Below are 57,424 nucleotides of genomic sequence, written 5' to 3' on the forward strand. Positions count from 1 at the left end.
CGAGTGACGAGACGACGCCGCCGGTCACGAAAATAAACTTGGTCATTTATTCCTCACCCGTGCGTTCAGCCGTTTCGGGCGCACCGGCCGCGACGACGACGCGCGTTTCTGTGCCGTTGGCACGTATTTCCGGGACGTACATGGCATGGCCGAGCGTAGGCAGCGCGGAAAACCGCCCCGGCGTTTCGGCCCGCAGCTCATATTCCACCTGCCAGACCCCCTGTGGCAACCGATCCACGAACAGCGCCAGGTGCCGGTCACGCAGTTCCTGGTAGGCCGCGCAGGCGCGCCCGGTACGGCCGTCCGTCCCAGGGCGCACTTCGACCAGGCTCGGCCCGATGCCCGACCGCACCTGAACGGCTTCAAAACCCGCCGGCTTGAGGTCTTCAAACACAAGGTACTCGTAGTCGTTTTTGGCTTCAACCGTCATCACGCACAGCAGGCGGTCACCAGGGTTGACGGCATCGCCGTCGCGCAGCGCCACCCGCTCATAGACCACGCCCCGCAGCAGCGTCGGCCGCGGGATAAGCCGCCAGTATTGACGTTTGACATAAATCTCGTTGCCGGCCGCCGGAATCGGCGACTCGCGGCTGAAGAAGGTGGCCTCGGCGCTGACGTAGAGCGCTGCTCCCTGCCGCTTGCGAACCTGGATGTCATTGACGCCATCGCGCAACAGGTTCTCCGGCACGACAATCTGGGCCGGCGCCGTCAGCAACTCGCGTGGCGTGAGGGTCGTTTTGGCCACGACCGTGCCGTTGACCACGACCTCATACTCGACCGGCCCGGCGGTTTCACCGCTCGCCCGGAGGTAGTCATTGAGCGCCAGCACGCTGATGGCCGTATCCCGGGTGTTGCTCCACTGCGCCCCGCGCCGATTCTTGACCAGCCAGTTCATGGCTGGCGTGACCAGTTCATTGGCCGGGTCAATGGTCACCAGGGCGCGGAGGACAAACGCCGTCGTTTCGACCGGGCTATCCGTCCAGCGGTACCAGAAGCCGCCCGCGCCCCACCGCGCCGTCGGCAGGTTGCTGTTGGGCGCAGTGTCGCGGACAACACCGTTGGCCAGGTTTCGGACGAGAACCCTGGCCCGGTCGTCCGCGCCGTAGTGGTGCGCGGCCAGCGCGTAGAGGGCGCGGCCGTAGGCGCTCAGTCGGTCGCGCTGCTTCCAGAGGTTCTCCAGAGCGGCCTGCTCCGGTGGCCCGACGGGGCCGGCGCCCATGGCGTGGTGCGCTTCGGCCAGCGCGTGGAGCAGCCAGGCCTGGCGGTCGGGCGCGTTTTCTTCGGCAACGAGCTGGCCTTCAAGGAAGGCAACGCCGCGGGCCAGCGCGTCCGGTCTGACCTCCAGGCCGGCCTGCTTGGCCAGCGCCAGGCCCCAGACGACATAGGCCGTCATGAAGCGATCCGACTCGGTTTCTTTCCACCAGCCCCAACTGCCGTCAGATTTCTGGAAGTCATAGAGGCGCGTCAGTCCCTGCCGGGCGATACGGTCCAGTTCCGCCAGATTGCGCTGGCCGCCGGGGTGGGTTTTGGCGGCGGAGGCCGCTTCGATGCCGCCGAACAGGCGGCCGGCAATGGCTTCGGGTGGCAGGCCCTGTTCGCGGAGCGTCTTCGCCACGATGACGGCCGGCAGGAAGCGGCTCATGGTTTGCTCGGTGCAGCCGTAGGGATAATCGAGCAGGTAGGGCAGGGCATCCAGCATGGTCACGGCCAGGCTGGGCGCCAGGCGCGCGACGACGCGCGTGTTGTCACGTTCCCGTGGCAGGTTGAGTTGAAACGTGGCCTCTGGCGCACGGACCTGCCCAGATTGAGCCACAAACTTCTCGATACCGCGCCGGTAAGCGGGCAGGGTGCGCGTCATGGCGTCGCGGTGCGTGTCGCCAACGGCCGTGACGGTGAAGGTGGCGTTTCCGGCGTCCGCCGTGGTCACGGACCAGTCGGCGCGCGCTTCACCCTGGGGTGGCACGGTGATCCGGCGCGTGGCGTCCGGATCGAGCGCGACACCCTGCGCCGCCAGCGTAACGGTAACAGTGGCCGGTTGGTTGGTTCGGTTGTTGACCACGGCGGAGACGGTTGCCCGGTCATCCGTCACCAAAAAGCGTGGCGTTTGCAGGCGAACGATGAGCGGCTGATTGGTCTGGGTCTGCGCTGTCGCTTGCCCAACCTCTCCGGTGGCAGAAGCCGCGCGCGCCATGGCTTTCCAGGTGGTCAGTGAATCGGGAAACGTCACCGTGACGGTGGCCCGCCCGTCAGGACCGGTCACGACATTGGGTTGCCAGAAGGCGGTGGCGCGAAAGTCGCTGCGCACGATGACGTTGCTGCCGCCATCCTCTGCGGCGGCATCGGCCGCAAGCTCACTTCGCGCCGCTTCCTTGCGCCGCATCCCGGCAACCTCGCTGGTTTGAGCACGGGCACCTGGCGCCGGACGCGGAACGGACTCAGTAGCCATGTCGCGCCCACCCTCTGCTTCGACAGCCAACTCGTTGGCGGGCCGGTCGGCGGCCGGGTCAGCCGGCTGCGGCTTCAGCCGCGCGTAGGGGCGGTATTGCAGCGAAGTCGTCGTGACAATCGCGGCCTGGCGTTTCGTTCCATGGAAAAACCGCCGTGGGTCTGGGGCGTAATCCGACTGAATGGCGCTGACGGCGTCATCGGTGACGGCAAAGGCGACTTCCGCCGGGCGCGGCGCTCCGGTAGCATCGCGCGTCACAATCGTGAAGGTTGCCGACTCGCGCGGCTGCACCTCGGCGCGGTCGGCCGTCACCTGCACGTCGAGGATCTGCCCCGTGGGCGGAACGGTGAAATCCCGCCGGGCTTGGGATAGGCGCAGATCCAGCAGCGAGTCAGCTTCCAGTTGGAAGTTGGGCGTGTCGCGGTCGGTAATCTCCAGTTCGACGAGTTTGGCCGTGCCGGTCATCCGAATGACGCGCGTTTCACCGAGGCCATCACGCACGGTGGAAAGCAGCACCGTTCGACCACTCGTCGGGGCCACAAGCAGGATGGGGACGGTTCGCCCGACGGCCAACGTGTCGCGGTCGGCAATGATGTCCAGGTCGGCGGCAACGTAGCCGGTGTCGGTCGTCGCTGTCGTTGACACCCACACGGTCGTATCCGTCGTGATCGGATTGCGGTTGGGTTCTGGCGTCACCCACATCACCCGGTAGAAACCTTCCTTGGGGGCCGTGAACGCCAGTGCGCCCATGCCACGTTCCGGGTCGGTTTTCACCGTCTGCTTGAGGAGTTCCTCGCGTTCATAGCCGCGCTGCTTGATCCGGTAGGGTCCAGCTTCCGGGCGCGCGGCGGCTTCGGCCGCGGTGCGTTCCCGGCCGCGCGCGTCGAGCCAAATTTCTTTCCAGATTTCGCGGGTGACGGTGACCAGACCTTCGGCGGCGACGGGTTGATCGTTGATGTCGCGGGCGTAGAAGGTCACGGCGATGTTCTCACCGGGGCGATGCAACCGATGTTCGGGACGCGCCTCGACGGCAAAGCGTTGCCGTCCGACGCGCAGGGTCGCCTGCCCGGTGACTTCGCGGCGTGACGCATCCATGACGCGGGCCTCGATCCGGTACTCCAGGTCGGACGAAGCAAATCGCGGCGTTGGAATGACGACTTGCGCCCGCCCATTCGCATCGAGCGTGAGGGTTTCGCGGCGGATGATCCGCCCGCGGCTGCCGCGGTCATAATCGGCAAAGCGAGCAGCTTCCTCATCAAACCAGGCAACCTCCGGCCGCCGAAACACCGGCCGGTAAAGCGGCTGCTCGCTGATGATGATTTCGGCGCGTCCGCCGGCCACCGCGCCGCCAAAGTAATAGTCAGCCGCCACGGCGACTTCGACGCGGTCGCCGGCGCGAAAAGTCTTCCGGCGGCCGTTTTCTTCCGGGGTCGTCACGGTCACGCGAAATTCCGGCAGCTTGTACTCTTCCAGTCGGAACAGCGTGGCCTCTCCATAGACGGTTTGCCACGCGCCGTCTGGCTGGCGCTTACCAAAACGAATGAGGTATTCGCCGAGCGGCCAGGTGGCATCGGGTTGGAAGACGCCCCACGCGCCGCCAAATTGGCTCAGGGTGGCAGTGCCTTCGGCCACCTTCTCACCGCGTGGGTTGAGCAGTTCGTAACCGATGGCTTCGCCGACCGGTGTGCGGTAGCGCTTGCCATCCAATTGGCGGGCGACGATTTTCCACTGCGCCGGATCGCCGGGCCGATAGGCGGCGCGGTCGGTGAAAGCATAGATTTTCCAGCCGGTCGGGTCCGGCGCCAGGCTTCCTCCGGTGTTGAGACAGAGCGCCGGCCGCGCGCCGGCCATGGCAAAGATGAGGCAGGTATGGCCTTGGTCGGCCGGTTTTTCAAAGGTCACCAGGCCGTCACGGTCGGTCGTGCCGGTCTGTGCCGTCCAGATGGACCGACTGCGCTGCCGGTCATAACCGTTGAACCAGACCCGGAGGCGCGCGTTGGGAAGGGGCGTGCCGTCCAGTGCCGAGCTGGCGAAGACGACCAGCCGGCGGCCGTCGGCTTTGGCAATCAGCGCGGCATCCGTGACCAGCACCAACTCCCGTGCCGTTTGCCGTCCGGCGCGGGCTTCGAGCAGGTACGCCCCCACGGGCAGCGGGCCGTCAAGGGTGATGAGCGCCTGCCGGGGACGGTAATCGCCTTGGTCATCGCCGTCGCGGCTGAGTGTTTTGACCGGTTGGCGTCCGGTGAGGTTGACGCCCTGCGCGCCGCTGGCATCGGTATCGGTCGGTTGCAGGTCCTGGGTCACATCAACGGCGTAAAGCGCCAGCTCGATGCGCTTGACGTTGCGCCAGTTCAGCCCGAAGCGAATTTCGGAGTCCGGGAGAAACACATTGCCTACGCCCAAGGTCAGGGAAGGCTGGGTCAGTTCGGTGATGCGGTTTCGCGCGTCCTCGACGTAACGCGATTCCCCGGGCCGATAGGCCGCGATGAGTTGTCGGTAGCGGGCCAGCGCCGTAGCGTAATCGGGACGCATCTGGAAGCTTCCATCGGGCTGTTGGAAGGGGCGTCCGGCCGATTCAAGCCACTGGGCGCTGTGAAAGAGGGCATCATCGTACCAGGGCGTCCGTTTGCCGATGGCGAGGGCGGCCGTGAATTCCTCGTCAACGCGCGCGCGGGATTCATAGTCCCCGCCCTGTTGGCGCAAGCTCATCGCCGTCAGGTAATGCAGGTGCGCGCGTTCGTCATCGCTTTGGACCAGGCGCATGGCTTCATCGAGTGTGGCGATGGGAATGGGCTGGACGCGCTCGCCATACCAACCATCATCCGCCGCGTAGGCGGCTCTGAAGAGGAGCGTCAGATAGCGGTCGCGCGCCGTCGTCAGGTCTTTCGAGTGCGCCCACCAGTCGAGCGCCGCCGAGTAGTGCGGCCAGGCCTGGTACCAGTTGCGGCTGGCGCGGCGCAGCCACCAGAAGTCACCCAACGACGCCTGGGCCTCAGCCCAAGTCAGGTCGCGGTCTTCCGGTTTGGGGGTTTCGCCAATCAGCTTGTCGAGCGCCGCGCGCGCCGGCTCAAAGTCGGACTGGGTCGTTGCGGCCCGCGCCCGCCAATCGGTATCCGCCAGGCGGAAACGCACCCACCGGGCTTCGCCGGCCGGCAGGGTGGACGGATCGAGCTGCGCGTAGCGTTGGCGCGCCAGCTCGTAAGACCCCTCGGCGTAAAGCCGTTCGGCTTCGGTCTTGAGCGTTTGGTAATCCATGACTTGGGCTTGCGTGAAGTTGCAGAAGAAACACAGCAGGGCGCAGTCGAGTAGGCAACGGAGTGTCCACATGGTTGCGCCTTCGAGCTTGGTGATGAGAACGGAATGATTGACCATGACGATGTTTCCATCCAAACCGGTGCAGACAAACTATGGATGACGACCGTGACCATGGACGTGGCGCGGGAGGTTTGGTTCCCGGCTCGTAGCGCTGTTTTCACAAAGCAAAACGGCAGACGCGCGTTAGGCGTCTGCCGTCAGGTTGCTCGGTGGCGAAGGGGCTAGCGCCTGGCCGCGGCGGTGCTGCCTGGCGTGGGGGCCGCCGGCGTGGCCCGCCGGGGGGCTTCCGGCAAAAGCCGGTCAATGTCAACGACAATGGGCGCGGCAGCATCCGGTGTCCAGGCGCGCGTAGCCTGTCCCCGGCTGGGCGCCATCGGATTGGCATCTTCCGCGCCAAAGACATTGACATAAAACCGTAGGCTCCGGTTCACCGGACGCGCAATGCGGAAGGTAATGGGCTGTGTTGCGCCGGGCTGAATAAAGCCTTCGGCCGGCTGGCTACCAAGGTCAACGCTCTGCCGTGAGCCGACCAGTCCACCGGTCGTGCAGCTCGCGCCGTCCGCGGTGCGGAGGCGGTGCGGCGGGTCGGCCACGATGAAGTCAAATGGCCCGGCCGGTCCCGGCAGGCCCAGAATCGCAACTTCAACGAAAACGTTCGACAGCGTCACTGGCGAGCCGGTGAGATTGACGAGCGTGCCGTTGAGGACGAGGTCATCCACATAGCCGCTACATGGCGCGGAAGCATCGAGTGTGGCGCTGTTGATGACCACATTGACGCGGCCATTGACGAGCACTTGCCCCGGCGCAACGGCAATCGAGGAACGCACGATTTCATCCCCGACATCCGCGACGACAATCTTCAGCGTGTAGGTTTCCCCGGCCTGAACCGTCACCGGTTGGGTGAGGATCGGCGTCGTGATGAAGCTGTGCTCGGTATCTGGATCAGGCGCACCAATGAGTGCCGGCGAGCCAAACAGGTTGTTGACCGTGACAGGTGCGCCGCCCGGCAGCAAGGCAAGGTTTGGCCGTCCGGTAATGCCCGGACCCTCGATGAAGATCGCTGCCGCATCGTTGAATTCAATTCCCCCCTCCGTTACCTCTTCATTCGTAGCGAACACAAACCGCAGGTTAAAGAGGCGTGTGGTTGCCGGGGTGAACTCCACCGTCAGTATCACCGCATCAAACGACGTTCCGCCGGAGATGGTGTCAATGTCTGAGTCGCCGGGCAGGCCAAGTGAAAACGGGACGATGGACCGCCCTCGGTCGCGCCGACGGTGGTCCGTCCGCCGTTGGCTACTTGGTTCTGGTGGTTCCTCACCGCCACCACCTTCCAGTCCACTATTGGAAAGCACGATACTACTGGACAGGCGGATGGTCGTTGGACCGGTGAAGGTCGGGTTGGAAAGCAACCCACTCGGGATTGGTTCAGCGGTGGTCACGGTGGCGGAGTTAATCGTGTAGCCGGGACCTAGAATGGCACCGGCCAGCGTGCTGGCGCCAGTCTCTGGGGTAACGGTGACTTGGGCTGAACCGGTAAGGGTCGCCACGGCGGTCGCCAGGCATACACCCAGAACATAACGGGAAAGTTTTTTCACGAGCAGTTTCTCCTTTTGGCAGGGACGGCGCGGCCATCACTCGACAGGACGCTGCCAGAGCGGTTGTTTACCGACGGGGAGTCGTTACCACGCGGGGTCTGAATGGCGCTCAGGCCGAGTGACTCTAGCAAAAAGCTAACTATTTCGAGTGAATTAATTGTTGGCAGGCTAAAAAAACGCCTGCCCAGCGCCAAAGGAAGGTAAACGAAAAGAACACAGACATGTTTAGTGTTTCTTTGGCGCGGTGTTTTTTTGCTACGCTCCGCGCTGGTCACCCGGCTGGCTCCTGGCCCAAAGCGCAAGAACGTCGCCGGCTGTCCCAAACATGCTCAACAAGCTTCAAACCATTGTGATACCGAGGGTGGCAACTGGTGAGCGCGGGCGACCCGCGCGAAAAACGTCACGGTGGCGCAAGCCCGCCTTGCTCCTGTATGGTGGGCTGGTTCTGGCCGTCTGGAGCCCTGCCGTCCGCGGTCAAATACCGAACGACGAATCGCTGCGACTCATGCCGAGCAAACCTGCGCCAATCAAACTTGAACCCATGCCGCCCCGGTCGGGCTACGAAGCCCCGGCGGCAGCTCTGGCCCGTTCCCTGGCGGAAAGCACTGCTGCTGCGCCCAAGGCATTTCTTACGCGCTGTGAAAAGACAGACTACGCCGAGACGGGCACCTACGCGGAAACCGTTGCCCTGTGGAAAAAGATGGCAACGGCCTCGCCCTATGCCGAACTCGTCGCCATCGGCGAGACGGCCGAGGGACGAACGCTCTACGTCCTGGTTGCCTCAAAAGACAAAGCCTTCACGCCAACGCGCGCCCATAAAACTGGCAAGCCGGTGGTGTTCATTCAGAACGGCATTCACCCAGGGGAGATTTCGGGCAAGGATGCGACTTCGATGCTCCTGCGCGACATCCTCATCACGAAACGCCACGCGGCCATCCTCGATTCGGTCATTCTCGTGACGATGCCCGTCTTCAATGCGGATGGGCACGAACGCTTCAGCCCGTGGCACCGCATCAATCAAAACGGCCCGCGCGAGATGGGGTTTCGCGCAACGGCAACGCGCCTCAATCTCAACCGCGATTACGTCAAGGCCGACGCGCCTGAAATGCGCGCCTGGCTGCGCTTTTTTACCGCCTGGAAGCCGGATTTCTTCATGGATAACCACGTGACGGACGGCATGGACCACCAGTACGACGTGACGCTCGACATGCCAACCGAGCAAAACATCTGGCCGACGGTCGGCGCGTGGTCAAAGGAGACCTTCCTGCCCAAGCTTTACGAGCGGTTGGAGGCCGACGGTCACGTGGTCGGCCCCTACGCCGAACCACGCGACGCCCGCGATTGGTCAAAGGGCTTTGATGTGGGCGTCATCGAGCCGCGCTACTCGACAACCTATGTGGCGCTTTGGCACCGTCCGGCGCTCCTGGTAGAAACCCACAGCCTCAAGTCACACCGGACGCAGACTTGGGCGCACTACGACCTCATGGTTCACGCCCTCGCCATCATCGGCGCCGAAGGCGCACGGCTACGCAACTTGGTGACGGAGGCCGAACGCGACATGGCGCGGCTTGCCACGCGCGAGGGGCCAAGGAAAGCGTTTTTTCTGGCCGGAACGCCTGGCGACACCGGGACGCCGTTCACCTACAAGGGCGTCGCCTGGCGGGAGGAAACCAGCCTCGTCACGGGCCAGCCCGTCCGGGTGTACGAGTCCCGGCCGATTGACATCCCGACGACGTTGTTCACGAAACTCAAAACGACGGCGGCCGTCCCGCTCCCGGCGGGGTATCTCATTCCGGCTGCCTGGACGAGCGTCATTGAGGTACTGGCCGCGCACGGCGTCGAGCTGAGACGGCTGAGAAAGGCCGTGACCGTGACCGGTGAAACTTATCGGTTGAGCGAGCCAATTTGGGCCGCGCGTCCGTTTGAAGGACGGCTGAGGCTGACCAACTTTACGACCCGGCGCATTCAAGTGACGCGGACCTTGCCGGCCGGGACGGTGTACGTGCCGATGGACCAGCCAGCGGCGCGAGTCATCTTCAACTGGCTGGAACCGGAAGGGCCCGACTCGGCCGTTCGCTGGGGATTGTTCAACACGATGTTCGAGCAGAAGGAATACGCCGCCGATTATGTGTTCGAGCCGATTGCGCGGGAGCTATTGGCGCGCAATCCCAAGCTGAGGGCCGAGTTTGAACGCCGCCTGGCCGAAGATGCCGACTTTGCCGCCAGTCCACACGCGCGCTTTCAGTTTCTGTATGAGCGATCGCCCTACTACGAAACCGACAAGGACGTTTACCCGGTTGTGCGGGCGCTCGAACCGCTCCGGTAAGGCCCCAGCGCAAAAGAGTGGCGCAAAAAAATGAAGCACGCCCCAAAGGGCGCGCTTTTTCAGGCAACTGTAAAAAGCCGCAGGATGCTATCCGGCGGCTTTCGGGGTGCTTACATCGCAATTTGCGCCTGCTTGACCTTGTCGGCCACGGCATCGCGGCCGGTCACGGCATCCATCAGTGTCTTGAGCGCTTCGTTGAACTTCGTCAACGCAGATGAAATTTTCTGCAACCGGTCCGCAAAGCTTTGTAGCCGTTGGGCGAAACGGCCGATGCCATCGGCGGCGCGATCAATCGCGTTCGATGCCTGGCCAAAGGGCCCAAGCGGTGGATTCTTGGCAATGTTGGTGTTGCTGCCGTTGAGCAGGGATGAACCAATCCGCTGCACGAGGCTCGAAAGCGCGCCCTTGATGCCATTGCTCAAGAAGGACGTGGCCAAGCCTTTGACCGCATTCATCGCAACACCCTTCAGCATCGGAAGGGCAACTTTCGCAAGACCAGCAATAAGTGGGAGTGGCATGACTGGGATACCTCCTAATGTATCAATGCGGTTTGCCTACCGCAGGTTGTTGAGCGCCTGCATCACGGCGTCGTTCATGGCTTTTTGCAGGTTTGACTTGGTCGCGCCTTCCTGCGTGATCGAGTTCATCATCATCTGGAGCGCGAACTGGTATTCCTGCATCTTCTGCTGATAGCGCAGGCGGTCTTCATCGGAGGCATTTGGACCCGGCATGGACGGCTTTTCCGGCAAGCCAAACTCGCTGCTGTTGGCACGCGGCGCCACAGCGGTTGAAACCCCGGAAGAAGCGGGTGGTCCAGTTGCGGACGGTTGCCCCGTCGAAGGCGAAGTAACTTGCGCCTGCTTGACCTTGTCTTCCACTGCGGTGCGTCCGGTGACGGCATCCCGCAGGGCCTTGAGTGCTTCGTTGAACTTGGTCAGCGCGGTTGAAATGTTCTGCATCCGCTGGCTGATCTGCTGAAGTCGTTGAGCGAAACCGCTCAAGCCCTGTGCGGCCCGGTCAATGAAGCCAGTTGCCCGACCGAAGGGTCCGAGTGGTGGATTCTTGGCGATGTTGGCGCCAATCCCACGCATGAACGAGCTGCTGATGCGTTGCACCAGGCTGCCCAACGCCTGTCCGATCCCGCCACCGCGCAAGAATGATGTCGCAATGTTGAGCAGTGGATTCGCGCCGGCAACGGTTCTGAGCAACGGCGTGGCAATCCGGGCAATTCCTTTGAAAATCTTTCCGATAGGCATGACGATGTCTCCTTGAACAAATCAGGCCTGGGTAACCCAGGCCCCTATGCGCCTAGCGCAGGTTGTTGATCATCGCCATGATGGCGTCGTGGGCGGCTTTCTGAAGGTTTGACTTCGTCGCGCCTTCCTGGGTGATGGCGTTCATCGCTTGCTGGAGCGCGAACTGATAGTTTTGCATGTCCTGCTGATACTTGAGACGGTCGGTGTCGGAAGCATTCGCGCCGGGCATGGTTGGCTTTGGTGGGAGTCCGAAGTTCGACATGGCGGTTGAGTTCCTTTCTCTAGGTGATGGTCGTAGAAGGTAGAAAGTTACTGTATGCTTTCACCGCCCTGCTCGGCGGCTTCCTGCACAATCTGGTGGATACCAAGCGCAATCGCTCGCGCCCGATTCGCGCCAGGGTCTTGCTCTTCCGGGTCGAGGTCTATGGCGCGTTGCAAGTCAGCAATCGCTTCCTCGTAACGCTCGCTTCGCAAAAACACTTCCGCGCGGTTGACGTAGGGGGCAATCATTTGCGGGTCGAGCGCAATCGCCTGCTCCAGACTGGCGAGCGCCAACGCATCTTCCTGGGTACGGGTGTAGAGTGCGCCGAGCGCGGCATGGGCCGCAGCACTGGTCGGGTCAACCTCAACCAGTCCCTCAAAAATCGTCCGGGCGCGCTTGAGATCACCTTGCTCGTAATACATCGCCCCGATTTCGCCCATGCGCTGGAAGTCTTCGTCCGTAATACCGAGCTGCTGGCGTGGCGTTTCGTTTCCGTTAGCACTCATTGGGACTATCTCCTGTCATTCGTTCGTGTTATCGGATTCAGACGCGACTGTAGAGGCGTTCCCCGCTCGCATCCTCGTTATCGGAAGATGTTTTCTCGTGTTGCGTCCAAGACGGAAGAAAATGTGGAAATTTTCTCCTTCGCGTTTGTGGCGCGAGTGATGAAAATCCAAGTTACGGCGGCGTAACATTGGCCATGACCTAACGTGAAGTTTACATGTAGCGCCTAGCATGACCGAACATCGGTTGGCGAGACAAGAGCGAAGCGGCGTCCAGCCAAGGCTTCCGCACTGGTGGTCGCCGGCCGGAGGAGTCCTGGATGGAAGTCAAACTCATCGTGCGTGAAGTCGGCGCTCCGCCGGCCGCCAAGCCTCTACTCGAAGACGTTTGGCGCACCAGTGTCATTAGTCTGGGCAGTAGTCCGCACGCCACCCTGCGGTTGACTGGGTTGGGTATCGCCGCCGAACACGTCGTTCTGTTTGAGGAAAACGGCCACATCGCCTTCGCCAACCATGGGGATGGCACACGCCTGAATGGGCTGCCGGTGCGCAACGGAGACCGGCGCGCCATTACGTTTGGGGATCGGATTCACATCGGCAACTATGTGGTGACGGTGCTTGATGGCAACTCACTGGCGGTTCGCTTGGACGACCCCCGCGCCACCGGTTTGTTGCAGGCCGCGACGCGCGAGTTATTCACCAGTGGCTTGAAGTTTGACCTGGACAGCATCTTACCGGCGGCCTTTCGTTCTCCCGGCGGGCGGAAGTCGCTGGAAATTCCCGAAAACGCCAGCTTCGCTCAAATCCTTGACGCGCTGGTGACGACGGAAGACAGCTTTCGTTTCGTCATCGAGGGCGGGTATCAGCCCAATGTGTCGTTGGCGTTGCCATCTGGCGATGCGGAAGCATCGTTGGGGTGGGAAGCGTCAGGGCTACGCATCACGATGAGCCAGTCAGAGATCGCCACCTACTGCGCGCTCGTCCGCAAGACCGGGGAGCAAGTCACGCTCCATCCGGTGACGGCCGAACACCGCCTGACCGTCAATGACGAGCTGGTGACCGAACCCCGCGCGCTGGTAGATGGCGACCGCATCCGATTCGCATCACCGTTGAATCGTCCGCTGGATCGGCCCCTGCCAACGCTCATTTTCCGCACGCCGGCGACGCTCTCCCTGCTGGCCGAAGCAGTCGCGGCAACACCGCCCCCAGCCGTTGGGGTGACCTCCGCCAGTGCGGACGAAGCCGCCTCAGTGTCGGCGTCAGACCCCGAAACCAAGCTGCCTGTGGACCTGAACGGGGAGCCGCCGCTGCGGCAGGTGGTCGAGATGCCGGCGCTGACGGAAGCCGATATGCGCTCGGCAACGCCCGAAGCCGCGTCTTCGGGAACCAGGTCTTCGGACGCTGCCCCGGCCGCCGCTCCTGCCAAGACTGGAAAGATTTACTACTTGGGCTATTTTACCGGCGTCGAGCTACTGGTCATGGTCGTTGGCACGCTGCTTGGCGCACTCGTCGTGTATGTCATCCTCGAAACACTATGAACGCCTCACAGGCGGTGACTGGCTGATTTGGAGAAATCCATGAATTCGCTGACCGACCGTGTAAAAAGCTTCAGCGGGATTGACTTTGCTACCGCGCTCTCGAAAAACAGCGACATGCTCATTGCCGCTGGGATGATCGTTCTCATCGGGACGATAATTGTCCCGGTGCCGACCTTCATCATCTCGGTGCTCATCGTCGTCAACATCACCATCTCGCTCGCGGTCATGATGGTGTCGCTTTACATTTCGAGTCCGCTTCAGCTTTCGACCTATCCAACGATCCTGCTGCTGACGACGCTGTTTCGGCTGGCGCTCAGCATTTCCTGCACGCGCAGCATTCTGACGAAAGGCGACGCCGGGGATGTCATCAGGGCGCTGGGCGAGATTACCGCCCAAGGCAACCTGGTGGTCGGCTTTGTCATGTTTGTCATCCTGCTGGTCGTTCAGTTTTTGGTGGTAGCGAAAGGCGCGGAGCGCGTGGCGGAAGTCGCCGCCCGGTTTACGCTCGACGCCTTGCCCGGCAAACAAATGGCCATTGACGCCGATATGCGGTCGGGGCTGATCACCATGGAGGTCGCCAAGAAGCTGCGCTCCGACCTGGCCAAGGAGTCCCGCCTGTACGGCGCGATGGACGGCGCGATGAAGTTCGTCAAGGGCGACTCGATTGCCACCATCATTATTGCCGTGGTCAATATCGTGGCGGGGATGGCGATTGGCGTGCTGTACCGTGGCCTCGACCCGGCCGCCGCCGCCAAGAAGTACCTGATCCTGACCATCGGAGACGGGCTTGGGGCGATTTTTGCCTCAATTTTCATTGCTATCTCGGCCGGGTTGGTCGTGACGCGCGTAGCCGGTGACGATACGGACGAAAGCAGCAATGTCGGGGCTGACATGAGCGCCCAACTCCTTGCCAATCCCAAGCCGCTGCTGGTCGTATCCGGGCTGCTGGGTTCGATGGCGGTGGTGGCGGTCCTGGCCGGGAGCACCGTTGCCATCCCGGTGCTGATTGTCGCGGCCGTCGCCGCGCCGGTGGCCCTGAGCCTGCGGAAGCGTCAGCAGGCACTGGCCGCCAAAGCAGCCGAACGGCAGGCAGCCACGCCCGACCCGGCGGCCGAAAGTGATGACATTCAGCCTTCCTACACCGTGCCGATGGCCATCGTGACCAGCGCCGAGCTGGCTCCCTACATTGACCCGGAATTCCCCAGCGGCGCGAAGTTCCGCGAAGGGCTGACGGCGCTCCGCAACACGATGTACTACGACACCGGGGTGCTCATGCCGCAGATTTACGTCACCGGCAACGCACCGCTGGAGCCGTTTCACTACGTCTTTGCCGTCAAGGAAATTCCGGTCGCGCAGGGCGTCGTCAAGCCATTTCACTTCTACGTCAACGACTCCGTGGAAAACATCAAGGTGTTCGGCATCGAGGGCGAGGAAGTGCGCAATCCGGCGGATTTACGCCCTGGCGCGTGGGTGCCGGATGACTATCGGCTGCTGGCAACGGTGGCGGGTCTCAAGGTTTGGGAGCCAAGCGACTTTTTGCTGCTGCACATCTCCAACATCCTGCGTCGCCATGCGCACGAATACGTCGGCATCCAGGAAGCGCAGGCGCTCCTGGATTTCGTTGGGCGCGGCGCGCCCAAGCTGGTCGAGGAAGTCGTCCCCAAAATCGTTTCACTTCATCTCTTTACCGACGTGCTCCAGCGGCTCGTGCAGGAAGGGGTCTCGATTCGAGATGTGAAGTCCATTCTGGATGCCCTGGCCGAGTGGGGACGCATCGAGAAAGACCCGGCGCAGTTGACGGAATACGTCCGCGCCTCGCTCAAGCGGATCATTTCCTTCAAGGCGTCCGGTGGGCGCTCGACGCTTTTTGTCTATTTGCTCGACCCCGAGATTGAAGACATCGTCCGGGGTTCGATTCGGCGAACATCAACCGCCGCTTTCCTGGCGTTAGACCCAACCATCAGCAACGATATTCTGGCCTCCCTGCGGGAAGAAATCGGGCTGCTGCCGCCAACAGCTCAAAAGCCGGTCATCGTCACGGATATGGACATTCGGCGCTTTGTCCGCAAGCTGGTGGAAGTCGAGTTTCCAAACGTCTCGGTACTTTCCTACCAAGAGCTATCACCTGACTTAACGGTTCAGCCAATCGCACGGATCGCCTTGCCCCACGGCGGACGCCTGGCGGCATAGGCTCACACCCTAGCGCGCGTGTGACAGCGTCCCGGCGGCAGGGTTTCAACCGGCGGGCGGGACGTTGCTTTGTGTGGTGGGGTTCTCGACCGTGGTGGGCGCTCGGCCCGCCGTGGTCATCCACGCCAGGCGGGCGGGGCTTTTACCCAGTCACACCAACCGCCAGGCCAGCCCTTGCGCCCGGCGGATTTTGTTTCCGTCTTCACATTATTTAGCTGGAGTTTTTTAGTGAGTTTATGTACAAACCCCACCAAGCCCACGTTGCTTTAGTCCATCAAGGTGTTTTTCAGCCCTACCTTCACGTCCACGATTGACAACCCAACAAACACAAAAGGAGATTTTCCAATGCGATTCAAGCACTTGATGCACCATGTGGCCAGCGCCGTTCTATTGGCAGCGGCGTTGGTTGTTTCCTCCCCGCCTGTTTCGGGTCAGAAAACCGACCTCAGCCCCACCGTCGCGACGACACCGGGTCGCAACAACGGCAGTCGCGCAACCGACCTCCCCCCCACCACACTGTCCACCCTCCTCTGGGACAACGGGCCCTTCAACAATCTGGATGGATTGGCTTCAGAGGAAACCACAAGTATCTCAAACGCCCGCACCGCCGATGACTTCGTGATCACATCCGGCGCAACGATTGACACGATTACCTTTGATATTTACGTGGACCCCGCTGCAAGCTACACCGGCGCGGTGGATATCTACGCTGACAGTGGCGGGAGCGGTCCGGTCAACGCCCTGCCGCTGGCCACCTACACCTCGACCAGTTTCACCGTCGTGGGCAGCGGCTTTGGACTCGACATTCGGCGCTACACGGTGACGCTGTCGCCGACGCTCACGTTGTCGCCCGGCCGCTACTGGGTCAGCGGCCACGTCATCGGCACGGGCAGTGGGCGGGGATTTTTCTGCACCTCCAATGGAGCATCGCCGAGTACAGAAGAGCCCGGCTACTTCCGCAGCACATTTTTTAGCGTCCCGAACTGGGCGCTGGCTAGTTCCTTTATTGGCGCTCCGCCGCACTTTGCCTTCACCGTGAGCGGGACGACATCCAGCACCAAGGTCAATGTCAACGCCAACGTCAACTTGGTGACGACCCTGACCGGGACGCTGGGCTCCGCTTGCACCCCAAACTACCTGAATCAGTTCAACATCAACGCCAACTTGGTCAACACCGGCACGATTGTCCTGGGCAATCCCGAGTTCCAGGTCGTCGAGCTACAGCACGCCAACGGCACACCGCCACCCAATCCCTACCGGCTCAAAACGGCGGATGATTATGTAGCCTGCAACACGGGTGGCGTCGTGGGTTCAATCCAGCAGGTGTCGCCGGCTCCGTTCAACCTCAACCCGGGGAGCGCCGTCCCTGTGGCGTTTCAGATTGACCTGCCCGGCCCGACGCAGCCGCGACGGTTTCGGTTCTTCGTCAATGTCTTTGCCGTCCTCGGTCCGGTTTCCGACAGCACGCCCCGCCCGGAGAAAGGTCTCAAGAAGCACAAGCTCGGACAGCTTGCGATTGAGGTGACCGGGTATGACCAAGCCGGTGAGCCGGTGTTGGCGACGCGGTTTGTGCCGGAGCGGCATCTGCGGGGTACGCAGATTGGGATTCAGGGGGTGAAAGCCACGCTCGTACGGCGGTAGGCTAGTAGCCTTGTGGGCTCACAGAGACAACGTCCCGGCGGCAGGGTTTCACCTTGCGGGCGGGACGTTGCTTTGTGTGGTGGGGTTCTCAACTGTGGCGGGCGCTTGGCCCGCCGTGGTCATCCACGCCAGGCCAACCAGCGCCGGGGCGAGCGTGTTGATGGCAAACAGCAAGAGCGAAGCGTTGACCGCCGTCGGGACGCCAACCCCATGCGCGTGCAGAATCACGGCGGCCGTTCCTTCACGAACACCGATGCCGGCTGGTGTTATCGGGATGAGGTTTGACAGCAAAATCCACGGAAAGGCGAAGGCAATCACGGCAAAGCCGACCGGCTCAAACGCCCGCGCCAACACATACAGTGACACCACGTCTAACCCGGTGAGCAGGACGGCGGCTATCAGGTTAGCGGCAATGTCGCGGTGACGCAGACGCTTGAGCGCGGCCGCCGCCGGATAGAGCCGTTCCCGCAGCCACGCCGGAAGGTAACGCGCGGCCAACAGGGCCGGTAGTCCGACCGGCAAGGTGAACACCAGCAGTAACGCGCTGCACCCGGCTGCGGCCAACGGCCACCTCCAGTCCGGTGGGGCAACGGCCAGTGTCCCAAAACAGGCGGCGGCACCCAGGGCGGCAACGTCGGTTGCGCGGTCAATGAGAAACAGTCCGGCAGCCGCCGTCCGCATTCCGGGTGGGAGAAAAGCCGCGCGCCCAAGTTCGCCGACCCGGCCGGGCGTGACCAAACCGAGCGCCATGCCACACAGCAGCGAACGACTGGCGGTCAGCCGTGAAGTCTCCGCACGAACGCGCATCAGAAGCCACCGCCACTTGGCAGCGCGAATAACCAGCATCGCCCCACCCAGGCCCAGCGCCGCGCCAATCCAACGCCAATCAGCGTCACGAAAAGCCAGGCCCACGGCGGCAAGGTGGCCGGTTCGCGCCGCCAGCGCCAGCAGCCCCGCCAACGCCAGCCACTTGGCGACCGTCCAGGCGGTCTGGCGCGCCGACCGCGTCCCAGGTTTCACAACTGAAAGCCGTCGCCCAACTGCCGAACCTCCCGCTGCGGCGCGTCGTGCAACGTCCGCGGGGCCGGACGGCCGCCGCGCTCGATAAACGCCAGCAAGGCGCGCGCGCGTTGGATGTAGGGCGGGGGACTAGGGTCAGGCACGAGCGCGACGGCGCGCTGCAAATCAGCGCGGGCGCGCGGCACATCGCCAAGGTAAAGCAGGACTTCACCCCGATTCACCAGCGCCACGGCGTCATCCGGCGTCGCCGTCAGGACGCGGTTCAGGTGGGGCAACGCCCCGGCGTAGTCCCGGACACGCAGCTTGAGCGCGCCCAGCGCGGACTGAAAGTACACCGTCGCCGGAACCAGCGCGGCCAGGCCTTCAAAGACGGTAATGGCTTCGGCATGCCGCCCCTGCTCGGCCAGGCTGTAGCCCAAATCGGTCACCAGGCGAACCTCTTCGGGCGTCCAACCGGTGGCCGCCGCCAGCGACAAGCCACCTTGCAACCAGTCGTGATCCTGTTTGGTGAGCATGGACAATTCCAAATGCGAGCAGATGGCATCGGTTTCCCAACGCTACCGATGGAAGCGAGTGACTGCAAGCTGGAAAACCCTGTCGGAAAAAGCCATGACCCTTTACTTTTTGGACCGGCTCTGAGAAAAACGATGGCTTCCATCCTCGTTGCGCGCAAACGTCACATCACGGCAGCGGCTGGTTTCTCTATGCTGAAAAAAATTCCATTACACTGGCAAATCCTGGCCGGCATGGCGCTTGGGCTGGCCATCGGCTTTGCCGCGGATAGATTTGGCGCGCAACAGTTCGTCAAGCACTGGGTCAAGCCCTTTGGAACGATCTTCATCAACTTGCTCAAGATGATCGCCGTGCCGCTGATCATCGCGTCGCTCATCAAGGGCATAGCGGACATGAAGGACATCAGCCGACTGTCCCGGATGGGCTGGCGCACGCTTGCGCTCTACTTGTTGACGACGGCAGCGGCGGTGGCCATCGGCCTCGTCATCGTCAACCTCGTCAAGCCCGGCGCCGGCGTTGCTCAGGCAACCCGCGAAAAGCTCCTGCGAACCTATGCCGGGGAAGCCGAGCAGCGCATCAGCAGCGCCCAATCCGAGCAGGAAAAGGGCCCGCTTCAGCCCCTGGTGGACATCGTCCCGGACAACGTCTTTGCCGCCACGACAGACAATCGCCGGATGTTGCAGGTCATCTTCTTTGCCCTCCTGGTTGGCGTCGGACTGATCCTCATTGCGGAAGACCAGGCCAAGCCCGTCAAGGCGGTCGTTGACGGGCTGAACGAAGTAATCCTCAAACTGGTGGACTTGATCATGCTGGCCGCGCCGGTTGGCGTCATGGCGCTGCTGGCCGCGCTGGTGACGGAATCACCAAGCGCCGACATCCTGACCAGTCTGGTCTGGTACGCCGCCTGTGTCGTAGCCGGCATTGCCCTTCTGGTGCTGGTGTTCTACCCCCTTTTGGTGCGGCTTCTGGCGGGCAAGTCCTATCGGTTTTTCTTCCGGGGCATCATGCCGGCCCAGTTGGTGGCCTTTTCGACCAGTTCGAGCGCGGCGACCCTGCCCGTCACCATGGAGCGGGTGGAAGAACACCTCGGCGTGTCGGAAGAAGTCGCCAGCTTCGTACTGCCGATTGGGGCAACGATGAACATGGACGGAACGGCGCTTTACCAGGGCGTGGCCGCCGTCTTCATTGCGCAGGTGTTGGGCCTGAATCTCAGCCTGGGCGATCAGTTGGGCATTCTCCTGACGGCAACGCTGGCCTCGATTGGCGCGGCCGCCGTCCCCAGCGCCGGGCTGGTCGTGCTGGTCATCGTCCTCGGCGCGGCCGGCATTCCACAGGCAGGACTGGCGCTCATCTTTGCCATTGACCGCCCGCTGGACATGTGCCGAACAGTCGCCAACGTGACGAGTGACGCCTGCGTTGCCATGGTTGTCGCCAACACCATGGGGCTCCTGGGTGAGCCACACGAACGCCGACTGGACGACTTTTACCCGAAGCCACAGGAACCGGCCTAGCGCGTCACCGACCACATCACAAGTGACGGGCACGGCTTTTCCCACGGCCAGTGCCTTTGAAAAAACCGGCACTTCGCTGCAAAAGCGGCTCCAGGTCTTGAAAAGCCTTGCGCGCCGGCCGCCGCCGCATAGCATGCCGGTTGTTTCACAAATCTGAGGACCTGGTTTCGCATGGCTACGCAAACGGACTGGTTGCTCGCGCTTGCCCTCGCCTACGAACGCAATACCAGTCAAAACCCCATTCCACCGGCCGAACTGTTCGCACTCTTGCCCGAAGAAGCGCGGCAGGCATTGGAACAGCGGCAAGCGGGTATTCTGGCGGGTGACGACGCGGCCGTGACCGCCTGGCTGGCCCCGACCCTGGATGACCTGCGCCGCCGCGTTCGGCAGAAGCCGCTCACGCTGGATGCGCGCATTCACCCATCCCACATTGCGGCCGTCCTGCGCGACGAGCCGCCCTACATTCAGCGGTTGCTCCTCGCCACCTTGCCGGCGCCAACCGGGGCATCCGTGGCGCGCGCGCTCCGGCAAGGGCAAGCCCGCCTCAACCCAGACGACCTAGCCCCGGTGGCACCGGTGCTCAACGCCGTCCGCCAGCGATTTTTGGAGCACTTCGTCAGCGCCGACCAAATCGCGCCATTGACCGCGTTTGACGAATTGACCGAAGCCGAGTTGCACCAGGTCGCCCAGGCGGTCGGGATTGCCGAGTTGGCGCTGGCCGGCTATGACTTGCCGACGACGGAAGCCGTCACGGCCCTGCTGCGGCGCTTTGCCGAAACCGAGGCCCGGGCGATTGCCGAGCAGATAGCGGCCCTGCGCGTACAGCCAAAGGCTCCGGCCGTGGCGCGCCGCGAGTTTGCCCGCCAGATCGTCCGCTCCGCCATGACGCATCACAAACGCGACCCAGAACTGACCACGACCCTCGGCTGGCAGGTGGTGATGACGGCCGTGCCGGCCGCCTGCGAAGCCAACCGCCTTGCGTTCATGTTCCAAAAACTGACGCCCAAGTTGGTGCGGCGGCTCCAGGAATGGCTCGATGCGCCACCGGTAGCAGCACTGCCCGACTTGCAGCGACAACTGTTTCAGGGGATTTTGCGGATCGCGCAACACCATCGTAACGGAACCATGCCCGACTTGTCGGCAAAAGCCGTGCCGTTGGCATAGCCTGCCCCGGCCAGTCCACATCAGCCCATGCTCATCGTCAAACCTTCCAGTTCCGACTTCGTTCCCCTCACAGGCGGCATCGTCAAACGCCCGATGGTCGAGGCGCGCGCCGAAGCCCGCCGGCTCATCAACGAAGCCCAGGCTGAAGCCAGGCGGCTCGTGGATGCCGCCCACGCCGAGGTGGAACGGGTTCGCTCCGAAGCCTATGCGGCCGGCTACGAAGCCGGCCTCAAAGAACTGACCACCCACCTGCTCGACGCGCAACGCCGCCGTGACGCTTTGCTGTCCAGCGTGGAGCGCGAAGTGCTGCGCCTGGCGCTGCGTATCGCGGAAAAAATCATTGGGCGTGAGATTGAAACCCAGGACACTACACTGCTGGACATCGTCCGGGCCGCGCTACGCAACATTCGGCAGGCGAGTGCCGTGACGATCTGCGTCAATCCGGCCGACGTGCCCAAGCTCGAGCGCCACCGAGAAGCCATCGAAACACTCCGGCGCGGACAGTTTGTCAATATCGTTCCAGATACGCGGGTGTCGGTTGGAGGCTGCATCCTGGAAAGTGAGTCCGGTATCGTGGACGCTCAACTTGACACCCAACTGCGCGTGCTTGAGCAAGCGCTGCTCGACCTACACGATATGCAGCGGCGTGACGCGCGGCCTGGTTCGCTCGAATGAACTTTCGGACACAACAGAAACCTTCGGAAAGCGCACGCTTGATTGCGTTGGGGGTGGCTACGGCCGTTTGCCTCCTACTGTCCATCGCTCTAGGCGGAGGACTATGGTTGTTTTTTGGTGCCTTGCCGACGCCAGCGCCCAGCCCGCCAGTGAACACACCAGCCAAGCAGCCGGTTCTGGTCGAACCGTCAGCGGCGCCGGCTCCCCCGCCGCCAACCCCACCGACACCAGTCATTGGAACGGTTCTGATCCCGGCCGGCCTCGTCGCGCTCGGCGGTGTGGATGGGGTTCCTCCACGTAAGGTCGCCGTCGAGACGTTCTTTATCTTGGAAACTGAAGTCACCAACCAGCAGTATCAAGAATTCATCACCGCGACGCGCCATGCTGCGCCGTCCGGGTGGGCCAACGGCAACTTTCCGGTTGGAGCCGCCATGCAACCCGTGACCAATGTCTCCTGGCACGACGCCAACGATTTTTGCGCCTGGTACAGCGCGAAAATTGGGGCAAAAGTGCGCCTCCCGACTGAAGCCGAATGGCTGCGCGCGGCCCAAGGGGATGACAACCTGACATATCCCTGGGGCAAGGACTGGCAAGACAACGTTGCCGCCTCGAAGCAAACCGGCGGGAAAATTTTTCCGGTCAAGAGTTTTCCGGCCGGCCGCAGTTCCTACGGGGTTTATGATTTGGCCGGCAATGTCTGGGAGTGGACAAACGACGTTGAGTTAGACGCACAGGGCGCACCCAAAGCCGATGACAAGGGACAAACCCGGCGCATCATCAAAGGTGGTTCGGCGGATGAAGACCCCCGGACACTGATCCTGAGCGTGCGCAAAGCCGTTCCACCCACGGTCACGGACCCCCTGCTCGGCTTTCGTTACATCGTTGTGCCAAACTCGGCACCGGCGGCTGGTGCGACGGCAGCCGGTTCGCCACCAAGCGCATCCAAGCCCTGAACTTGCCTTGAAGGCTTGTTGTGGAGGTACGCTTATGACCAAGCCATCCGGCATCTGGCCCGTGGGGCTGGCCCTGCTGCTCTGTTGCACCATTGGCGAGCTGTGCCGCGCCCAGGAATCCAACATCGAGCGGCGCCTGAAGGGCGAACCCAAACCGGTGGAATCGCACTCTGAGCCGGACGCCACCCTGCCAAAGGAAAGGAAACCGCCATCGCGTCCACGGTTGGCGCATCCATCGTCCAAAAGGGTCATTCCGGCGACTGACCCGACACCTACCCCACCAACCGGCGAAACTCCGCCGAAACCGATTGACATCTTGGTAGCCGTCAATGTCACCCAGGCCGCTATCTCCATCGGGGAGGAGGAAGTCGGCATCGCCCGCTGTGACCAGCCGCTCAAACTCCGGTTGTCGCCGGGTGTCGTCCGCATCAGTGCCACGAGTGACAACTATTTGCCGTTTTCCCAGGAAGTCCAAATCGCTCCCGACACAAAGCGCCTGGAAATCGCGCTGGACTACGACATCGAAGCGCTCTTCGCCCGTTACGAGAACCCGCGCACGACTAACCTAGTCACGGCCGAAGAATGGGAGGCGCTGGTTGATACTGCCAATCGGCACATCGAGTCAGGCGACCTGCGCGTCGAGTACCGCGCGCTGGAACTCCTCGGACAGGGCATGCTGGCCCTGCGCGTGGGGGATACGGCCAGCGCGTTATCCCGATTGTTGGGAGCCACTCGACTGTTTCCGACCTCTGCCGTAGCCAATTACGCGCTCGGGCAAGCTTATCTGGCCGCCAATCAGCCGGCCGAAGCCATTCCGGCCTTCCAGCGGTCCATGGCCGCCAACCCGGTGCTGGCCATGGCGCATTATGGCTTGGGGGTTGCCTTGCTACGGCGCGGGCAGGCACGCGAAGCCGTGCCGAGCCTGGAACGGGCCGAAGCGCTGGGTTATGCGCCGCCCGACCTGCCGGTACAGCTTGCCCGCGCGCTCGTGGCGCAGCGGTCGTACGGCGCGGCCATCGAGCGGTTGCGCCCGTTGATGCTGTCGCCTTCGGTGGACGTACTCATCACCCTGGGCGACGCCTACGCCGGACAAAAAAAAGCCGACGCGGCGCGCGAAGCCTACGAAACGGCGCTCCAGCGCGACCCGGCGTCACCACTCCCGCCGGCCCGCCTTGGAGAAATGTTGTTCCGAGCAAAGAAATACCAGGAGGCGCTCCCTTACTTGCAGCAGGCCCTGGACCTTGACCCCAATGGTCAACTCGTTGACGTCGGCGCGTTGCGCGCCATGCTTCAAAAGACTGTAGACAAGAAGAAAAAGTAAGTCATTGGGCAAGCGCCTCGCTCGCGTCTGCCCCAGAGGTCGTCTGCCACCTTCCTTGACGCAAAAAAAAACACTATATGCTGCAAATGAAAAAATAGTGTTCGGATTTCCAAATCAAAATTGTGTTTTTGGAGGTCACCGTCATGCCACACGCCCACTTCGAGACAACACCGGCCAGCGCCCGTCGGCGGCAACCTTCTGGCTTTGGCAAACCCGTAGTCAGCCTGGCATTCGGGCTTTTCTTGTTGCTGTTCCCAATGTCCGGTTATGCCCAGCCTCGTCACCAAGCTGAAGAAAGCACCGGCTGGCTTACGGCCATGCCAGATGTGTCAGCGGACGGATTTGCTGCGGATATTCAAGTTTCGGCGGTGACAAGCGAGGCGCAGCCCTTCCGAGTCACCTACGTCCAGACCCGCAATCTCACCAAGCGCCGTCCTGCGGAACTACAACTCAAGTGGTTTCTGGTTGAAGCTGGTACCACCCAGCGCGTGCTTGCCAGCGGTCAAGTCAGCGCAAAGCGGCTGCCCCGGGAAGTGGCTCAGGCGCTCCAGGAAGGCAAGCGAGCTGATGTCGAAGCCGTTGTCGGCCGACGCGAGTATGGCCTACCACTGGGCGCATGTTTGGAAGCGATACGCCAGGCGCAGGCAAAACAGGCCTGCCTGCTGCTGGTGGCGGAGCAGGTCAAGTTTGAAGACGGTGAAAGGTGGCAACGCACCGTAACCTCAGCGTCCGTTCTGACGGGGTTAGGAAGCGCGCCCCCTCACTCAGCACACAACGTAGGTTGTCCCGACCAAGTTACCAAGTTGGCGCTATGCGTTACGACGTTGACGGCAATCCAGTTGGCTATAAATGTGTGAGTCCTGGGCCGTTGTCGGGTGGACAGCTTTGTCAAAACGCGGGCACAGCCTGCCCCAATAAACTTTGCCATCCCAAGCAAGATGATGGTGATGACTGGTGGGTGCTTGTGCTTTAGCCAGTGCTGAAATTCCAGACCCGAAAAATGGGTCAACCACCAGCCCGCCTTCCGGACACAGATGTTGAATTGGTTAACGCATCGGCTCAGCCAGCTTCTTGCCCCAGTCTTTGTGGAAGGCGTAAAGCCCGCGATAGGCCGCTGGATCAGCAAGAGCATTGGTTAAAGGTGGAGTGCGAATTCAGGCAGGTTAAGTTGCATTTCTGAGAGCGTGAAGCAACGCAAGACCGTGCGTACCAAATGTACTGGTCAGACGATTCGAACGGGGTTCCCACCATCTTGAGCGCCTAACGATTGCAGTCAGCGGCGCCCGCTGCACTGCCTTGTTGGGCCGCAGTGATAGTCCACGGCCTAATCTTCCGTAGCATCGGTCCAACTCACGTTCAGCCACTTCCGTATCGTGTGCCACTTGGTCACGCAACCAGTAACCGCTAGACAGACCAAAGAACCGACAAAGGCGCAAGTCGGTGTCCGCGGTTATGGTGCGCTTTCCAGCAACGATCTCGCTGGTGCGCTGCGCCGGTACGTCGATCTCCTTGTCCAGTCGGTACTGAGTAATCCCCATAGGAGTAAGGAACTCCGCCAACAGAAGTTCCCCGGCGTGATTGGCTCGATCTTGCTCATAGTCCTTGCAACCTAGTGATAGGCGACAATCTCAACGTCGTCGGCACTTGCGTCTGACCAACGGAAACACACACGCCACTGATCATTGACGCGGATGCTGTACTGCCAGATCGCCGTCCTTTCAGCGCCTCAAGGCGCTTTCTAGGCGGCACCCGCAGGTCTTCGAGACGGGATGCGATCCCATCTGACGCAGCTTACGTCTCGCAACAGCCTCGATGCTTCACGAAGCGCTGACCCAAATGCCTTTAGCCAGTCTAGTGCGCAGTTAGCCGACGATCTTGTCGTACTCCGCATGCGTGCCGATCCAGAACCAGAGTAAGCCGTCGGGGGCTTCGACAGCGACAGCCCGATAGTGCAGCCCGACACGAGCAGACCAGAACCGGCCGACCTTCTTGAAGTGAAGGGACGGGTGCCGCGAATCAGTCTTGAGAAGGGAAAAGGACTTGTCAGCGAGCCCCTGAACCTCAGCGGGAAGAGCCCGATAGCAGGACCAGAAGTCGGGGGACGCATAGTGATTCAAAGTTTCGTGGACTGACCTGCTACATGAGCGCGAAGTGCTTTCTCGGCGAGCGCATCAAGTTTTCCTGATCTCACGTCCAACTCGAATTGGCGGTCCCAGCGGTCGGCATCGAACTCGGCGTACCAGCGTCGGAACTCAGCTAGCTCATCAGGGGAAAGCTGCTGGATCTGCTTCTCTAGATTTTCAACTTTGCTCATGATGCACCTCAGCGACTTGGCGCCAGTGTACGTGCGCCCCTGCCATTTGGCGGCTAACCAAGAATTAAACTGCACGATTAAGTTGCATCGGTAGAATATCCCCCAGCCCGTAAAAATAAACAACCAAAACAGCCCATATCCAGTCCCTGCCAGTTATTCGAATGCACAGACATTACCAATCCGCTGTCGTGCGGCAAGCGCCGCGTCACGCCCCCGAACCGGCCCGGTCGTATGCAAGTGCTCGAACGCAAATGGCGTATCCCTCCGGCGCAGCGAGCAGTCGCTTACCGTCAGGGTTTCGATGGTGATCGTCCCGGCGTCGGCTGGCGCCGCGGCGTCAGTTGCGGACAGAAATGCCGTGGCGGTATGGGACGAAACCGAAGTTCCCGAAGGCGAGCTTGCCGGGCCGGCCGTGAGGCCGGTGGCGGACTCTTCCACGGTCAGGTGCGTGAACGTCGGGGGCTGGCGAAAGCAGTTGAGCCATCCAATATGGAATTCGCCTACGGAACTCGCCGCGCCGATGGGTGGCGGCAAGTAGCTCTTCCGGGCGGTTCTGACCGAGGGTGGCATCTTGAACGGCCATCGTCAGCGGGAGAAACGACGTAGCTTGCGCCTTCGCCAGTTGGACTGGCGCGCCGAGGGCGACTTTCCGCCATGACACCAGCGATTCTGGTCGCCCTGCTCCGCCAGAAGTTGACAGCGGAACAAAAGCTCACGGCGGAGTCCTCGCCCTCCTCTCGCCCCCGACGCTTATGCGGTGGCGGCGGCTCGCCCAGTTCCTGCGCCTCAACGACCGGATGCCCGCGCCGCCCCATTCTTCGTCTCCCAAGCTTCATCCGGCGGGTGTTTCCAAGACGCCGGACAGTGTGGGAAGTCGCGCCTTACCGCTTTCACCTGAGTTACAGCTCAGGTGAGGCGTCTGCGGTAAGAGCCTTGTGATACGACTCGCCTTCGTGACCACCCGGCTACATTTTTTAGCCGGGTGGACGCAACATGCCGGATGGTTGCCCGAAAACCTGGATAGGTGGCACTCCGCCGCCATGCCTTAGTTTACGGAGCCATGCGTCATGAAAGTCAATCCATCGGCAACGCCGGCGGCGTCATCCCAAGTGAAAACCAAACCGGCCGCACAACAGGCGCGGTCCCAGGATTTCGATGCCTTGCTGAACCTGCCGGATGACCTCACCGACGCCGATGCGCAAGCCTCGGATGCGTCGGCTGCGGCGGCCATGTCTCCTCTTGGCGGATACGGCGCAGCCGACGTGAGCGCCGACGGACGTGACGCCGAACAGACCAGGCAGCCAACCGATGATCCACCGCCGCCGCTGACGGCCGCGGAAGAGGCAGCCCAGGCGGCCATGCTGCCGGGCAATCGGGAACTGCGCCCCGAAGCCACTTCCGACGTGACGCCGCGCCGCATCCTGCACGTCGTGGACATGGAAAAAATCGTCGCCACGGTCCGTACGCAAACCTTTTCCGGGAATGAAGCCCAGGCCACGATTCAGCTTAGTCATTCAATCCTCGACGGACTGAGCATCAAGCTGCAAACCGACGCCCGTGGGCGCGTCTCGGCGGAAATCACGGCGACGACCGAAGCCGCCAAGCGCATCGTGGATGCCCACGCCCGCGAACTCAACGACCTGCTGCGCATGCGCGGCCTCGATGTCACGTCCTTCTCGACGAAACTGGCCGAAGGTGACGCGGGGACGGCCGCCGGTGACGAAGGCGGCGCATCGCCGCAATCGTCGGGGGGACGGAGGGCCTTTGCCGACTTCGCCACGGAAGCGGTCGAACCGGAACCGAAGGCATCGGCGGCGGATGGCGAGGGCATCTACACGGCCTAGGGCGTTGGCGCGTCTATCGCCTGCCGCATGGTTTCACAAAACTGCTGCACGGCCGCCGGGAAGTCATCACCGGCAGCCTGGATGATTTCGATGATCCGGGAGCCGGTCACGACGCCGTCCGCGCCCAGTTCGATCATGCGTCGGGCAGCGTCCGGTGTCGAAACGCCAAACCCGACGCACAGCGGCAGGTTGACGGCCGCCCGCGCCCGCGCCAGCACTGACTGAAGCTGGTTGTCGAAGTTCGTTTCGCTGCCCGTAATGCCCAAACGAGAGACGACGTAGAGAAACCCTTCGGCGACTTCGCCGATGCGGCGCAGTCGTTCGGCATCGGTGAGCGGCGAGACCATGAAAATTGGGGCAATGCCGGCCGCCTTCGCGGCCGCCGCCGTTTCAGTCGCAACTTCCGGCGGCAGGTCGGCAACCAGAACGCCATCCACGCCAACGGCTTTGGCTTCGGCAAAGAAGGTCTCGGCACCGCGCGCCGCCACGACGTTGTGATACACCAGGAGTCCAATCGGAATGTTGGCGTCCCGTCGCCGCGCGTCGGCAACGAGCGCCAGCGCATCCCGGACGCCAAAGCCGGCGGCCAGCACATCGTGGGTGGCTTGCTGGATGACCGGCCCATCGGCAATCGGATCACTGAAGGCAATGCCCAGTTCGAGCGCGGCAGCGCCGCCGGCGAGCATGCGTTCGATGCTGGTCAGGCAGCGCGCGCGGTCGGGGAAACCAAGCACGGTGAAGGGAATGAACGCTTTGCGATTGGCTTCGCGGAGACCGGCGAAGCGCACGTCATAACGATTCATCAGGCGGTTGGGTGCGAGGCATAGCGCAGGGGATCGGGGACGCCAGCCTCGGCAAATCCTTTCAGGCGAAGTACACAGCTATCACAGCGGCCGCAGGCCAGTCCGTCCGGCGTTGGATCGTAGCAGCTATGCGTCAGGCTGTAATCCACCCCAAGCGCCAGTCCGCGCCGGATGATCTGGGCCTTGGTCAGTTCGATGAGGGGCGCATGGAGTGTCCAGGACCGACCACCTTCCACCCCGGCGCGCGTGGCCAGGTTGGCCATGGCTTCGTAAGCGCGCAAGTACGCCGGCCGGCAGTCGGGATAGCCGGAGTAGTCATACACGTTCACGCCGAGAAAAATGTCGGTCGCGTCAAGGGTTTCCGCCCAGGCCAGCGCGAACGAGAGAAAAATCGTGTTGCGCGCCGGGACGTATGTTACCGGGACGCCCGCCGCCATCGCTTCGGGCAGCCGGTCCTTCGGCACGGGCAGGTCAGAGGTGAGCGCCGAGCCGCCGATGGCGCGCAGATCGAAGGTGACAACCAAGTGCCGGACGACGCCAAACGCCGCGGCCACCCGTTGCGCCGCCGTCAGCTCGCGCCGATGCCGCTGTCCGTAGTCAAAAGACAAGGCGTGACAGGCGAAGCCTTCCGCCTGGGCAATCGCCAAGGTGGTGGTCGAATCCAGTCCGCCGCTGAGCAAAACCACCGCCGGACGCGGTGAAGCCGATGTCGGCATGGCCTAAAACCTCACGGGTGCGCTGCGGGGCTATGGTGTTGATCGTAATCCGGCTTGTCCACGAACGCCGGGAGGCAAAAGGGAGCGTCCGGGATCGCCGGCCGTCGGCAGGCGACGATGCGTACCGTCCGGGATTTCGGAATTCGGCGCATGGCGCGTCACTGACGACTGTCGAAGACAACCTTTCCCAAGTCCCGATCGACCACCCGTTGTGCCCGCAGCCGCGTGGCTTCTTCGAGTTCGAGCGTGATGACGGGAAACTCATACCACACCTCACCCCGGTCGTCAGTGCGAATGTCACCCGGCAGGTCACGCACGAGCTGCGCCAGGATGTTCTCAACCGTGGCCTTTGACAGCGGTTCGGGCGACCCCGGTTCATTGACCAAGCGCAACACTTGGTCGGCGGTTTGCGGACGCCCACGGTTGGCAAAAATCGCCTTCATGACCCGCTTGCGACGGTTTTCGGCATTGCGACGGATGTTGCTGGCAATGACGCCGGGCAGGCGCAACAGCGGTACGGCAAAGAAGATAAGTGAAAATGTAAAGGGGACGATACCCAACCAAGTGGTCAAAAACTCATCTTGTCCACCAGCCAGCATGATCAGCGAGAACACCAAGTTGAAGCCGTTGAGAAAGATAATCAACCCATTCATGTTGGGCGTATTGCCGGTGAGCAAGTAGGGCGGTTCGTACTCATCCCAGTAGTACTGAATCCGGTCTTCGGTCTGCTCACCGGCCGTGCGCAAGAGCCGATCGAACTGCCCGTACATGAGCTTGCGGTCACTGATGCGGATGTCGCCCTGAAAGCGCCCGATGCAGTCGGAAAAAAAGAGCGCGGCCGGGGTGGAGTTCATCCCTGTGAGCGCCTTGATTTCCGAAACCATGAGAATGCCCTTGTTGCGGCGCAAATAAGCCGCGACTTCTTTTTGGTTCTCCAGTGGGTCGCGCTCGACACGCGGTGGACCAAACACAAAGTCATACACCGAGGCAATGAAGTTCTTGGCGTCTTTCTTGTCCTGCAACAAGGCGGGCTGGGGCTGATAGGCGGCATACCGGTAGCCCTGGCGGTCGGTCCGGTAGGTCTTTGCCTGACGCGCGGTATTCCACTCAAAGATAGCTAGAAACAGCCGAAACAAGGCCAGAGGGAAGCGACCGGCGGAGCTTCGGCGTCGGCGACTGTTCTTTCCATCCGACAGCACCGCCACGATCATCATCACCAGGATGACCAGGAAGATGAGAAAATAGACAACCAGCGTGATGGCAATCCACGCCTTGAAGCACAATACAAAGCCTTTCCACAGCAGCTTCAGGGCGTCGTCGAGGTATTCACGCAGAGACTTCTCATCGCGCCGGTGCAGGCGCGGGCCGAAGTCGTAAATGATGTCGCCGTTTTCTGTGACCTGAAGGATGCAATCGTAGCGCGTCAGCAAGGCGCGCAACGCCGCTTCGGCTTCATCAACCGACAGGCCGGTAACAGCCGCCGCTTCGGTCAGCGTCAACCGCTTGGTCGCAGTCGCCAGACGGCGCTCCATCACTTCCACAGAGACAGACATACATTCGACAACGGCCCGAGAAAGTGTTGCTTGCAGCGTGCCACAGGCGGTGGTTCGGGCCAAGCGTCGGTCAGGGAAACGTCCGGCCTGCACTTCCGGGTTGAAGTCGTGCCGCGCCGGCGCTTACCGGGCCAACACCCGAACGAGAATGCCAAGGCGGTCGGCCAGGGTGCGCGCCGCCGCGCCAAACCCAAAGCGCAGGGTGTCCACGAAACGGTCGAAGGGCGAAGCCACGCCGTCCGGCGGGCCGTCAAGCACAAAGGCCGCAAAGGCGGCTGTCAGCCCTTGTCCGCCGTCCGCGACGACGTTCCAGCCAGGACGGAAGTTAGACGCCACGCCTTCGAGCATCTGCACTAGCCGGAAGGCGTAGAGCAAGTCGGGCGGAATGATGAACTTGAGATTTGGGGAACCGCGCAGGAGGTCTTCCAGCGCCGTTACCCGGCCGCGGGTGTCGTGATTGAACGCGACGCTCAACCGCGCAAAGGCGGCCACGAACCGCTCGGCTTCGGCGCGGGGGGCGTCCGGAGGCAACATCCCTGACGCATACAGGCACTCGACCACACGTCCGATGTCGCCGCTCAGGGCCGCGCGCGCGGCATCGTAGAGCGTGCGGCGGGTCCGTTCCGACAACTCGCGCACGAGCCCGAAGTCCAGCAACACCAGCGTGCCATCGGGCTGCACCAGGAAGTTACCGGGATGGGGATCGGCGTGATAGTAGCCATCGAGCAGCATCATCCGCGCATAGAGTTCGACCAGCCGATTGAGCAAGGCGTCGGTATCAATGCCCCAGGCGCGGATTTGTTCCACGTTGGCAATGCGAACGCCGGAGCAAAACTCCAGCGTCAGCACATTGGCCGTGCAGCGCGCCGGGACGGTGTAGGGCACGTACACGCCCGGCAGTCCCGCCAGTTGTTCGCGCAGCCGCTCGGCATGGTCGCGCTCGGCGGCAAAGTTGGCTTCCTCGAAAAACCCGGCTTCGATGGCGTCCAGAATGTCATCAATCAGCTTCCACTGGCGGCGGGGATCAATCCGCCGGCCCAGCCCGGCCCACAGGCGCAGCAGACGTAGGTCGAGCGTAAGGAGTTCGCGGGTGTCTGGACGCAGGAACTTGACCACGACGTCCCGCCCAGCGTACCGGGCGCGGTGGACCTGCCCAATGCTGGCCGTGGCGAGGGGCGTTTCATCGAAAGCGTCAAACGCGAGGTTCAGCGGCAGACCGAACTCACGTTCGAGCGTTGGTTTGACTTGGTGAAAGGCAACCGGCGTGACGCTATCCTGGAGCCGTGCCAGTTGGGCAACGTAGGGAGCCGGGAGAAAATCGGCCCGCACACCCAAAAGCTGGCCCAGTTTGACGAAAATGACCCCCAGGCGTTCGCAGGCTTCCCGCAGCCGCCGCGCGGCACGGGCGTCGAGGGCGGCCAGGTGCGGCGGCGCGGACCCCAATGTCGCCCAGAGCAACCGGCGCGTCACCAACCACAGAACCGGCAGGAACGTGAGTAAAATGATCAGCGTGCGCCCCAGCAGGCGGAGCGGCCGCGCGGCTTTGGCAGGCGATGACATGGCGGCAACAGGTTCAGTCCCTTCCTTTGACGGCCAGCACCATCAGCCGCCGCCGGCCGTCGTAAAGCGTTAGTCGGCTGCCTTGAATCTCAAACTGATTGACGCGCGCGAGCGCCCGGTTGAAGCGGGTTTCCAGCTTGCGCACCGCCTCGTCGAGACACGCCCGCTTGGTGCCGACCGGCCGACCCAGCGTGAGACTGGTCCCACGAACGGTATAGCTGCCCGAAAAACGGTTGCAGCCATCCGAACCGGTAAAGCGCCGAGTCCTCACATCGAACTCGATGAACGGTTCGTCAACGTTGACCGACTCGCCTTCGATTTCAATCAACGTCCAGCGTTTGCCGGTCAGGTCGCCCGGCGCGCCCACCGGCGGTTCGGGAGCCGGATTGACCGGCTCGACGGGTGGTTCTTCTGAGGCGCGTGGGCAAGCCGCGCGATGCGTCACGGATTCAGCCTGGACGGTCGGTGAAGCATCAGGTTGCAGGCTATAGGTAACGGTGGCTGTGCGCGAGGGGCAGCAGGCCGCATCCCCAGCCGCATACCGACTGAACTCGGCAACGATGCGGGTTGCCGAAACCAGATGCACATCAATAAGCGCGCCATCGGCACGGGCGTTCATGGCGACCGGTGAAAGCGTGCCGGCGTAGCGCCCATCCCAATAGATAAATGCCTGGTAGCCCAGTGGACGACACATGCCGTCCAGGCCAGTGGTCGCCATGACGACTTGCAGCCGGTCAAAGGTCTGGGTTGCGCCATAGAGTTTCCAGCCACGACTCAGAATCGCCCGCTCGGCGGTGCTCATGGGCTTGCGCAGTTGCTCATTACAGATCGCCGGAGCGGCGATGTCCGGCACAGGGGGCGGTTCGGGCAGGGTCGCCGGGCGACCGGCGGGGCGGTTCCAGTTTGTGAGTGGACGATCCAACCAGCTTCCGGGCTGGCCAAGGACGGCGGCCGGCATTGCCGCCGTAAACAGAAGCAAACTCAAATACCGCGCAGCCCGGTCGCTCAGACGCATGGGGACCTCAATCAACCTTACAGATGGCTAGAACACGGCCGATCAGACAGGCATCAAGCGCCTTCAGCGTCACCGGCCTTGGCGGCTGGCTTGGGCGCGGGCTTGGCCGCCGGTTTTTCCGCTCCCGGTGCCTTGGGTGCGGCGGCGCGCGGCGCGGCGCCACTGCCCATGGTTCCGGCCTTGCCCGGATCGAAGTCGGCCAGGTCATTGTAGAGCCGGATGTAAAAGTTTGGGAAGAAACTCGAAAACTGGAACGTCGTCACGTAAAAAATCCCGGTTCCGGCAATGGCTGCCAGGCGCACCAGTCCTTCGAGCGGCTTCAGGTCGTCGCGGTCAAACTTGAGTAAATCCATGCGAGCCGTCCTCCAGGAAGTTGGTTAGGTTATTTGTTGTCTGGCTTTCCAGCCGGATTTGGACGCGAACCGCCGCCAAAGGGAGGCGGCGCGGTAGGCCTTGGACGCGGCGCGGCCGCCGGAGGTGGCACAGGCGACGTCATCTTTTGGGTTTCTTCGAGGGACTTGGTATCTGGAGGCGGAGAAACCAGCCTTTGCGTTTTCTCCACCGAGACACTTTCCGTTGGTTTGGCAGACGGCAACGGCGTGGTCGGACTACTCTCAGGTGGTGTGGATTCCCTCTTTTGGACAGGTGTCTCCGCCACCGCCGCGGGTGGTGGCGCGGCCGGTTTCGGCGGCGGTTCTGGCTTTGGCGCGGGTGTCTCCGCTGCTGGTGCTGGAGCAGGGACAGCCGGTTCCGGCGCGGGCGCTGGTGACGGAGCTGGTGACTTAGTCGCTGGCGCGGGTGGTGGCGCGGCCGGTTTCGGTGGCGGTTCTGGCTTTGGTGCAGGCGTCTCCGCTGCTGGTGCAGGGACGGCCGGCTTCGGCGCAGGTTCCGGCGCAGGTGCTGGTGACTTAGCCACTGGCGGCGGCGCGGGCGTCTCCGCTGCGGGCGGTGGGGCCGGCGCCGGGTCCGCGGGTTTGGGGGCCGGGGCAACCTTGGCTTCCGGCACCGACGGCGACTCGGACTTCGGTGCCGGTTCAGATTTTGGGGGCGGCGTCACCGCCTCCGCCTTGGGTTCAGGTTTTGCCGGTTCAGGTTTTGGCGCTGGCTTGGCGGCCGAAGCGGTCATTTTGGGCGCTGCCGGCTTGGGCGCTTCCGGGGCCGGCGCCGGGATCGGCAGCTCATCCACATCCGCCGACAGATCGGGGAACATGGTTTTCTGAACCTTGATGAATGCGCCGGCAAACGCCGTGTAGGTGTTACCGACATTGTCAATGTATTCGGCGAGCGCGTTTTCAAAATCACCGAAACGCTCATTGATGACGGAGCGAAACAGTCCCATGGCAGGTTTAGCGTTCCTTTCGAGACAGCGGTGCCGCGCCCCGGCACCACTCAACGGGGACTGAAGCGGGGGGAACTCGCAGCAGTGGGCGCTTTGTCTCCACTGTAAGCTGCCACGCCGGTAAGTGTCAATTTGGCTTTGACTTTGGCCTGGCTGCGTATGTTTTCAGACAAAGCTTGCCGAGCCGCTCAAAATCCACCACGATAGAAACCCACTCCCCGCGTTTTCGCTACAGCCAATCGCTTCGCTAGTTCTCAGTCGGCCGTCATCCCATGCGTATGTCTCGTCCATTGCATCGTTCATCCTTGCCCATCGGCGTTCTCGTACTGTTTGCCATGCTGGGCGGGCTGCTAGCCGCTTGTTCGCGGAACACACCAACGCCGCGCCCACCAAAGCCGATTCAGGCCGACACGTTTGAAATCGGTCCGTTGACGCCGGTGACGATTGCTCCGGGCAAGGACTTGACGAAGTTTCTGCACAGCGACCATACCGAACAGGTAGATGCCCGGCTGAACTGTAACTACTGCCACGGCGTCGAAGCCAACCTTCAGAAGATGGCGCAGTATGCCGACAACCCCAAAGAAGCCAACAAACCCCCTTATCCGGGCCACGCCAGTTGTATGGCCTGCCACATGGCCGAGTTCACCCAAACGCAAGCCACGCCGGGTGGCACAGCCTCCGTGACAACGAAAGACGGACGAACCGGGCAGTGGTCAGGCATGTGCTATGTCTGCCACCAGCAGGTCGGGCTTGACAAGGAAGGGGTCAATGCCATGGACGTGTTCCCCGGAAGACTCAGCCACAACATCATCTTCACGGCCGAGCAGCACCGGGAACACATGGCTTACAGCTATCCATCCGACGTGCCAGACCAGAAACGGGCCGGTCAGAAGATGGACGACAAAACCTGCCAGGATTGCCACACCGTGCTACCGCGTCCGCAGCCGGGCGTGAACTTCGAGGCGCACACGACCTGCTACGCCTGCCACCGGACGAGCGCGTACCAGCCGCCAGCGCTCGGCGTCAAAAGCGAGGTCCAGCCGGGCGCCCAGGCTTCCGGCGCGTGCAACACCTGCCATGTGGCGACGACCGACCCCAAGGCGCTTCGGCCGCTCGAGGCTAAAATGCAGGGCGTACGGTCCTATTCGTTCAAATTCACGCACTACGCCCACCAGCAGGGCAAGTGTACGGATTGCCACAACCTCAACGGCACGTATGCCAACCAAGTTGGCACGCCACGCGCCAAGCAGCATCTGAGCGGCACGCGCTCATCCATCGGGCAAGGGTGTTTCAGTTGCCATGATGGCAGGCGCGTCTTTGGCGACCTCGATGCGAATGGGCAGGCGACGCAGGCGCACTGCTTGAAATGCCACACGCCTGGGCAGCTTGGTCCGCTGTTTGGCTCGCCAACCGCCGCCGTCAGCGGCGCGCGCGAAACCATCCGTTGACAGTGCGCCGCCGGGCCGGCATCACCGGCCGACGGCAAGTATCCAACCCCTTCTTTTCTGGCCCTTCTTTTCTGGCCCTTCTTTTCTGGGCATGACAGGCAAGCGGCGACTCGTGTATTGTCACTCACGCTTTGACCTGACCAACGTCGTCACCCCGGCAAGCATCAGATAGGGCGTCCATTGCGTGGATGTTGAACACGATGGTGATGCGTGTGGGTGAACCCTCCCCCGTCTGTGGATTTTCCCGCCCAGAGGAGCCAAAACAACACTATGAAACGATGGTTGATTGCGGTTTATATGCTCAGCGCCGGCTGGTTAGTGCTGGCACCAACGATGGCCCGGCTCACCATTGCGGCTGCGCCATCCCTGACGAACGAAGATGCCAGCACGAAAATGCCGGGGAAAATGGTGTTTGACAACACCGAGAGCGACCCGCCGTTTTCAAAGTATGCCGGTTACAAGGACGACAAAGGCAAAGCGCCCTTTGATCACCAGCAGCACGTGGACTACCAGGGGTCAACCTGCGTCGTTTGCCACCACACCAACTCGAAAACACTGGTTGCCAAGGGTGACACGGCGAGCGAGCCGGTGATGAAGTGCACCGTGTGTCACACGGATCAGGACAAAGCCCCATCACCCGTCGAAGGCACCAACGAAGATCACAAATTCAAAGATGTACCGGCCGTAGAAGCCGAGACGGCCTATCACGGCGCTGACAACTCGAAGAGCGCCGCCAGCGAAGCCGGGTGTATTACGTGTCACAAGCGCCTGACCAAAGAATTTCCGAAAGCCGGTAAAGTGGTGTCATGTAGCAGTTGCCATACCGGGCAGGACTCCTAACCGGTTTAGCACCGCGCTGGGTTCTGCCATCGGCGTCAGGCCGTTCATCGGCATCGGGCGCTATGGCAGCCCAGCGTAACTGTTGGCACAGGAAGCCGTGGGTACAGTCTCCTTCAAAACCTTCCTCCTCGGTCTCGTGGTTGGCGCAGCGGGTGGTTATGGGGTGGGGCGGTGGTTGCCGTTGGATAGTGCAATCACCACCTCATCGCCACCGGCCGTCAGTTCGCCAGCAACGCCGCCACCGCTGGCCCCAGACCAACTCGGCGCACTACCGGCCAAACATCCACCGTTGGTTCCAGGTGGTGACGCCACCGAGTCGCCGGCCGTTGCGGCCGCCCGCCGGACGGCAGATACCGACATTGGCAACTACCTGGCGCAAATGGATGCGGCGGCCGCACTGTACCAAGCCGGACGCTTCGCTGACTCACTGGCCTACGCGCAGCGGGCGCGCAATCTTCGCCCTGACAGCGTGGATGCCCTGCTGGCCATCGGCGTGTCCCAAGCCGAGCTTGGGCAGTATGACGCCGCCGTGAAAACCCTCGAGCAAGCTGTGGCGCGGCGACCCACCGACGCCGACACCCAAACCGAACTCGCTTACGTTCATCTTCGCCGGAAAGCTTTTCGAGAAGCATTGGCAACGGCTGAACAGGCAGCCCGGCAAGCTGGCTACTCGGAGCGCGCCCTCGAAATCATCGCCCAAGCGGCTCTGGCGCTAGGCGAGCCGGCGCGCGCGCGGGCAGCGGTGGAGCGGCTCGCCGCCGTCAATCCGGGCAATCCGCGCCTTGCCGAACTGACGCGGTCGCTTGCGCCAGACAAAACGACGCCAGACAAGACGCCAGACAAAACGACGAAAGGAAAACCATCATGACCGACCACGCCGAGATCAATGCTGTAGTGCGTGCTCTGGCCAGGTCGCGGCGCGCGGTGCTCCGCCTGGGACTGACCGCCGGGGTCGGAAGTTGCCTGAGCAGTCTGGCTGCCGCCGGACAGCGCAGCCCACGTAACACCGATGCTGCCCTGCTCAACGCCGCCCTCGCGCTCGAACACGAGGCGATTGCGGCCTATGACGCCGGCGCGGGAACCGGGTTACTCAAAGGCGATATGCTCGACCTGGCCGCGCATTTTCAGAGCCAGCACCGCGCGCACCGCGACCTCCTCGTTGAAGAAGTCCGTAAACTCGGTGGTACACCGGCCGTCGCGCTGGCGAGCTACAGCTTCAAAGGCAAGGACGGCGCCCCGGTCGAACTCAAAACGGCCGAAGCCATTCTGGTGTTTGCCCTAGGCCTGGAAGCCGGCGCGGCGAGTGCCTACCTCAAGCTCCTCCCACAGTTGACCTCCAAACCCATGCTGCCCATCATCGCCGGTATTGCCTGCGACGAAGCCCAGCATGCAGCCGCCATTCGCCTCTTGCTGCGTCAGCAGCCGGCCCCGGATGCGGTGGTCAAATAGCCCTACGTTCCTTGAGCTAACTTGCGATTGAGCTGCCTTGTATGTCTGCCAAAGTCCTCATTGCCGAAGACGACCCCGCCTCGCGTACGCTTTTGCAAATTTGGCTGCGCCGGGATGGTTACGAGATCACCAGCGTCGATAATGGAAAAGCCGCGCTGGAAGCCGCTCGCCAGATACTGCCCGACCTCGTTCTATCGGACGTGATGATGCCGGAAATGGACGGCTTCGAGCTGTGTCGTCAGTTGCGCGCCGACCCACAGCTCGGCGAAGTGCCGATCGTACTCGTCACGACGTTGGCCGACAAAGCGTCACGCCTGCAGGGCATCGAGGCCGGCGCAGACGACTTTCTCAGCAAGCCGTACGACAACGCCGAGTTGCGTGCGCGCGTCCGCACGATTGCGCGGCTCAATCGCTACCGCTTACTGCTCCAGGAGCGCGAACAGCGCGCCGCCGAACGGGCGCAAGCTCAGTCCCGGCTCAAGGAACTGGCCGATTTGCTTGACCAGACGCATGATGCCATCGTGCAGATTGACGACCAGGGCAACATCGCCTTCTGGAGTGCCGGCGCGGCGCGGTTGTTTGGCTGGTCGCCCGATGAAATCCACGGACGCAATGCGGCCAAACTGCTCTTTCCCAAGGGTGACGGCCTGCCGCGGGATGCCTTGGCAGCAGTTGTCAGCCAGGGTGAGTGGACGAGCGAATACACGACCTACCGCCGCGATGGGCAGGAAATCACCTTGATGACGCGCTGGTCACTGGTGGCGCGCGCCGAAGACGGCGCGCGGTCGACACTGTTCATTGCCACCGACGTGACCGAGCAACGGCGCATCGAGCGCCAGTACTTGCGCGCGCAACGCATGGAAACCATCGGCATGCTGGCAAGCGGTATTGCCCACGACTTGAACAACATGCTGACGCCCATCGGCATTGGCATCGATCTGCTCCGGCAGCAGGGACTGGGCACTTCCATAGAGGATTTGCTGGACATGATGAACAACAGCGTCGAGCGCGGCGCGGCACTCATCAAGCAGGTGCTGTCCCTCGCGCGCGACGGCGGTGGTTCAGCAACGCTTGTGCAACCCAAACACATCCTGCGCGAAGTGGCGACTCTGGTCCGTGAAACCTTTCCCAAAACCATCACCATCCGGACGGACTTCGACGCTGACCTACGCCCCATCGAGAGCGATCCAACCGAACTGACCCAAGTGCTGCTCAACCTCTGTGTGAACGCCCGCGACGCGATGCCCGACGGCGGGGTTCTCACCATTCACCTGTACAACTTCGCCCCGGACGACGCCTGGCGCGCCGCTCAGCCAAGCGCGGTGTTTGACCAGTATGTCGTCATCGAGGTGGCAGACACTGGGATCGGCATTCCCTCGGAAATCCAACCGCGTATCTTTGAACCGTTGTTCACAACCAAGTCGCCGGATAAAGGCACCGGCCTAGGGTTGGCAACGGTTGCGTCAATTGTCGAGAAACGTCAGGGGGTCATCTCACTGGAAAGCGAGGTCGGCAGGGGAACGACCTTTCGCCTGTACTTTCCAGCCGCAGAAGTGTCTGAAACCAGTGCCAGTCCCACGCAAACCATTCCAACCGGCCGGGGTGAACTCATCCTGATTGCCGACACGGAAGCCTCGACGCTCGACCTGCTGCGCAACGTTCTCGAAACCAACGGCTACCGGGCCATAACCGCCCGGGATGACACCGAGCTGCTGACCGGTTTGCGCCAAAAACCGGCGGCGGCCATCATAGACGCCGATTTGCCCACGACCGGACCGGTCACCCTGGCGGATACGCTAGCGCACTACCCTGAGATTCCGATCATCGGGGTTTGCCCTGACACCACCGAAGCCTGCCGACACCGCCCCCAGGCGCTCACGGCCCAGAGTTGGCTGGGCAAGCCTTTCACGGCATTGCAGGTCTTGCGCGCCTTGCGGGATGTCCTGACCGGGCCGGCGGCGTGACGGTCCTGGCGGGGCTGGAAACAGGCCGCTCGTGGACGGCAGTGGCTCGTTGCCGGCGGCGAGTCGGGTTTCCCACGCGCAGCGGCAAACCGCAAACTAATCGGCCGGCTTGGTGCCAATGATGTCCTCTGGCTTGACGCCGCGCGCGATGCACCAGTCGGCGAACGGCTCGACGGCCGCTTCCGCCAGCTTGCGCCCAACCAGCCGCCGGAGGTGTTCGTCCAGCATGTCTGGCTCCCATCGCGCGTACACTTTCCGCCGATCGGAAGCCAGCAACGCTTCACGCTCTTTGGCGACCAGTTCTTTGAGTTCCGTTTTCTTGAGTTGCGCCAGCAACGCTTCGCCGGTCCGTTCGAGATGATCGAGATACCCCAGCTCGAGGTCCTGGACGCGCTCCTGAGAAGGCGAAGGAAAGAGCGGGCCGGCCTCACCCGCACCAACTCCCACTTCAGGGGCTTCCGACGCCTCAGCGGGCTTCTCAGCGCGAACGGAGGGCATCTTACCCGCCGGTCGGCGACGCTTCGGAGGTAGCTTCGGCAGGGCGTCCTGCCCGTTGACGATGAGCGTGTAAAGCAACCCGCCCGGATTGGCGAGGTCGCGCTGGCGGTATTGCCGGTCAAAGGTGGTGATGGCCTGCTCAATGGTTTCCAGCTTGCCCTGTAGCTCGAAGCTCTCCACCAACTTCTTGGCCACCGACCCAATCATGCCGCGCGCCATGAGCTGGCCCTCCAGGTGGAGCGCGACATCACGCACCGCGCGTTCTTCAGGCGAGAGGTCATCGTCGCACATGGCATCCATCACGTCGTAAATGGGCAGGGCCATTTGCTGGATGCGCGCCCCGAAGTCGAGGTTCTTGCGGAAGTGAATGGTTTCTTCCGCCAGCGTCCACTCGATCAAGAACTGTTTGGCCACCAACTCGTTCAGGGCCGGTTCGAGGCGCTGCATGATTTGCGAGACGTAGAGCAACTCGCGTGACATGCCGACGTGCTCAAATGCCAGCTTGCGCACATTGATGACGAAGTAATCGCCGCTGCCAAATTTCTTGTCGAGGTAGCGAAACAGACGCTTGGCAATCGGCGAGGTCAGGTTGAAGTAAAAATCCGCGTCGAGCTTTTTGAACAGCTTCTCACTCAGGCTCTGGGCAACCCGGTCGCTCCACATGACATAGCTTTTGGCTCCGGTGCGCTTGCCGGCGCCCTCGTCAAAAATTTTGAACTCCTGGATGATGCTCATCCCCACATCCACCAACCGGCCGCTGTGGCGGTCCACGTAGGCGTTTTTGGCTTCGATTCGGACGGCAGCCAGCTTGCGGAGCGAGCTTTCGAGTCGCTCATAGTGTTTGGCGTTCATGGGCCAGCCCAGCCGCCGGATGAGGTCATACCGGCTGAAGTACACCTTCTTTTGAGCGCCCTGTTCGTAAGAAAGCTCCATCAACGCCACATACACGTCTTCATCGGTGGTGCTGGGCAAGCCTTCAATGGGGTGCGGCATGACCGTCCACACCCGCTGGATTTCACGCCCATTCGACGTGATGTGCTCGGTGAAGGTCAGGTAGTTCTTGCTTTTCTGGGCGCGCTTGTCGAGCACGGCAATGGGGAACACAGCCAAGTTGAACTCATCCTGGGCAATGCGGATGACCTCTGGCTTTTCCCCATCCTCGCCGTCGCCGTGGGCTGTGGACGTGGCGAGTTCGGTTACAGGCAAACCTTCCGTCGCGCTTGGCTCACGTTTCTTTCGACGGCTTTGTTTTTCTGCCATGGCGGACAGTCCCGGTGATTGTCGTTCAGATGGCTGCTGCGACCAAGTTGGCGGTGGCCGCCGGGGCTTGCCACCGGTGCCCGAACAAGACCGAGCGCAGGGCTGTTTTTGCTTTAATTATCATCATTATCATTAATTATCATTAATTAGTTAATGGCAGCCAAAAGTTCTTTATTTTCAATAGTTTACAGGCGAATTTTTATGTCAAAGGTCAATAGTCCCCATGCCTTGACCTTTGACATAAGCGCCAAAAAGACCGGTTTTTTATGTCAAGGGTCAATAGTTTTATGTCAAAGGTCAATAGCGTTTATGTCAAAGGTCAATAGTTTTATGTCAAAGGTCAATAGCGTTTATGTCAAAGGTCAATAGTTCTTCATCCAGCTCACGTAACGTCGGCACAAAAACCCCAGAAATTGCACAAGACACAAGATGTTGTGGTACTTGGTGCTATATCTAGTGGTTTAGCCCAGGGGAATTTTTACGTCAAAGGTCAATAGTTTTATGTCAAAGGTCAATAGTTTTATGTCAAGGGTCAATAGTTTTATGTCAAAGGTCAATAGTTTTTATGTCAAAGGTCAATAGTCTTTACGTCAAAGGTCAATAGCACAAGATATGGGTTTGACAGACGCGATGCAGGGTGCAAAATAGCCCAACGCTTTGTTTTACTCAGTCGGCCTTCAAGTGGCGGTTTGAGATGACCGGCGACCATCACCGGCAAGCGTTTTATGCCAAAGGTCAATAAGCATTCTGACCTAGTGAAGCTTGCTTGGCGCGTGTCGCCGGCCGGGTTGGCGTCTCAAGTCAGCGTCGGGGCGAACGGCGACCGGACGCGATGTGACTGGAGACTCACTGTGGTGACGCGGCGAGCCGGGCAACTTGACTAGGTTCGTCTTGAGGAGGTGGCGGCTATGCGGGTGCGGGTATTGCCGAGTTTGGCTGATCCACGAAGTCAGTTGTTGATTACCTTCGTGGTCAATGACTGCCTGGCAATTGACGCCGGGGCGCTGGCGTTCCATTTGACCGGCGATGCGCTGTTGGCGGTTGAAGACATTGTGCTGACGCATGTGCACCTGGATCACATTGCCTCACTGCCCTTTATTTTTTCGGAGATGTTTGCTGACATCCGAACGCCGGTGCGCATCCATGCGACGGCGTCTGACATCGAGCGATTGCGGCGACACATCTTCAACAACGTGATTTGGCCCGATTTTACCCAAATCCGCAACGCGCATGGCGAATTGCTGACCTTCGTGCCTTTCGTGTGGCGACAGCCTTTCGAGGTAGCTGGTCTGCGCGTGACATCCGTTCCGGTCACGCATACCGTAGATACGGCTGGGATTATCATCGAAGACGCGCAGGGCGCGTGTGTGGCTTTTACCTCTGACACGGGGGTGACGGATGAGTTTTGGGAAGTGCTCAACGGATTGCCCCGGTTGGACGCCGTGTTTGTGGATGTGGCCTTTGACAACGCCAACGAGCCAGTGGCGACGGCTTCGCGCCATCTGTCGCCGCGGTTACTGGCCGCGGAGTTGGGCAAGTTGCAGTGCCAGCCGCAGGTGCTGGCCGTGAATTTGAAACCCTTTTGTCGCGAGCGCGTCACACGTGAGGTGATGGCGCTTGACCTGCCCAACGTACGGGTGGCGGCGCTGAACGTGGATTATACTTGGTAGCGTGCCCGGTAGGGCGCGCCAGGGGGGACGTTCCGGCGGCAGAGACTGGTGACCTGTGGAGAGGCAAATTTATGGGGTTTCCAAAAATCATTGTGACCGGTCCATCCGTTAGTGGGCGGGTTGATGAGTGCCGCAGGTTTCCGCTGGTGATTGGCCGCGCGACGAGTAGTGATGTCATCATTTCGGATGAACGGGCTTCGCGCTCGCATGCCAAGATCGAAGCCCTGCCGGACGGTAGCTATCGGTTGATTGATCTGGAAAGTCGCAACGGGACGATGCTCAACGACAATGTGATCGCAGGGTCGGTCCGCTTGCGAGATGGCGATACCATTGTCATCGGCAGCCACCGATTGGTTTTTCAGTTGCCGTCCAAAACGGTAGATGTGCGGTATGATGACAAGCCACTTTCAGGCACGGTTAGGCTTCAGAATGCGGCTGAGTTATTGGCGCTCGGGCGTTCGGGGGACGTGACCGGCAAGCCATCGAGCAGTTTTCGCGCGGTCGCCGCCCCCAACCCGCAAGACGTTACCCTGAGCGCCAAACAGCTCCATCTGCTTGAAAAGCGAAGCCAGATTCTCAGTTTGTTTTATGACTTCAACAAGCGCGTGGCGCGGGAGTTTGACATTGCCACGATCTATGCGGAGGTGGCGCGTCAGGTGTTTGAAATCTCGAACGCCGGACGGGTTATCATCGGAAAGATTGGCGCCGATAACCTGCCCACCGTCGAGTGGGGGACGTATCGGGATGATCTCATGCGCGCCACCTACGCCTCGGTTCCGATTAGCCGGACGGTCATTCGCACGGTGATGCAGGAACGGGTTTCCCTTTTGAGTCGGGACATGAGCAATGTCAAGGGCACCGCGATTCTGGGCGTCCAGTCACTGATGTGCGTTCCGATGTTGGGACAGGAAGACACGCCGCTGGGCGTGATTTATGCCGACAGCCTGCATTTGGACGGCTTCACGGAAGACGACGTGGATTACCTGACCGGGTTGGCTTCGACGGTGGCGCTCACGCTCGAAAACATCATGGCGCACGAGCGGCTCTTGCACGAGGCGGAGGCGCGCACGGCCTATCGTCGGTTTTTGCCGCCACATGTCGTGGACCAGATCATGGAAGACCCGGACAGCCTTCAGTTGGGCGGAGTCAACCAAGTCGTGACCACCATGTTTGCCGACATCCGTGGTTTCACGACGCTTTCCGAGCGCAAGTCGCCCCATGAGATTGTCGCCATCTTGAATAACTACTTCGAGCGGGCAGCCACGGCGATCTTTCGCCATGGCGGATCGCTCGACAAGTTTATTGGCGACGGCATCATGGCGTTGTTTGGTGCGCCCCAGCCGAGCGACCGTGACCCGGTCAACGCCGTTCAAGCGGCGATAGCGCTCCAGGAAGTCATCGAGCAGGTCAACGCTGACCTTGCCGCGCAAGGCTCGGATTTGCGCCTGAGTATTGGCATTGGCATCAACACCGGAGAAGTCACGGCCGGCTACATTGGTTCCAAGCTGCGGACGGATTACACCGTCATTGGCGATGCCGTGAACTTGGCCGCGCGCTTGGAATCCAACGCCAAGCCAGGACAAATTTTGATGGGTGAGACGACTGCCCAGTGTTTGCGCGCGCTGGCGCGCCAGAGTATCGAGTTTGCCGAGGGCGAACGCGAGTTCGCCTTTGTCCCACTGGGGGGAATGAAGGTCAAGGGGAAGCTCAACGAAGTCAAGGTCTATCGCGTCTTGTGGGGCGAGGAATTGGCTACGCTTGGGGACACTTCAGAAAGCGGAACGCCGCCAGTGCTTTTCCGCAGCGCCACGACGAATCCGGTTTTTCTGGAGTCCGAGACGATTGCGCGTCCGCAGTTGGACTGGGGTACCATCCGGCGTGATCCACGCCGCCAAGTCTCGATTCCGGTGGTGGTGACGGGCGCGGACGCGCATGGAAACACTTTCGAGCAGGCGACCGAAACGATTGATGTCAGTCCGTCCGGTGCCTGTATTCGGCTGGCGCAGCCGCTCACCATTCCTTCGTCGCTATCGCTTTTGGTGCCGAGCTACGGTTGGCGCGGAGAAGTAATTGTGCGCAAGCTGACCCGTGACCCACAGGGGTATCTCGTGGGCGTCGAGATCGTTGGTCAGGGACCTCAGTGGTAGCCGCAGTAGAAGACAGAACAATGACGTCAACCGGGCGGCTTTTCTCAAAGCGGAAAAGGCGCAACCTGCCTGTGGGCCATCCCAGATGGCGGCGTGAAGTTTCAACCTAGCTGCCTTACGAGCCAAGGCGAACGCGGACCTTGCGGAGGCGTTCAGGGACTTTTGAAAGAACCTCTTTCAAGGAAGGGCCGGGCCTGGACGATGTAGAGCCGCCCCTGGTACGTCAGCCACTCAATATCCTGAGTGACACCGCCGAAAAGTCGTTCGATGGCGCGGGCCGTCTGTCCCAGTTGGCGAATCATCGCAGCCGTCAGGACGGGCTGATCAGAAACACCCGGCACTTCCTTCAATCCGCCTTTTATATCAAAGGTCAATATGGCTTCATCATCGGCGCGGGTCAGCACCAGCGCCGAATCGCTTTGCGGGCGGTAGATGATCTGTTCGGGAACCCGGCGACCTTCGACGACCCGCAGCCCCAAGCCGCGTTTGGCGTTGATGTAAATGCCCTCGGTGTCACGTCGGTCAAAGGGGTTGGTGGTCACGAGGACACCGGCGCTATCCGCGTTAATGCCTTCCTGAATGAGAACGGCCGGATACACGGCCAAGTGGTCAATCCGGGCGGCTTCACGGGCTTCAAAGGCTTCAAAGTTCCAAATCGAGGCCCAGACCGTCTTGATGGCCGTAATGAGGGCTTCGTCATCGCGGACGTTAGGGACCGTCGTGTAAAGTCCGGCTCCGCTGAAATCCGGCAGGTCCTCGGCATTGGTCGAGCTACGCGCGAAAAGCCCGACGCCGCGATACTCACGGCGAACTTTGGTCAAAATTGCCCGCCGGAGTGCCGGATCAAATGGCGCGGCGACCATGAAGTCGCGCAGCTTGGCCAGTTCGACCTGCCGGGTTTGCGGGTCGTGATGAAATTGGTCGTCGTTGAGCAGCGCCAGCACGCGGTCTTCAATGCCATGCCGGTCGGCAAACGCTTTGTAGTGCGCGAAGGGAATGGAGAAGCCACGCGGCACGGTCACGTTCGGAAGCCGTGCCTGGGCCACTTCGCCCAAGTTGGCCGATTTCGCGCCGAAACGAATGACATCCTGCGCCCGCTGGCGGTGCAGGTCGGTCAGGCTTCGCCACCGGAGGTCGGCGCGTGGCAGGCGCAGTTCGCGGCTCAGGGCGCGTTCCCGTTCGGATTCGACGATTTGCTCGGCGGGTTCAATGGTGATGCCGTCCTCGGTAACGACGACCGTCACCCACCGATCAACTAGGCTGCGAAAGCGCGTGTCGGCGTCCTTGACGTAGGCATTGGGAATGCCCCACCCTTTCGCCAAAAGATTCAAGTGCGACAGTGGCGCGCCCGGCTGCGTTACGATGATGCCCCGCAGGGGGGTGGTCGAAAGCGGGGTTTCCTTGAAAATCACGATGTCTTCGCGCTCAAAGGGCTGTGGCGGCGGCAACTGCTCGACCAGCCGCAGAATGCCGACGGCCTGACCAGGGTTGAGTGGAAGAAAGGTTGTTGCGGGGAGCGCTTCCTCGGCGCGGACGCTTGGCACGTCAGGCAGATGCGCCGCAATTTCCTCGTGCCGCCGGGCGTTGGCCTTGAACGTCAAGGGCGCGAAGAACGTGGCCGTCAGCCGTTCGTGAGCGTAGGCCAGTAGCCCCGGCGTCAGCAGGTCGCCCTCCCAAAACTCATACGTGAACCGCTCCAGGCGCGGCTGCCAAGCCATCGTGCCAAGCAGAAACCGGCGCCGCTCGTTGGTGTAGTTCTTGCGCAGAAACACATCGCCGGCGTCAAGCGTCAGGTACGTCGCCCGCGCAAAATCGCTGTGAAACCGAAAGCGCCTTGAGTTGGCGTAGTACACCTGGCCATCCGCGCAGTTGATGACGAACAGGATGCTCGGCGCGGTGGCGTTTCGGCCCGATGGCGTCAACCGCGCCAGCCGGTCGAAGTCGGCGCGTGTCATCTGGGTAACGTAGTCCGGGGCAGATGGGTCGTCCGGTTCGGACGCGCGGTTGTCCATCACTGGCGCTTGCGCGGTCGTCTGACCGGTGAGAGCCAGCGGGAACAGCGCGCCGAGCGCGACCACCAAGCTGAAGACACAGTGCAGCGCAACGCTCATCAGGCTTTTGGGCGAAACACGGTGATATGGGCGGCATTGCCAGTGATATAGGGGCCGCCAATCAGGTCAATACAGTAGGGAATGGCTGGAAAGACGGCTTCAAGACATTCCCGAATGGACTTGGGCTTGCCCGGCAGGTTGACGATCAGGCAACGCCCGCGAATCCCAGCCGTCTGACGGGACAAAATGGCCGTCGGCACATACTTGAGCGATACGGCACGCATCAGCTCACCGAACCCAGGAAGCATTTTGTCGCAGACGGCTTCGGTCGCTTCTGGTGTGACATCGCGTGGGGCCGGACCCGTGCCGCCGGTCGTGACAACCAGACAGCAACCCTCCACGTCGGCAAGCTGCCGGAGTTCGGCTTCGATACGGGGCTGCTCATCGGGCACGAGGCGCGGCAGGGGCGTCCAGTCGTCGGCAATATAATCGCGCAGAACGGCTACAATGGCCGGGCCAGACTCATCTCGATATACGCCCTGACTGGCCCGATCCGAGATGGTCAGAATGCCGATGGTAATGGTGGGGTGCGCCATAGACTGCTGCTTTGCCTTTAATCTGTCTGTGTGTTGCGATATTCATTTTGCCAGCGCGATCAAGTCATATGCTCAGAAACACCGGCTTTGATTGTCGGGTAGAATGCTTTAGAGTGCGCCTCAATTCTAGCTTTTGATCGGGATTGTGCCATGTCTAAGTTGTTTCAGACCATTTGCCTTGGGTTGCTTCTCGGATGTTCGACCAGTGGCTTGGCCCAGGAAGCCGAGCCGTCTCCTGCGCCAACGCCGCTTTCGCTGCCGAGTCCGGCCGTCCGCGCAACGCAGACCTATGCTGCCCCGGTTGGCGATTACGTGATTGGGCCGGGCGATGTCGTGGACATCAAGGTTTTCAAGCAACCAGACCTGACGGGACGCTTCCGCATCGGCGACACCGGCAGCGTCGAGCTGTTGTTCATTGGCAAACAGCAGCTTGCGGGTTTGACCGAGAGCGAGGCTGCCGATTTGCTGCGGCAAGAGCTACGGAGATACTTGCGGCAGCCCGAAGTGAGCGTGACCGTGACGGAGTTCAACTCGCGGTTGGTCACGGTGATCGGTGCGGTGCGCTCGCCGGGCCGGCTGCCGCTGCGGCGCGCGATGCGCTTGCTGGATGTGATTGCCTTGTCGGGCGGCCTGGTTGAGGACTCCAGCCGGTTCGTCAACATCATCCGCTACGTACCCAAGCCGGCGACGGATACCCCGGCCACCCCCGATGAGGATGTTCCCCCAGATGTCGAAATCATCCCCATCAACATTGACGACCTCATCGCCGGCAACGCCCAGAACAATATACTGCTACAAACGGGCGACATCATTTCGGTTCCACGGGCCGATGTCATTTACCTGGCCGGGAACGTCCGCAAGCCTGGTCCGCTGACGGCGCGTAATCCGATTACCGTCACGCAGGCGATTGCGATGGGCAGTGGCCTGATCGAGGGCGCAAAGCGCAATGACCTGCGGCTCTACCGAACGGTGCCCGGCAAGCTCGAACGGGAAGAAATCAAAGTCAGTCTGGCCGCGATTCAGGCTGGAAAGCAAAAGGACTTGGTTTTACAGGCCAATGACGTGCTCTATGTGCCCCATTCCGAGCTACGGTCGGCGGGCACGGCGTTGATGCGTAACTTGCCCACACTGGTGACCTCGGCGTTGATACCGATTTTGACCACGTCGCTCATCCGCTGAAAATGGGGTAGCGGCGATGTGGCTACCTGCCAGTTGCGCGCTGGTCACGAGATGTGATGCGGAATATCCACGACACAACCAACTTTCGGGCCCTCGACCCCAGCTTGGTGCGGGATTTACTCGAAGACCTCGACCGCGACAAGCCGCCTGCCAAAAACTGGCAAGCGCTCCAGCATCGGTCATTTGCCTGGCTGTTGGGCGCGGCGTTGTTGTCCAACATCGGCACGTGGATGCAAAACACCGCGCAGGCGTGGTTCATCTATGAAACGACACGCAGTCCGCTCTACCTTGGGCTGGATACGTTTCTGATGTTATCGCCGCTGTTTTTGCTGGCGTTTCCGAGCGGCACGATTGTGGATCGGTTTGACCGGCGGCGCGTATTCTTGGCCGCTTCGCTGGCGCAGATTGCGTGTACGGCCTGTGCCGCGATGTTGTTTTTGACTGGTCGGCAAACGGTGTGGGCGCTTCTGAGCTTGTCATTCGTGGCCGGCGTCGGACAGGCTTTTGCCAACGTGGCCTACGTTGCGCTCATTCCCCGTTTGGTGCCTACCCGGGCGCTACCCCAAGCCACAGCACTCAACTCCCTTCAGTTGAGCTTGGCGCGCATGGTCGGCCCCCTCGCCGCCGGTGGCATCCTGCTCTGGCTTGGGCCGGCTGCCTGCTACGCGGCCAATAGCCTGTCGTTCATGGTCTTGTTGGTCATGGCGTTGCGGGTGAAAGAACGTCCGCCGGAAGCGCCAACCATGGACGCCTTCGCCAAGATCACGCGGCCGCTCCAGCCGTTGCGGGAACTGTCCCTGTGGCAAGCGCTGGCGCAGGAAGTCCGGCAGTTGCGGCACTACCTGAAGCGTCGTCCCGGGTTGATTGAAGTGTATGCCCTATGCTTCGTCGTGACGTTTTTTGGGGGGTGCGTCCCGGTGCTGCTGCCAAGTCACGTCCGTGGCGTATGGAATGGCGCGGCGTGGCTTTATACGGTGCTTTTGGGGCTTTACGGGCTTGGCACGGTGCTTGGCTCGCTCTATATCGCCCAGCGACCGAAGCCAATCGGCGGCGGCCGGCGGGCGCTGTATCTCACCGGTGTGACGAGCGCGTCGTTGCTGGCCTTTGCGCTCATGCCGTCACCTCTGATGGGCGCGATGGCCATAATCGCCATTGGCGGGGCGCTAATTGCGCTGCTTAGTCAACTGACGGCACTCGTGCAGTTCGGTTTGGTGGATGAAGTGCGCGGGCGGGTGATGAGCTTGTTTTTGGTGACGTTCCAGAGCGGTTACGCACTGGGCGGGCTGGCCGTCGGTGCCATTGCCACCCGGATGTCAACCGCCACAACCATCTTGGCCTGTGGCGTGGCATTGGCCGTGGTGGCCGTTGGTGGCCGCTGGCTTGATTCGCGCTTGAGCGAGTCATAAGCCTGGTCGCCTACAACTAATAAAGCCGCCGCTTCGTAAGCTACGGCCAGGACGCCAAACCGAGTAAGACGAGTCCTAGTGTGGCCGGTACGGCCTGAATGAACAGGATACGTCGGCTGGCGGTTGCGCCGCCGTAGAGTCCGGCAATGAGCACACACGACAGAAAGAAAACTTTGACTGGTCCACCCAAAGCGCCAAGCCACAGTCCCCAGAAAAGCCCCGCCGCAAGGAAGCCGTTGTAAAGTCCCTGGTTGGCCGCGAGCACCTTGGTCTGCGCCGCGAAGTCTTTGGTGATCCCAAAAGCTTGGAGTCCTCTGGGTTTATCCCAAAGGAACATTTCGAGTACCAGAATGTACACATGCACGCTGGCAATGAGAAAAACGACCAGATTGGCCACGAACACAAGCACGGAAACCTCAAACGTTGCCGGAAGGCGTTGACGTTCGCGCACTTGCCGGTTGCCAGTGGGCGGTACCAAGGTGGCCGGTCGGCACGTTTTTATGGTGCGCTGATATAGGCGTCGATCTGGCGACGGATGCGGTAGTAATCTTCAAGTAGGCGGTTGATCCCTACTACAAAGGGAATCTGAGCTGCGGCAGCTTCTTCGATGCGAGCCGCCAGCGCCAGCGCTTCTGGCGTGTCTGGCGCGGTTTTCTCTTCAAGCGCCATCAGTTCATAGACGTTCTCGCCGCGTGGGTGGTGGTGGTAACAGTGCGTCACAAACGCAAGTGTCAACCCATCCGCAATCTGATGAAGCAAATCCACATCCGCCAAGTGGAAGTCAGCCAGGAGAAAAGAATCCGATTCAACCCCAAGCGAACGGGCCAGCTCGTGGATGCGACTGACAAGGGATTCATCGAGAGCTACTGGCACGGATGCCCCATTGGTCATGGCAGGTTGGTGTCAATCATGAGCTTTTCAGACATGGCAAAGAGCAACTTTTGCCGCGCACTCACCCCGTTCCGCCGGGATGATTGCCACAGCGCGACGGCCTTGGTGTATTGCTCCTGGACTTGCGGGGCGTGGCCTTCGTGGGCTAGCTGTTCGCCAAGCGCGCGGATTTGCCGTAGTGCGCGCTCTTGCTCTTGCCGGGCATGAATGAGCAACCGCATCTGTGTCGCCAGATAGGCTTCCAGCTCGGCCGGCGACTGGGGAGCAACGGCCGTTTCGTACACTTCGTCAGCGTACTGCGGTAAGCCGTTCATCTGGTTGGACTGTCCTGTGCGTTTGCCTTTGGCACTCTTGGCAACATTGCCGTTCTGGTTGCCGTTGTGGCTTCCACCTCGGCGGGGTCTGCGGTGTGGCTTCATCGGCACAATGCCCTTCGTGTCGAGTGTGGTCAGGTGGCGTGCGGCGCAAGCGCCCTATCGAAGTGGCACGCACCCCATGGCAAGTACGATAACCCTAGATTTGAAAAGCACTTGCCACGTCTGAGGGGGTAGCTCAGCGAACCGATTGTAGCGGTTCCAACCCGTCTGTCAACTTACCAACTGGCGCGCGCACCGGTTCGGCGCGCTGCCCGCTGGCGCGATTCAAACGTTTGTTTGAAGGATTGTCTTGATGCCGCCCGTGACTTGGTCCACGACCTTGCTCAAGATTTCAATGTTTTGCGTGAGTTGGTACATGCGCGCTTGCAGTCCAAGCAGTTCACCCTGCGACAGCTCACGGTCGGAGTTGAGCATGGCTTCAATCTTCTCCCACTGATGTTCCACCTGTGAGAAGCGGGCCATCAGGTCTGGCGGGCGCTGTTCGGGCGAAAGGCCGTGAACCCCATCCCGCAGCGCGGAAATTCGTAGCCGCGCACTATCAACCTGCAACCCGAAGTCACTGAGGCTTGGATTTGCCAGGCGGTGCATCAGGTCGGCGCGGAGTTGCTCCAAGGTGAGCCCTGACGTGCCACTGCCCTGCTGAAAGACATCCGTTGGTTGCCCGGCGGTCTGCTGCATCACCGACTCAAATGACTTGCCGCCGCCGGCGCCCGGCTGGGCTCCCGTTGGTTGGGTTGGTACGCCAGTTGTCTGTGCGCCACCCGGAATGCCCCCAATCTGTCCGCTCATGATTTGCCAATCCTTTCTTGATGACGATCCGCGCCAGGCCCTCGCAAGTTTGTCAAGACGGCCTTAGCCGACCGTGACGAGAACGTACTGGAACCGCTGCTGATTGCCAAGCGATGACCAGAAGCGATTGAATTCGCTCTGCGGCATGGTCTGGCATCCGGCCGAATAGGTGTTGGTCGTGCCGCCACGGTGGAAATACATCGTCCGTCCCTCGAAGCTGTTCCGGTTCCGGTCACGCTCGTCAAAGACGCCGTCGTGGTTGGTGTCGCGGACGACCGGGCGGCTCGTCGTGGGCATGAGGATGTTGTTGCCGTCGGGTTGCGTCGGTCCAAAGTTAGGGCCAACGTTGGCGCGCATATATTCGTGCGTGCCGTCCACCAGCCGGCCCAGGTCGAGGCGGCCGTCACGGTTGCTATCCACGCCCATTGGACGGCGCGTCCGGCCTGACCAGCCATCTTCGTACTGGCTGCTTGGTTCGGTATTGCCACGCAATTCGGTCACCTGGAACTGGCCGTTAGGTAGCTTGCGCAAGGTCACGAAACGGTCATCATAAACGCCTTGTCCACCATTGGCGCGGGTGTTGGTTTGGACGCGCAAGCCCAAAATCACGGTCCGGCCGGCTGCCAGATCGGCTTTGGCCTGCTCGGAGCCATGACGTTCGATGTAGTTGGCGTACAGGGCAAACTTCTGGGCGGTGGTCATGCCTTCCGTCCGTGGTAGGCCCGTCCGAGGCGGCGTGGGAGCACTTGGCTCTGAAGGTGGGCGCGGGGTGGGCGCGGGCGCAGGGGAACTACCACTGCCGGGGATCACGATGCGCTGGCCCGGGTAAATGCGGTTTGGATTCGTGATGCTGGGGTTGGCGCGTTGCAGGGCGGCGACCGTCGTGCCGTATTGCTGGGCGATGCCCGACAAGGTATCGCCAATCCGAACGCGATGCTCCCGCGTACCGGCCGCCGGCGGGTTGGACGGCGCGGGTGCCGCGGGCGGCTGGCTCGGCACGGTGTTGCCACTCCGGGCGATGGCGTCAAAGCGCGTCAGGTCATGCTCGCGCATGATGCGGTGCAGCAAGTTTGTGTAGTTTGGGTCGGTGGCATACCCGGCGCGGTGAATCTCGGCCGCGAAGCGGAAGGCGTCATTCGTGTGCCGCATCGCCGTGGCATAGCGCGGGTTGCGGATGAAAAACTGCGCGTGATCGGCGAATGACTCGGCGGCGGAGTTGTATTTGCGGAACTGGGCATTGACATAGACTTCGCGCCCGTTGAGGACTTCGCGCGTGCGCATCGTGACCGAGCCGGCCGGGCCCGTTCCCTTGATCCCGAAGTAGTTGTTGGCCTGGCGCGTCAGAGCCGAGCGTCCCCAGCCGCTTTCGAGAATGGCCTGCGCAATCGTGACCGATGCCGGAACGCCGGTGGCGCGCTGGCTGCGGATGGCATCGGCAGCGATGGAGTCAATGAAAGCATTCCCGGTGCGCGGGATGGAGCCGACTGGCGTCGTCGTGTCCACCCGGGGTGGGTTGGGTGTGGTTGGCGGTGACGGGGGCGGCGTCGGACGGGTTGGGGTTGGAACCGATGGCGCCGGCGCGGCCGGTTGGCGGCCAGGTAGGTTGACGACCTGGCCCGGATAAATGAGGTTTGGGTTCCGAATCTGAAGATTGGCTTTGACCAGTTGCGACAAGTCAATGCCATTGCGGGCCGCAATATCGGAGAGCGTGTCACCGGCGCGGACCACATACTGGCCGGTGTTGGTCTGGGGCGGCGCGGTCGTGCTGCGTGTGGACGGAATGGTGAGCGTTTGCCCAGCGTAAATGAGATTCGGGTTGCGAATTTGCCGATTGGCCCGCATCAGGGCATCCACCGTCGTCCCGTAGCGTTGGGCGATGCCGGAGAGTGTCTCGCCACGTCGAATCAAATGCTGCGTGCCGGTCGTCGGATTGGGGGAAGGGCTGGGTGTCCGTGTGACGCCGTTCATCCGTGCCATAGCCTGCCTTGCTCCCTGCGCTGGAAAAATTTCGACCCCTTCGGTCTTCAATCCACGTTATCGGCAGCGCGTGCCAGATGTTGCGTTTTAGGTGAATTTTTAGGTGAAAAAGCCACCAGCCCGGTGGGAAGGGCAGCCATGACGCTTGGCTTAGGCGTCCGCGATGGCGATCCGGCGCAGTCGCAGGGCAAAAGGGCCGAACTGCTTGCCGGCTATCATCAGGCCCAAGGTCGTGATGGCGGCTGAGTTCAGCGGTGGCGCGGAAACCGGTCGCCCACGGAACGTCGGTGTCAACTCGGTAGCCGCAAAACGATAGGTTTCCCAGCATTCCGCTCTGGGGGTGAACGTCGCTTGGTAAGCAACCCCGTCGAAGCCGCCGTCGGTGCGCGCGACAAACTTGTAGGTTTTCCCATCGCCCTGCGCCTCCACGATGAACTCGGCATTTGGGGGAAGCGTTCGGTCGAGTGGCTGTGAGCGGATGGAGGCAAACCCACCGTTGTTTTCAAACGAGACAAACCCTTCAAAAATGGCATGACCCTGTCCGGTTGGCCGCAACTGCCCAACTGAACGGCCACCCATCACCCGGTCGCCGAGGGCATACCAGGCTTCGATTGCTGGCGGATGCGTGAAATCAAAGAGCACCGTCATGCTGCTGGAATGAGCGGTTTGAAGCCACTGTCGCTCGGACGAAACAGAATATCGTGGCGTTTGCCGCGTTCGTCCTTGCTCGACACGTTATTTTTCTGATCCCGGAACAACTCGAAAAAGACCGTCACCAGCGCCTCGATCCCGCCTGGCCCATCTGGGGCAGACGCTTCAACATAGACCCAGGTCATATCTACCCGTTGCTCCATCCCGACCCACGCCAGGCGCAGTGGCTCGCCACTGGCGCGCCGGAGCTTGAGCCGCTCGCGGACATAAGCGCTGACCATCTCCGCAGCCTCCGGCGCGCGGTCGAGTTCAATCCGTCGCCGTGCTTTGCGACTCAGCGCGTTTTCCAGATCGTCACTGAACACGCGCAGGGAAATCTCCAGCGACCCGGACTCCGGGTTGAACTCGATCGTGGTGAAGCTGGCATGAAACTTGTGGGCAGCCCCGGCCGTCCGAACCACGCCGGCCGCCAGCAGCCACGCCGTGGAAAGAAATGCCCGCCGTGAGGTCATCAAATGTATCTCCTGAGTTCGGCCCGTGCGACGCTGTGCCAAGCGCGTGGCATCGGTTGTCATCGGCGCGCCAAATGACTTGACAAGCTACACGATGTTGGCAAGTAGTTGGCACTTGTGCAATCCATTCAAGCCTAATCTCCGATTCCTCCGTCTTTCGCCGACACACGGTTTATTGCTATGCCGGTTCCAGTTTCTGCTCTCGATACCGCCCACCCACCACGACCGGGCGAAACCCTTGACCCGGCCGCCCTGCTGGACTGCTTGCAGCCATACTTGCCTGAGCTTGCCGGTCCGCTCGTGATTGAACAGTTTCCGGCCGGCCACTCAAACCTGACCTATGCGA

Annotated in this window: 49 protein-coding genes and 1 pseudogene (2 of these 50 only partly in view); 21 read left to right on the forward strand and 29 right to left on the reverse strand. The window is 61.6% G+C overall.

Annotation, left to right across the window (positions count from 1 at the left end; translation table 11 throughout):
- From J8C06_RS11365 to J8C06_RS11375, 3 genes are all read right to left on the reverse strand, one after another.
- Positions 1-46, reverse strand: the start of a protein-coding gene (locus tag J8C06_RS11365; protein ID WP_211430281.1) for a CTP synthase. Its footprint begins 1,658 nt before the window's first position; the window shows 46 of its 1,704 coding nt (coding positions 1-46); its start codon is at positions 44-46; its stop codon lies off the left edge, out of view.
- Positions 47-5,818 (reverse strand): alpha-2-macroglobulin family protein, encoded by a 5,772-nt coding sequence (locus J8C06_RS11370; protein ID WP_211430282.1) that lies wholly within the window; start codon positions 5,816-5,818, stop codon positions 47-49.
- A 164-nt stretch (positions 5,819-5,982) separates the two neighbouring features.
- Complete coding sequence (locus tag J8C06_RS11375) at positions 5,983-7,356, reverse strand: choice-of-anchor L domain-containing protein (RefSeq protein ID WP_211430283.1); 1,374 nt, start codon at positions 7,354-7,356, stop codon at positions 5,983-5,985.
- A 505-nt stretch (positions 7,357-7,861) separates the two neighbouring features.
- Between J8C06_RS11375 and J8C06_RS11380 the strand changes: the two genes are divergently transcribed.
- Complete coding sequence (locus tag J8C06_RS11380; RefSeq protein ID WP_211430284.1) at positions 7,862-9,682, forward strand: M14 family metallopeptidase; 1,821 nt, start codon at positions 7,862-7,864, stop codon at positions 9,680-9,682.
- 110 nt (positions 9,683-9,792) lie between these two features.
- Here J8C06_RS11380 and J8C06_RS11385 read toward each other — a convergent pair whose 3' ends face one another.
- Genes J8C06_RS11385 through J8C06_RS11400 form a run of 4 tightly spaced genes read right to left on the reverse strand, consistent with a single transcriptional unit; the run spans position 9,793 to position 11,706 of the window.
- A complete protein-coding gene (locus J8C06_RS11385; RefSeq protein WP_211430285.1) occupies positions 9,793-10,200 on the reverse strand; it encodes a hypothetical protein in 408 nt (135 codons plus the stop codon).
- Between the two features lie 36 nt (positions 10,201-10,236).
- Positions 10,237-10,938, reverse strand: a complete 702-nt coding sequence (locus J8C06_RS11390) for a hypothetical protein (RefSeq protein WP_211430286.1) — start codon at positions 10,936-10,938, stop codon at positions 10,237-10,239.
- 52 nt (positions 10,939-10,990) lie between these two features.
- A complete protein-coding gene (locus J8C06_RS11395; protein ID WP_211430287.1) occupies positions 10,991-11,200 on the reverse strand; it encodes a hypothetical protein in 210 nt (69 codons plus the stop codon).
- Between the two features lie 47 nt (positions 11,201-11,247).
- Positions 11,248-11,706, reverse strand: a complete 459-nt coding sequence (locus J8C06_RS11400) for a tetratricopeptide repeat protein (RefSeq protein ID WP_211430288.1) — start codon at positions 11,704-11,706, stop codon at positions 11,248-11,250.
- Positions 11,707-12,023: 317 nt separating this feature from the next.
- Between J8C06_RS11400 and J8C06_RS11405 the strand changes: the two genes are divergently transcribed.
- The 3 genes from J8C06_RS11405 (at position 12,024) to J8C06_RS11415 (ending at position 17,072) form a co-directional block, all read left to right on the forward strand.
- On the forward strand, positions 12,024-13,241 hold the full coding sequence (locus J8C06_RS11405) for an FHA domain-containing protein (protein ID WP_211430289.1): 1,218 nt from the start codon (positions 12,024-12,026) through the stop codon (positions 13,239-13,241).
- A 39-nt stretch (positions 13,242-13,280) separates the two neighbouring features.
- A complete protein-coding gene (gene sctV, locus J8C06_RS11410) occupies positions 13,281-15,431 on the forward strand; it encodes a type III secretion system export apparatus subunit SctV (RefSeq protein ID WP_211430290.1) in 2,151 nt (716 codons plus the stop codon).
- A gap of 345 nt (positions 15,432-15,776) precedes the next feature.
- Positions 15,777-17,072 (forward strand): hypothetical protein, encoded by a 1,296-nt coding sequence (locus J8C06_RS11415; protein ID WP_211430291.1) that lies wholly within the window; start codon positions 15,777-15,779, stop codon positions 17,070-17,072.
- Positions 17,073-17,120: 48 nt separating this feature from the next.
- On the opposite strand, the gene J8C06_RS11420 is transcribed toward J8C06_RS11415, so the two are convergent.
- Both J8C06_RS11420 and J8C06_RS11425 read right to left on the reverse strand, forming a co-directional pair.
- Positions 17,121-18,092, reverse strand: a complete 972-nt coding sequence (locus J8C06_RS11420) for a lysylphosphatidylglycerol synthase transmembrane domain-containing protein (RefSeq protein ID WP_211430292.1) — start codon at positions 18,090-18,092, stop codon at positions 17,121-17,123.
- Positions 18,089-18,607, reverse strand: a complete 519-nt coding sequence (locus J8C06_RS11425; RefSeq protein ID WP_211430293.1) for a tetratricopeptide repeat protein — start codon at positions 18,605-18,607, stop codon at positions 18,089-18,091. The genes J8C06_RS11420 and J8C06_RS11425 overlap by 4 nt, the downstream gene beginning before the upstream one ends.
- A gap of 132 nt (positions 18,608-18,739) precedes the next feature.
- Between J8C06_RS11425 and J8C06_RS11430 the strand changes: the two genes are divergently transcribed.
- The 6 genes from J8C06_RS11430 to J8C06_RS11455 all read left to right on the forward strand — a co-directional run bounded on the left by J8C06_RS11430 (position 18,740) and on the right by J8C06_RS11455 (position 25,086).
- Positions 18,740-20,116: a dicarboxylate/amino acid:cation symporter gene (locus tag J8C06_RS11430; RefSeq protein ID WP_455423730.1), complete on the forward strand. Its 1,377-nt coding sequence runs from the start codon at positions 18,740-18,742 to the stop codon at positions 20,114-20,116.
- 171 nt (positions 20,117-20,287) lie between these two features.
- Entirely contained in the window at positions 20,288-21,280 is a 993-nt protein-coding gene (locus J8C06_RS11435) for a hypothetical protein (protein ID WP_211430294.1), read from the forward strand.
- Between the two features lie 27 nt (positions 21,281-21,307).
- Positions 21,308-21,955 carry a type III secretion system stator protein SctL gene (gene sctL / locus J8C06_RS11440; protein WP_211430295.1) on the forward strand — a complete coding sequence of 216 codons (648 nt, stop codon included), beginning with the start codon at positions 21,308-21,310 and terminating at the stop codon, positions 21,953-21,955.
- 107 nt (positions 21,956-22,062) lie between these two features.
- Positions 22,063-22,908: a formylglycine-generating enzyme family protein gene (locus J8C06_RS11445; RefSeq protein WP_211430296.1), complete on the forward strand. Its 846-nt coding sequence runs from the start codon at positions 22,063-22,065 to the stop codon at positions 22,906-22,908.
- Between the two features lie 34 nt (positions 22,909-22,942).
- Positions 22,943-24,229 carry a tetratricopeptide repeat protein gene (locus J8C06_RS11450; protein ID WP_211430297.1) on the forward strand — a complete coding sequence of 429 codons (1,287 nt, stop codon included), beginning with the start codon at positions 22,943-22,945 and terminating at the stop codon, positions 24,227-24,229.
- 143 nt (positions 24,230-24,372) lie between these two features.
- Positions 24,373-25,086, forward strand: a complete 714-nt coding sequence (locus J8C06_RS11455) for a hypothetical protein (RefSeq protein ID WP_211430298.1) — start codon at positions 24,373-24,375, stop codon at positions 25,084-25,086.
- A 306-nt stretch (positions 25,087-25,392) separates the two neighbouring features.
- On the opposite strand, the pseudogene J8C06_RS11460 reads toward J8C06_RS11455, so the two are convergent.
- From J8C06_RS11460 to J8C06_RS11475, 3 genes and pseudogenes are all read right to left on the reverse strand, one after another.
- Positions 25,393-25,800, reverse strand: a pseudogene (locus J8C06_RS11460) (HigA family addiction module antitoxin); the annotation flags it as partial.
- A gap of 542 nt (positions 25,801-26,342) precedes the next feature.
- Positions 26,343-26,543 carry a hypothetical protein gene (locus J8C06_RS11470; protein WP_211430299.1) on the reverse strand — a complete coding sequence of 67 codons (201 nt, stop codon included), beginning with the start codon at positions 26,541-26,543 and terminating at the stop codon, positions 26,343-26,345.
- Positions 26,544-26,696: 153 nt separating this feature from the next.
- Entirely contained in the window at positions 26,697-27,113 is a 417-nt protein-coding gene (locus tag J8C06_RS11475) for a hypothetical protein (protein ID WP_211430300.1), read from the reverse strand.
- 497 nt (positions 27,114-27,610) lie between these two features.
- On the opposite strand from J8C06_RS11475, the gene J8C06_RS11480 reads away from it, so the two are divergent.
- Positions 27,611-28,387: a flagellar hook-length control protein FliK gene (locus tag J8C06_RS11480; RefSeq protein ID WP_211430301.1), complete on the forward strand. Its 777-nt coding sequence runs from the start codon at positions 27,611-27,613 to the stop codon at positions 28,385-28,387.
- On the opposite strand, the gene trpA is transcribed toward J8C06_RS11480, so the two are convergent.
- From trpA to J8C06_RS11515, 7 genes are all read right to left on the reverse strand, one after another.
- On the reverse strand, positions 28,384-29,190 hold the full coding sequence (gene trpA / locus J8C06_RS11485) for a tryptophan synthase subunit alpha (protein WP_211430302.1): 807 nt from the start codon (positions 29,188-29,190) through the stop codon (positions 28,384-28,386). The genes J8C06_RS11480 and trpA overlap by 4 nt on opposite strands.
- On the reverse strand, positions 29,190-29,906 hold the full coding sequence (gene queC / locus J8C06_RS11490; protein ID WP_211430303.1) for a 7-cyano-7-deazaguanine synthase QueC: 717 nt from the start codon (positions 29,904-29,906) through the stop codon (positions 29,190-29,192). The genes trpA and queC overlap by 1 nt, the downstream gene beginning before the upstream one ends.
- A 158-nt stretch (positions 29,907-30,064) precedes the next feature.
- The gene (locus J8C06_RS11495; RefSeq protein ID WP_211430304.1) at positions 30,065-31,459 is read right to left on the reverse strand and encodes a hypothetical protein; all 1,395 of its coding nucleotides are present in this window, start codon (positions 31,457-31,459) and stop codon (positions 30,065-30,067) included.
- Between the two features lie 123 nt (positions 31,460-31,582).
- Entirely contained in the window at positions 31,583-33,019 is a 1,437-nt protein-coding gene (locus J8C06_RS11500; RefSeq protein WP_211430305.1) for an ABC1 kinase family protein, read from the reverse strand.
- A 13-nt stretch (positions 33,020-33,032) separates the two neighbouring features.
- Positions 33,033-34,034 carry an META domain-containing protein gene (locus J8C06_RS11505; protein WP_211430306.1) on the reverse strand — a complete coding sequence of 334 codons (1,002 nt, stop codon included), beginning with the start codon at positions 34,032-34,034 and terminating at the stop codon, positions 33,033-33,035.
- 53 nt (positions 34,035-34,087) lie between these two features.
- The gene (locus J8C06_RS11510; RefSeq protein ID WP_211430307.1) at positions 34,088-34,387 is read right to left on the reverse strand and encodes a hypothetical protein; all 300 of its coding nucleotides are present in this window, start codon (positions 34,385-34,387) and stop codon (positions 34,088-34,090) included.
- A gap of 29 nt (positions 34,388-34,416) precedes the next feature.
- Positions 34,417-35,373, reverse strand: coding sequence for a hypothetical protein (locus J8C06_RS11515; RefSeq protein WP_211430308.1), 957 nt, complete (start codon positions 35,371-35,373; stop codon positions 34,417-34,419).
- A gap of 278 nt (positions 35,374-35,651) precedes the next feature.
- Here J8C06_RS11515 and J8C06_RS11520 point away from each other — a divergent pair, with 278 nt between their 5' ends.
- The 5 genes from J8C06_RS11520 to J8C06_RS11540 all read left to right on the forward strand — a co-directional run bounded on the left by J8C06_RS11520 (position 35,652) and on the right by J8C06_RS11540 (position 41,074).
- Positions 35,652-36,821: a cytochrome c3 family protein gene (locus J8C06_RS11520; protein ID WP_211430309.1), complete on the forward strand. Its 1,170-nt coding sequence runs from the start codon at positions 35,652-35,654 to the stop codon at positions 36,819-36,821.
- A 270-nt stretch (positions 36,822-37,091) separates the two neighbouring features.
- Positions 37,092-37,661: a cytochrome c3 family protein gene (locus J8C06_RS11525; RefSeq protein ID WP_211430310.1), complete on the forward strand. Its 570-nt coding sequence runs from the start codon at positions 37,092-37,094 to the stop codon at positions 37,659-37,661.
- Positions 37,662-37,758: 97 nt separating this feature from the next.
- Entirely contained in the window at positions 37,759-38,529 is a 771-nt protein-coding gene (locus J8C06_RS11530; protein ID WP_211430311.1) for a tetratricopeptide repeat protein, read from the forward strand.
- A complete protein-coding gene (locus J8C06_RS11535) occupies positions 38,526-39,110 on the forward strand; it encodes a DUF4439 domain-containing protein (RefSeq protein ID WP_211430312.1) in 585 nt (194 codons plus the stop codon). Before J8C06_RS11530 ends, J8C06_RS11535 begins: the two co-directional genes overlap by 4 nt.
- A 41-nt stretch (positions 39,111-39,151) precedes the next feature.
- The gene (locus J8C06_RS11540) at positions 39,152-41,074 is read left to right on the forward strand and encodes an ATP-binding response regulator (RefSeq protein ID WP_211430313.1); all 1,923 of its coding nucleotides are present in this window, start codon (positions 39,152-39,154) and stop codon (positions 41,072-41,074) included.
- A 96-nt stretch (positions 41,075-41,170) separates the two neighbouring features.
- Here the strand turns inward: J8C06_RS11540 and trfA are convergent, their stop codons facing one another.
- Complete coding sequence (gene trfA / locus J8C06_RS11545) at positions 41,171-42,832, reverse strand: plasmid replication initiator TrfA (protein WP_211430314.1); 1,662 nt, start codon at positions 42,830-42,832, stop codon at positions 41,171-41,173.
- Between the two features lie 908 nt (positions 42,833-43,740).
- Between trfA and J8C06_RS11550 the strand changes: the two genes are divergently transcribed.
- Together J8C06_RS11550 and J8C06_RS11555 are read left to right on the forward strand one after the other, a co-directional pair.
- Positions 43,741-44,502 (forward strand): 3',5'-cyclic-nucleotide phosphodiesterase, encoded by a 762-nt coding sequence (locus J8C06_RS11550; protein WP_211430315.1) that lies wholly within the window; start codon positions 43,741-43,743, stop codon positions 44,500-44,502.
- 71 nt (positions 44,503-44,573) lie between these two features.
- Positions 44,574-46,649, forward strand: a complete 2,076-nt coding sequence (locus J8C06_RS11555; protein ID WP_211430316.1) for an adenylate/guanylate cyclase domain-containing protein — start codon at positions 44,574-44,576, stop codon at positions 46,647-46,649.
- Between the two features lie 152 nt (positions 46,650-46,801).
- On the opposite strand, the gene J8C06_RS11560 is transcribed toward J8C06_RS11555, so the two are convergent.
- Positions 46,802-48,760: a PEP/pyruvate-binding domain-containing protein gene (locus J8C06_RS11560; protein WP_211430317.1), complete on the reverse strand. Its 1,959-nt coding sequence runs from the start codon at positions 48,758-48,760 to the stop codon at positions 46,802-46,804.
- Complete coding sequence (gene mog / locus J8C06_RS11565) at positions 48,760-49,296, reverse strand: molybdopterin adenylyltransferase (RefSeq protein WP_211430318.1); 537 nt, start codon at positions 49,294-49,296, stop codon at positions 48,760-48,762. The genes J8C06_RS11560 and mog overlap by 1 nt, the downstream gene beginning before the upstream one ends.
- 150 nt (positions 49,297-49,446) lie before the next feature.
- On the opposite strand from mog, the gene J8C06_RS11570 reads away from it, so the two are divergent.
- Together J8C06_RS11570 and J8C06_RS11575 are read left to right on the forward strand one after the other, a co-directional pair.
- Positions 49,447-50,475 carry a polysaccharide biosynthesis/export family protein gene (locus J8C06_RS11570; RefSeq protein ID WP_211430319.1) on the forward strand — a complete coding sequence of 343 codons (1,029 nt, stop codon included), beginning with the start codon at positions 49,447-49,449 and terminating at the stop codon, positions 50,473-50,475.
- A gap of 56 nt (positions 50,476-50,531) precedes the next feature.
- The gene (locus J8C06_RS11575; protein ID WP_211430320.1) at positions 50,532-51,881 is read left to right on the forward strand and encodes an MFS transporter; all 1,350 of its coding nucleotides are present in this window, start codon (positions 50,532-50,534) and stop codon (positions 51,879-51,881) included.
- Positions 51,882-51,921: 40 nt separating this feature from the next.
- Here J8C06_RS11575 and J8C06_RS11580 read toward each other — a convergent pair whose 3' ends face one another.
- The 7 genes from J8C06_RS11580 to J8C06_RS11610 form a co-directional block, all read right to left on the reverse strand.
- A complete protein-coding gene (locus J8C06_RS11580; protein WP_246602139.1) occupies positions 51,922-52,332 on the reverse strand; it encodes a DUF1304 domain-containing protein in 411 nt (136 codons plus the stop codon).
- Between the two features lie 47 nt (positions 52,333-52,379).
- Positions 52,380-52,772 carry a hypothetical protein gene (locus tag J8C06_RS11585; RefSeq protein ID WP_211430321.1) on the reverse strand — a complete coding sequence of 131 codons (393 nt, stop codon included), beginning with the start codon at positions 52,770-52,772 and terminating at the stop codon, positions 52,380-52,382.
- Positions 52,769-53,086 carry a hypothetical protein gene (locus J8C06_RS11590; protein ID WP_211430322.1) on the reverse strand — a complete coding sequence of 106 codons (318 nt, stop codon included), beginning with the start codon at positions 53,084-53,086 and terminating at the stop codon, positions 52,769-52,771. The genes J8C06_RS11585 and J8C06_RS11590 overlap by 4 nt, the downstream gene beginning before the upstream one ends.
- A gap of 327 nt (positions 53,087-53,413) precedes the next feature.
- Positions 53,414-53,938 (reverse strand): hypothetical protein, encoded by a 525-nt coding sequence (locus tag J8C06_RS11595; protein ID WP_211430323.1) that lies wholly within the window; start codon positions 53,936-53,938, stop codon positions 53,414-53,416.
- Positions 53,939-54,001: 63 nt separating this feature from the next.
- The gene (locus J8C06_RS11600; protein WP_211430324.1) at positions 54,002-55,915 is read right to left on the reverse strand and encodes a LysM peptidoglycan-binding domain-containing protein; all 1,914 of its coding nucleotides are present in this window, start codon (positions 55,913-55,915) and stop codon (positions 54,002-54,004) included.
- A 150-nt stretch (positions 55,916-56,065) separates the two neighbouring features.
- Entirely contained in the window at positions 56,066-56,563 is a 498-nt protein-coding gene (locus tag J8C06_RS11605) for a CIA30 family protein (RefSeq protein ID WP_211430325.1), read from the reverse strand.
- Positions 56,560-57,078 carry a DUF6702 family protein gene (locus tag J8C06_RS11610; protein WP_343216906.1) on the reverse strand — a complete coding sequence of 173 codons (519 nt, stop codon included), beginning with the start codon at positions 57,076-57,078 and terminating at the stop codon, positions 56,560-56,562. The genes J8C06_RS11605 and J8C06_RS11610 overlap by 4 nt, the downstream gene beginning before the upstream one ends.
- Positions 57,079-57,258: 180 nt before the next feature.
- Between J8C06_RS11610 and J8C06_RS11615 the strand changes: the two genes are divergently transcribed.
- A protein-coding gene (locus J8C06_RS11615; protein WP_211430327.1) for a phosphotransferase family protein crosses the window boundary here: on the forward strand, positions 57,259-57,424 show its start. 920 nt of this gene lie beyond the right edge of the window; the window shows 166 of its 1,086 coding nt (coding positions 1-166); it begins with the start codon at positions 57,259-57,261; its stop codon lies off the right edge, out of view.

The organism is Chloracidobacterium validum (genome assembly GCF_018304825.1).
GTDB lineage: Bacteria > Acidobacteriota > Blastocatellia > Chloracidobacteriales > Chloracidobacteriaceae > Chloracidobacterium > Chloracidobacterium validum.

Excerpts from the sequence above, each read along its gene's own strand:
- J8C06_RS11370 (WP_211430282.1), bottom strand. The coding sequence starts at position 5,818 with ATGGTCAATCATTCCGTTCTCATCACCAAGCTCGAAGGCGCAACCATG.
- J8C06_RS11380 (WP_211430284.1), top strand. The coding sequence starts at position 7,862 with ATGCCGAGCAAACCTGCGCCAATCAAACTTGAACCCATGCCGCCCCGG.
- J8C06_RS11385 (WP_211430285.1), bottom strand. The coding sequence starts at position 10,200 with ATGCCACTCCCACTTATTGCTGGTCTTGCGAAAGTTGCCCTTCCGATG.
- J8C06_RS11390 (WP_211430286.1), bottom strand. The coding sequence starts at position 10,938 with ATGCCTATCGGAAAGATTTTCAAAGGAATTGCCCGGATTGCCACGCCG.
- J8C06_RS11395 (WP_211430287.1), bottom strand. The coding sequence starts at position 11,200 with ATGTCGAACTTCGGACTCCCACCAAAGCCAACCATGCCCGGCGCGAAT.
- J8C06_RS11400 (WP_211430288.1), bottom strand. The coding sequence starts at position 11,706 with ATGAGTGCTAACGGAAACGAAACGCCACGCCAGCAGCTCGGTATTACG.
- J8C06_RS11405 (WP_211430289.1), top strand. The coding sequence starts at position 12,024 with ATGGAAGTCAAACTCATCGTGCGTGAAGTCGGCGCTCCGCCGGCCGCC.
- sctV (WP_211430290.1), top strand. The coding sequence starts at position 13,281 with ATGAATTCGCTGACCGACCGTGTAAAAAGCTTCAGCGGGATTGACTTT.
- J8C06_RS11415 (WP_211430291.1), top strand. The coding sequence starts at position 15,777 with ATGCGATTCAAGCACTTGATGCACCATGTGGCCAGCGCCGTTCTATTG.
- J8C06_RS11425 (WP_211430293.1), bottom strand. The coding sequence starts at position 18,607 with ATGCTCACCAAACAGGATCACGACTGGTTGCAAGGTGGCTTGTCGCTG.
- J8C06_RS11430 (WP_455423730.1), top strand. The coding sequence starts at position 18,740 with ATGGCTTCCATCCTCGTTGCGCGCAAACGTCACATCACGGCAGCGGCT.
- J8C06_RS11435 (WP_211430294.1), top strand. The coding sequence starts at position 20,288 with ATGGCTACGCAAACGGACTGGTTGCTCGCGCTTGCCCTCGCCTACGAA.
- sctL (WP_211430295.1), top strand. The coding sequence starts at position 21,308 with ATGCTCATCGTCAAACCTTCCAGTTCCGACTTCGTTCCCCTCACAGGC.
- J8C06_RS11450 (WP_211430297.1), top strand. The coding sequence starts at position 22,943 with ATGACCAAGCCATCCGGCATCTGGCCCGTGGGGCTGGCCCTGCTGCTC.
- J8C06_RS11455 (WP_211430298.1), top strand. The coding sequence starts at position 24,373 with ATGCCACACGCCCACTTCGAGACAACACCGGCCAGCGCCCGTCGGCGG.
- J8C06_RS11470 (WP_211430299.1), bottom strand. The coding sequence starts at position 26,543 with ATGAGCAAAGTTGAAAATCTAGAGAAGCAGATCCAGCAGCTTTCCCCT.
- J8C06_RS11475 (WP_211430300.1), bottom strand. The coding sequence starts at position 27,113 with ATGCCACCCTCGGTCAGAACCGCCCGGAAGAGCTACTTGCCGCCACCC.
- J8C06_RS11480 (WP_211430301.1), top strand. The coding sequence starts at position 27,611 with ATGAAAGTCAATCCATCGGCAACGCCGGCGGCGTCATCCCAAGTGAAA.
- trpA (WP_211430302.1), bottom strand. The coding sequence starts at position 29,190 with ATGAATCGTTATGACGTGCGCTTCGCCGGTCTCCGCGAAGCCAATCGC.
- queC (WP_211430303.1), bottom strand. The coding sequence starts at position 29,906 with ATGCCGACATCGGCTTCACCGCGTCCGGCGGTGGTTTTGCTCAGCGGC.
- J8C06_RS11495 (WP_211430304.1), bottom strand. The coding sequence starts at position 31,459 with ATGTCTGTCTCTGTGGAAGTGATGGAGCGCCGTCTGGCGACTGCGACC.
- J8C06_RS11500 (WP_211430305.1), bottom strand. The coding sequence starts at position 33,019 with ATGTCATCGCCTGCCAAAGCCGCGCGGCCGCTCCGCCTGCTGGGGCGC.
- J8C06_RS11505 (WP_211430306.1), bottom strand. The coding sequence starts at position 34,034 with ATGCGTCTGAGCGACCGGGCTGCGCGGTATTTGAGTTTGCTTCTGTTT.
- J8C06_RS11510 (WP_211430307.1), bottom strand. The coding sequence starts at position 34,387 with ATGGATTTACTCAAGTTTGACCGCGACGACCTGAAGCCGCTCGAAGGA.
- J8C06_RS11515 (WP_211430308.1), bottom strand. The coding sequence starts at position 35,373 with ATGGGACTGTTTCGCTCCGTCATCAATGAGCGTTTCGGTGATTTTGAA.
- J8C06_RS11520 (WP_211430309.1), top strand. The coding sequence starts at position 35,652 with ATGTCTCGTCCATTGCATCGTTCATCCTTGCCCATCGGCGTTCTCGTA.
- J8C06_RS11525 (WP_211430310.1), top strand. The coding sequence starts at position 37,092 with ATGAAACGATGGTTGATTGCGGTTTATATGCTCAGCGCCGGCTGGTTA.
- J8C06_RS11535 (WP_211430312.1), top strand. The coding sequence starts at position 38,526 with ATGACCGACCACGCCGAGATCAATGCTGTAGTGCGTGCTCTGGCCAGG.
- J8C06_RS11540 (WP_211430313.1), top strand. The coding sequence starts at position 39,152 with ATGTCTGCCAAAGTCCTCATTGCCGAAGACGACCCCGCCTCGCGTACG.
- trfA (WP_211430314.1), bottom strand. The coding sequence starts at position 42,832 with ATGGCAGAAAAACAAAGCCGTCGAAAGAAACGTGAGCCAAGCGCGACG.
- J8C06_RS11550 (WP_211430315.1), top strand. The coding sequence starts at position 43,741 with ATGCGGGTGCGGGTATTGCCGAGTTTGGCTGATCCACGAAGTCAGTTG.
- J8C06_RS11555 (WP_211430316.1), top strand. The coding sequence starts at position 44,574 with ATGGGGTTTCCAAAAATCATTGTGACCGGTCCATCCGTTAGTGGGCGG.
- J8C06_RS11560 (WP_211430317.1), bottom strand. The coding sequence starts at position 48,760 with ATGAGCGTTGCGCTGCACTGTGTCTTCAGCTTGGTGGTCGCGCTCGGC.
- mog (WP_211430318.1), bottom strand. The coding sequence starts at position 49,296 with ATGGCGCACCCCACCATTACCATCGGCATTCTGACCATCTCGGATCGG.
- J8C06_RS11570 (WP_211430319.1), top strand. The coding sequence starts at position 49,447 with ATGTCTAAGTTGTTTCAGACCATTTGCCTTGGGTTGCTTCTCGGATGT.
- J8C06_RS11575 (WP_211430320.1), top strand. The coding sequence starts at position 50,532 with ATGCGGAATATCCACGACACAACCAACTTTCGGGCCCTCGACCCCAGC.
- J8C06_RS11585 (WP_211430321.1), bottom strand. The coding sequence starts at position 52,772 with ATGACCAATGGGGCATCCGTGCCAGTAGCTCTCGATGAATCCCTTGTC.
- J8C06_RS11590 (WP_211430322.1), bottom strand. The coding sequence starts at position 53,086 with ATGAACGGCTTACCGCAGTACGCTGACGAAGTGTACGAAACGGCCGTT.
- J8C06_RS11595 (WP_211430323.1), bottom strand. The coding sequence starts at position 53,938 with ATGAGCGGACAGATTGGGGGCATTCCGGGTGGCGCACAGACAACTGGC.
- J8C06_RS11600 (WP_211430324.1), bottom strand. The coding sequence starts at position 55,915 with ATGGCACGGATGAACGGCGTCACACGGACACCCAGCCCTTCCCCCAAT.
- J8C06_RS11605 (WP_211430325.1), bottom strand. The coding sequence starts at position 56,563 with ATGACGGTGCTCTTTGATTTCACGCATCCGCCAGCAATCGAAGCCTGG.
- J8C06_RS11610 (WP_343216906.1), bottom strand. The coding sequence starts at position 57,078 with ATGACCTCACGGCGGGCATTTCTTTCCACGGCGTGGCTGCTGGCGGCC.